Source organism: Geomonas sp. Red32 (genome assembly GCF_023652955.1).
Taxonomy (GTDB): domain Bacteria; phylum Desulfobacterota; class Desulfuromonadia; order Geobacterales; family Geobacteraceae; genus Geomonas.
Genome location: NZ_JAKLOY010000001.1, coordinates 688,138 through 745,808 on the forward strand (window position 1 = coordinate 688,138; position 57,671 = coordinate 745,808).

Genomic DNA, 57,671 nt, shown 5'->3' on the forward strand with positions numbered 1-57,671 from the left:
CTAGCCTAAGTCCGTCCCAACGTTCCCCCCTTTGCGAAGGGGGGACAGGGGGGATTTCGTCTGTCCGAGGCTCCTCCGGAGGAATCATGCCGCACTTCGATATCGTCATCATCGGCAACAGCGCCGCCGGTCTGCAGGCGATCCGCACCATCCGCCGCCACTGCCGCCGGACCACCATCGCCCTGATCGACCGCGAGGACTCCCCCGCCTACTCCCGGGTCCTCACCCCCTACTTCATCGGCGGCAAAACCGGCAGGGACAACCTCTTCATCGTGGACGGCTCCTTCTACCGGGAGATGGGAGTCGCCACCTTCTTCGGTCAAGCCGCGGCGGCACTCGACCCCGAGCGCGGCGAGGTCCGGCTGGACAACGGGGAGACCCTCCATTTCGGATCCCTCCTCCTGGCGCTGGGAAGCGAGGCCCGCCCGTTCAGTCCCGGGCTCAAGCGGGTCAGCACCCTGAGGCACATGGCCGACGCCGACAAACTGGAAGGGCTCCTCAAACCGGCCGCCTGCGTTACCGCCTTGGGGGCGGGGCTCGTGAGCGTCCCGGTACTCTCCCACCTATCCCCCGATGTCGAGCGGCACCTGATCGTCAGTTCCGGCCGGATCTTCAGCCGACTCCTCGACGCCGAATCGGCAGCCATCCTGGAGGAGCATTTCACCGCCGCAGGGGTCCACCTTCACAAGCGAAACGACATCGTGGAGGTGAGCGAAGGCGACCGGCTTCACCTCACCCTCGCCTCCGGGGAAAAGCTCGCCACCGACGCCCTCGTGGTGGGGAAGGGAGTGATCCCCAACACCACCCTGGCCCGCCAGGCGGGGCTTATCGTAAAGGACGGCATCGTGGTGGACGAGCATTGCCGCACGTCGTATCCGGCCATTTATGCCGCCGGAGATGCGGCCGAAGGAAAGGATTTCGTCACCGGGGAGACCACGGTCCAGGGAAACTGGATCACCGCGGTCGAGCAGGGGGAAGTGGCGGCCCTGAACATGCTGGGGCTCGACCGGCTTTACGAGGGGAGCATGAAGAACAACATCACCGAGGTCTTCGGCATCGACGTAGCCGTGGTCGGCTACTGCTCCGACGACGCGCCGCGGACCGTGACGCACGGCTCGGGCGCCTCCCGCCGCTTCCGCAAGCTGTTCCTCAACGAGAAGGATCGCATCATCGGCGCGGTGGTGATCGGCGAGACCAACGATTCGGGACTCTACTACCAGATGGTACGCGCGAGGTCCCCCTTCCCCGGCAAGCAGCTGCTGCACGGGGATAACCGCTACGGCGCGTTCATGCTGCAGATCGCCTAGCGGCAAGCCATGGTGCTCGTCCAGCTCTATGGAACCCTGCGGCTCATGCTGGCGGGAAAGGCCTCCGTGGAACTTCCCTGGTGCGAGGGCGATACCGTCGGATCGCTGCTCGAGCGCTTCCAGGCGGGGGAGCGGATCCCGGTCACCCACAAGCTTATCGACGGCAGCAAGGCCCTCCACACCGGCACCATCATCCTGCTGAACCGCAGGAACGTGCTGCACCTGCAAAAGCTCGACACCCCGGTGAACGACGGCGACGTCCTGGCGCTTTTCCCGCCGGGAGCGGGAGGTTGAATGGCGGCCGACCGTTATGACCGGCAGAGATTGTTCTGGGGAGACGAGAAGCAGCAGCGGATCGCCGCCGCCACCATCCTCGTCGCGGGGGTGGGGGGATTGGGGGCCACAGTCTGCCAGATCATGGCACGGGCCGGCATCGGCCGGATGCACCTGGTCGACCGGGGGAGGGTCGAGCTGAGCGACCTGCACCGCCAAAGCCTCTACGCCGAGTGCGACATCGGGAAAAGCAAGGTGGAGGTGGCTAGGGAGCGGCTCCGGGCCATCAATTCGGAAGCCGGGGTAGTCGTCCAGGAAACCGCGATCGGGAAGGGATTCACCGTGCCGGGGGATGTCCAGGTCGTCGTCGACTGCCTGGACAACTATGAGAGCCGCTTCGACCTATACGCTGCCGTACCGGATGGCGGACTCTTCGTGCATGGAGGGGTGCAGGGGGATCGGGGGCAGGTCCTCACCCTCGTCAAAGGAGCCTCCCAGCCGCTACAGGAGATCTACGCCGGCAGCAGCCAGCCCGAGGGAGCGATAGAAGTGAGTCCGTACAGCGTCTTCGTGGTGGCGGGGCTTATCTGCAACGAGTTGTGCGATCTGCTGGCCGGCTCCCCGAGGCTCGTGAACCGGTTCCTGGTCGTAGACCTGACCATTCATACCCTTTCTTACCTCGACGTGTAACCGCCGCCGGCCAGCCGTATCGCCTTCCTTTAACGCTGCGCTTCGTCCACCAGGTAGTTCAACAGTTCCACAGCCGCCTTCACCTCGGCTTTGGACATGTTGGAGTCCGGCTTCCTGAGCATCTTCACGCCGTACGCCTTGGTCGCCTTGTGGTCGAAAGGCTGTCCGGAAATCGGGGCGACCCCGGTCTGGACTGCAACGACGGTCCGCTCCAGGGTATGGCATTTGACGCATCGGGCCCGGACAATGTCGTAGTGCCCCTTCATGCTGACCGGAATGGAAGAGGGATCGAAGCGCAGAGAGTCCCCTTTTCCCACCGTTCTCACCGCCGCATGAGCCGAAGTTGCTGTAAGAGCCACCAACGCCAACAGAACCAAGAATTTTCGCATGTGAATAAATCCTCCATAGCAATGTTAAGACTAGCCAATTAGAGAGGAGTGGAGTGAATCTCATTCGCAGCCTGGCCAGTGAACCACGGATGAAGAAAATACTTTTAGGGCCACATAATAATTACTTTTAAATTACAATCAAGCAAAATATGACTTCCTGCATGAATGTATACAGTTTATCCCTGCACCGATGGCGCCTCACCCCGCGCCGGCGGCGATTCGCCCCATCCCCCCCCGCACCCTGACTAGGTCATCCGCAACCCGCCCTACGGCTCAAAAGCCTGCCTCCGCCCATCCATAACATACTAAAATGCCTTCCGGCCACTACGCACACTACCCCTTGACGCACTGCTTAAGGCAGTGCTGATCTTCATTAGCTTAATTTATTGCACCCCAAGACACGGTTGCCGCCTACTGCTTCGATTTCGTCACGAGCGATGGAGATTTCGCCCTCGGCCAAAGTGAGCAATTTCGGTCAGGTATTGCCATAGCGGCTGTGCTAGGATGCCCGGCAAGTTGAGGGGGACAGGTGGGCAGGGATACGGCAAAGGCATATGCGCAGCGCTTCGAAAGGGTCTTCGACTATATAGAGCGGCACCTGGACCAGCCGCTGAGCGTCGAGCAGCTGAGCCAGGTGGCGCACTTCTCGAAGTTCCATTTCCACCGGCAGTTTTCACTGTACACGGGGATCGGGGTCCTCGCCTACGTGAGACTGCTCCGCCTGCGGCAGGCCTCGTACCGGCTCGTCTTCCGCCGCCAGGAACGGATCACCGACATCGCCCTGGACGCCGGCTTCGACAGTCCGGAAGCGTTCGCCCGCGCCTTCCGGCAGGCCTTCGGCCAGCCCCCCTCCCAATTCAGAAAAGCACCCCAATGGCAGCCGTGGAGCGAGCGGTTCCGGCTGCCCCCCCGTGAAAGGAGAGAGAAAATGGACGTAAAGATTACCGATTTCGCCGAGACCCGCGTCGCCATCCTGCAGCATCGCGGCGCCCCTGGCAGGATCAACGACTCCGCGCTCAAGTTCATCGAGTGGCGCAAGGAAAGCGGGCTGTCGCCCAAGGACAGCAGCAGGACCTTCGGGGTCGCCTACGACGATCCCGAGGCCACGCCCCCGGAAGAGTTCCGCTTCGACATCTGCGGCGAGGTGAGCGAACCGGTGCCGGAAAACCGGCAAGGGATCGTGAATGGCGTCATCCCCGGGGGGCGCTGCGCGGTCGTTCGCCACCTCGGTTCCCACGACCGGATCGGCGAAAGCATCTATCCCCTTTACCGCGAGTGGCTCCCGGAAAGCGGCGAGGAGCTGCGGGACTTCCCGCTCTTCTTCCGCTACCTGAACCTCGTCCCCGACGTCGCCGAGCACGAACTGGTGACCGAAATCTATCTGCCGCTGAAGTAAAAAGCCCCCCACCGTTAAAGCTCGGGAGGCATGCATTGACATGAGTGGGGTGTCTGTTAGCATAAAGACACTCTGCTTTGTCATCTCGCATCCGAAAGTATCCTGTCAGGGAGGCTTTTGTATGAGGAGCAACCTTCCTTCAATACCAGCTCGCCGCTCACCCTGTATCCCACATCCTCGTCCCCTCTTGATCCAGAAAGATCGATCCGCCGGCACGATCGGAACCATCCCTCAGACAACGGCCGCCTCTCTGCAACTACCGCCTGTTCCTAACACCGCGTCGATATCGCCAGCCATACTCACCAGGTTCCAGGCGAGGCGTCTTGCCGCGATCCGGTAGCTTTTCCGGCGCGGGACCACAGAGGAGGAGTCATGCACGAGGGGAGTCCGTGCGCGAACAACCGCCCGGCAACGCGATCTTGCCTGATGGCGGCGGCCTTTGCCGCCGTTTTGGGAACTGCCGCCCCTCTTTGGTCGGCAGATTTCGCCAACCCGGCCGCGCGCCAGGAGGGAAACCAGGTCCTTTTGGAGTACGACCTGGTCGGCAGCAGCAGGGAAAACCAGCGGGTGACTGTTTATATCGAATTCGGCGGCAGGCGCTACGCCGCCACCGATCTCCACATAACGGGTAATTTCGGCGAAAACCTCAAGTTCGGCGGCCGGAACCGGGTCTCGTGGGATCTGCTTCGGGATCTCCCCTCCGGGCTGAAGGGGGAGGTCACCTGGGAGCTCGGGCTGTCGGCAGGGCCGAGTTTCATCCCCCCCCCAAGCCTCTAATCGTGCCGCGGGCGTCCGGCCCATTTCCGGGGCCGGCTACCATCTTCAGAAGGGAGGATGCCATATGAGAACGGCGGAAATCGCCATCGTTGTCCTGGCTTTGTTCATGGCGCTTCCGCCCCCCGTCTCCGGACTCAGGGTATCGACCCAGGTCGACATCGCGCCGGCCGTACCGGGACCGCGGAAGACCCTCCCCTTGCCCGATCTTAAAATCGGCCCCCCTGAGATCGCGTCCCCGGACGGTGTCCCGTCGGTGGGCAAAGGGCTCCCGTCCAGGGTCGTCTTCTCCCTTGAAAACGCCGGCCAGGGAGACGCCAATGGAATAAGGGTCACGATCCGCCCCGTGGACAAGCATGTGGAGGCCCGCTGGCTCGAGGCCGGCTCCTCGGCGAACATCCCCCCCGGTAAAAAGGGGAAGTTCGCCATTACCGTAACGGTCGGCGAAGATTTTGACGGCGAGCGGGGACTGCCTCTCAAGATCGAGCTTTCCACCCGCAACCCGGTAACCACGTCCGAAAGGGTGGTCACCCTCGCCTACGACGGAAGGGAACCGCCCCCCAGGCTCGAAGTGGTCGCGGCCCAGGCCGAGTCCGCAAACGGCGAACCCTTTCTGTCCAAGGGGCGCTCCAGGGTCGTTTTGACCATCAAGAATAACGGGGAGGGGGATGCCAGGGGGGTCGGCGTCCTGGTGGAACCGGGCGACCGGAACGTCGCCGTTGAGAGCTCCGGACGCTGGTGGAAGCCGTGGTCCGGCGAGAGCAGGGCACTGGTCCGCTCCCCCGGCGATGCCAGCAAGGTTTCCCTGCCCCGTGGCGAGAGCATGACGGTGGCCTTCGAGGTCGAGATAGCTGCGGCCTTCCGCGGCGGCAACGAGCTCCCGCTTTCCCTCACGCTCATGGCCGGGGCGCCGCGCACCTCGAGCAATGCCCGGGTCCTCCTTCCCTACCGCGAGCCGGTGGCCGCCGCGCCCCCTCCCAGCGGGAAGGAGGGAACGTCCAAAGTCTCCGCCATTTTTGGCAGCACGATGGATTTTCTGTCATCCACCACGAGGAAGCTTTTCGGCTCCAGCGGCGCCAAGGTCTCGGTTCCGGCCCAATCCCGGGCCTTTACCGGTAACGACCATGCGGTGGTCGTCGGAATCGAACACTACCGGGGGGGGCTGCCAAACTCGGACTACTCGAACAACGATGCGCAACTGGTGAAGGGCTACCTGCTGGCTTTGGGCTTCGAAGAGAGGAACATCGACACCCTGACCGATGAACGGGCGACCCTGGCGGACATACGGGCTTCCGTGGAGCGCAAGCTCAAAAACCGCATCACGCGGGAGAGCCGGGTGTTCTTCTACTATTCGGGGCACGGCGCGCCGGACCCGGTGAGCGGAGAGGGATACATCGTGCCGTTCGACGGCGACCCGAGCTACCTCGCCGACACCGGCTATCCCCTTTCGAGGCTGTACGACAGCCTCGGCAGGCTGAACGCCGCGGAGGTGACCGTCGTGCTGGACAGCTGCTTCTCCGGGACCGGGGGGAGAGGGCTCCTGGCCAAGGGGGTCCGGCCGCTGGTGGTGAAATCCTCGGCCGCGGCGATCCCTTCCAACGTCGCGGTCCTTACCTCCACCTCCGGCGTGCAGATCTCCACCACCCACCAAGACGGCAAGCACGGCCTTTTCACCTGGTATTTCCTGAAGGCCATAAGCGAAGGGAAGAAGAATCTCGCCGAGATTTACCAGTTCGTGCGCCCCCAGGTTGCGGATGACGCGAAGAGGCAAAACGTCGAGCAGACCCCGTCCGTCAGCATCGAAGGGGCGAAACTCGAAACGATATTCGTGTTACAAAAATGAGCCCCGAAGCCCCCCTCAAGATCGGCGGCAGGAAAGCCGCAGGACCATCGCTGCTGCCGATGATCCGCCTTTTGATCGTTTGCCTTTCGGCCGCGGCGGGAGCCGGAAGCGCCCTGGCAGCCGGAGCATCGGCTCCCGTCTGGGTGGTGGCCGTGGGAGAGGCGCAGGGAAGCGACTACGACCCTCCAAAGGAAGTGATGGAGCGTGCCCGTAACGAGGCCAAACGCAGGGCCGTCGACGAAGCGGTCGGCACCTTTTTGAGGTCCCACACCCTGGTCAGCAACGGGCAGCTCGAGGAAGAGTTCACCTATGCGCAGGTCCGGGGGAGGATCGAAGAGGTCAAGATTCTCGGCGAAGAGCGGGACCGGGAGGACCCGAACCTCTTCCGAGTGAAACTGAAGGCCCTCGTCAGTCCGGTACTGCCCCAGGAGCGGGGACTGGAAATAAAGCTGGCACTGTCGCGCCATGAACTGAAGGAGGGGGACCGGATCCAGATCCATTACCAGGTCAATGCCGACAGCTACGTGTACATCTTCTCGATAGCCGCGGACAACTCGGTGACCCTTCTTTTTCCAAACCGCCTGCTACACGATAACCATGCCCGGGCAGGCACGGGGTACGTTTTCCCTCCCGACAACGCATCCATCCACCTGGAAGCAAATTCCCTCCCGGGGATGAGGAATAAGCCGTCCCGCGAGAAGGTCAAGCTCATCGCCACTCGCGGGCGGGAGATCCTCCTCGAGAAGGGGTTCCAGGAGGGAATCTTTCAGGTCTACGACGCCCGCTCGACCGGACTGGTGGGCGATTTGGCGAGGAAACTGAACCAGCTGGAGGCCACCGACTGGGGAGAAGCGGTAACGTCCTACACGATAACACCGTAGCTTTCCGGCCGAGGGCAGCGGGGCTCCCCCCCCTTCCGAAGGGGCATCCGGTGCCCGTTTCATCTTTTTTTCGATTTGTCGCATATATAGCTTGCCTTATTACGGCACTGCTGTTAGTGTGGCCAGAGTCCAGGCGATCTGGACAATAACGCAAGCAGAACAAAAGGAAAGCAACGTAAATGGTAAACGGTACTGTAAAGTGGTTTAACGACAGCAAGGGGTTTGGTTTCATTCAGCAGGACAACGGCGACGACGTGTTCTGCCACTTCTCCGCCATCAGCGGCGACGGCTTCAAATCCCTTGCTGAAGGCGATAGCGTATCCTTCGAGGTCGTAAAAGGCCCGAAAGGCCTCCAGGCCGCCAACGTGACCCGGATCTAGCCTCAAGCGACATCCCGATACACGAAATAGAAAAGCCCCGGCAACCCCGGGGCTTTTTTTGTTCTGCACACCCGCCTCATTCCCCGCCCGTTACCGCCCCTTCATGGAAAATAACTATTTGGCATGTTTTTACCAACATGTGCAATAATGAGAAACTTCGTGCTCCCGCCGAACAGCGCATGAAGTATCCTCTACTCCAGTGAAAGGGCCGTATGTTCTCCAGCATCAAAGCAAAGCTTACCCTCCTTACCGCCCTGGGCTTCCTGGCGGTAACCGCCAGCGTCTCCCTCTCCTACTTCATCGCCGTCCGCGAGATCAAGAACATCATGCAGGCCGACGTCTCCGCGGTTGCCGACGCCCTGGAGAAGAGCGTCAACTACATCGCCACGGTAAAACCCGCGGCCTTGCAGGATACGAGTTTCAAGAAGGCGATCTACGACGTGAAGATCGGCAAGAGCGGGTACGTCTACCTGCTCGATCCTGCCGGCACCCTGATCGTGCATTACAAGGAGGAAGGGAGAAACCTCGCCGGCCAGCCGCACATCGACTACATTCGCAGCCATCCCGGCAATGGCTTCTACGAGTACACCGCGCAAAGCACCGGCCAGGAGAAGATGGTCGCCTACCGCTACATACCCTCCTGGAACGTATGGGTGGTGCCCGGAGTCAACAAGGCCGATTACTTCAACGAGCTGAAGTCGAGTTTCCTCAAATGGAACATCGCCTGCGGCACCGTCCTCATCCTGCTTCTTTCCGCCGGGAGCATCCTCATCGGCAGGAGGATAGCGCGGCCGGTCCGGCAGGCAGCGGAGCTGGCCAACCGCCTGGCCACCGGCGACCTCTCCATCGCGGCCGCCACCGGCATCGAGAGTTCCGGTGGCGAGGTCGGGGCCCTCCTCACCGCCCAGCACGCCATGGTTTGCGGCCTGAACGAGATGGTCGATCACGTCAAGCAAAGCTGCCGGTCGCTCTCCGGAATTTCGGAAACCGTCTCCGCCTCGGCCGACGTGGTCACCGAAGGGGCGCAGACCCAGGCCCGCGCCGTCGCCCAGGCCTCCCAGGCCGCCGACGCCATCCACGCCTCCGCAGAGATGGTGAGCGAGGGGATCGAGGTGCTTTCCGTTTCCACCGCCGAAACGGCCTCCTCCACCCTGGAGATGCGGGCCAGCGTCGAAGAGGTGGCGCTTACCATGGAACAGTTGGCCTCCGCGGTCGAAGACGTGAGCTCCTCGGTGACCGAGATGAGCGCCGCGGCCAAACAGATCGGCCTCAGCGTGCAGGGGCTGATGGAAGTCTCCTCCAACGCCGGAGCTTCCATCCAGCAGATGGAATACTCGATCCGCCAAGTGGGGGAGAACGCGGAAACCACGGCGCGCATCTCCAACGGCGTCCTCGCCGAAGCCGAGGCGGGACGAGGCTGTGTCCAGGCCACCATCGCCGGTATCGAGGAGATACGGGACGCCTACCGCAGCACCGCCGAAGTCATCTCCGCCCTCTCCGGCAGCGCCGCCGGGATCGGGGCCATCCTCCACGTCATCGACGGCATCACCTCCCAGACCAACCTCTTGGCCTTGAATGCCGCCATCATCGCCGCCCAGGCCGGAGAGCACGGGAAGGGTTTCGGGGTGGTGGCCGGAGAGATCAAGCAGCTGGCGGAGCAAACCAAATCCTCCACCGTCGAAATCGGGCGGGTCATCAACGACGTCCTGGAGAAAACCGCGTCGGCAGTCGGCACCCTCCAGGCGTCGCAGGCCAGCATCGACTCGGGTGCCGCGCTTTCCCGCCAATCAGGAGAAGCCCTCGAGCGGATCGTGGGGGGGATGAAGATCTCGGCCGGCCACGTGGCGGAGATCGCCCGGGCCACCGTCGAGCAGGGGGTAGGCGGCCAGATGATCATGAAGGGGATGGAGCAGATGTCCGACATGGTGAGGCAGATCAGGCAGGCGACCAGGGAGCAGGAGAAAGGGAGCGAACTGATCGTCGCCACCGTGGAGCATATGAAGAGTCTCAACAGCCAGGTGTTCAACTCCGCCCGGGAACACAACGGGGCCAGCGCCGACATCGCCCAGGCGACCGAACGGATCACCTCCATGGTGCAGCGGATCAAGGACGCCTGCAGCGAGCAGCGCGACTGCGGCATCCGCATCGCCGCCGAGATGGAAACCATCACCCGTTCGGCGGGCGGCAATCTCGAAGCGAGCGGTGGCCTCGCCCGTGCCGTTCAGGGGCTGACCGCCCAGGTGGACTCCCTCCACCGCGAGATGGACGCCTTCCGTACCGCCGACCGCTCCATCTCCTGACCGGCCCCGAAAGGCCTCCCGGCCGCCAACGTGCCCCGGATCTAGCCTCGAGCGACATCCCCGATACACGAAGCAGAAAAGCCCCGGCACCCCCCGGGGCTTTTTTTATATTTTCCCCTCCACGATCGGAAGCGGGTCTCATAGCGCGCCATATTATCCCAGCCTTTTGCCCCGCGGTTGTGAATTGCCCACGACATGGTAAAAAGGCACAACAGATAAAATCTTCGGTAACCCTAAGGCAGGACTGGGATGAAAAGGGACTTCACCATTATCGTTGCGGTAGCTGCCGCGTGGATCGCTTACGCCATGGCGCCTCCGGTCGTGACTGCGGAAACGACCGAGTTCGGCATGACGATCCAGCAAAACGGAGCCCGGGAACAGGCCCCACGGCCGCCATTGTTCAACTCGACGCTGGAAACGTCGTACACCACGCCGGGCAAGGCAAAGTTTCAAGGAGTCAGTTACGGAGAGAGTGGCGCGTACAACCTGAGGGCGGGTTTGGGGAGTGCGCTTCCGTTGGGGAGGGAGTGGAGCGTACCGCTGGAATTGCGATTTCAGACTCTTTACCTGGGCACGCTCCCGGGGGTGCCGATTCCCGGCCAGATCGCCACCCTCCACTTCGGAACCGGCCTGAGGTATCGCCCCAACGATAGGTGGAGCTTCGTTACCCTCGTTACCCCCGCCCTCTACAAATTCAGCGACGTCGGCGGAAATGACATTGGGATCTCCGGTGCCGCGACGGCAATATGGAACTACAGCCGATCGGTAAAATATGCCTTCGGGATCATCGTTGCCCCCGACAGCGACATCAGGGTGCTGCCGGTAGCGGGCGTCGATTGGGCGATCAACGACCTCTTCGACCTCCGTCTCATGTTTCCCAAGCCGCGCCTGATCTACACCCCCGGCGGCCACTGGAGAGTGCACGCCGGTGCCGACTTCAACATGGCCACCTTCCGCACCGGCAATACCCTCGGCACCTCCATCGGCCTCCCCCAATACAACGATGCCCTTGCCACCTATCGCGACATCCGGACCGGAGCCGGCATCGGCTATCGCTTCCGCAAAGCGCTGACCGTGGAAGCCGAAGGCGGCTACTCCGTGAACCGCCAGCTGGACTACCGCCGCCTCGGCCAACGAGTCGAATTCGATCCCGCCCCCTACGCGAGCTTCAGCCTCCGCCTGCTCTTTTGACATTCCCCACACCGGTGCCCCATGCAGTGCCCTCCGGCCGTCGAAGCCCGCCACCTTCCCGGTAACTGAGAAACACGAACCTTTGGCTATTGACAGTCACATCCTTCAACCTAAAATGATTAAAAATTATTTATCTTAGTCCCCACCTGCCACCAGGTAACGGGGGCTTAGCGTCGCGTCGTGGTACCGGAGCCTTGCTTCGCGCCCATCCCAAGGGGCTCCACCGTCACGGCGCTCCATTTCCGGGAGGGAGCATGAGCTGGCAACACCATGTCCAATCCGCTGAAAGTGTCCTCGACGCCACCCGCATTCCGGGCTCGGAGGAGATCATCTCTCTTATCAAGCAGGTCAACCCTACCTCGCTTCAGCTCGGCGAGGCCGACCGGGAGCAGGGCTACCAGATCAAGAACCGGCTACAGAACTTGCTGCTGGAAAACTACGGCGAGGTCTTCCACCTGGTTCCCCATCCTTGCAACCCGGGAATCGTTCTTATCAAACACAAGGTCCTCCCCTCCGTCGATGCCTGCCACACCGATTACTCCGCCCTCTCGCTCAAGGCGCTCGACACCCTCGGAGAAATAGCCCCGCCCGCCGTTAAGCCCGCGGCCAAAAGCGCGCACAATGCGGGGCCCGCGAGCTTCCCGAAATCGCGCTCGCCCCGGGAACTTGTGAGAAACGCTGAACTGCTGATCGAGCGGTACGAGTATCCCCAGGCGGAGGATCTGCTGGCGGGCCTCCGTATCTCCGGCAACGACGATCTGCCGCGGCTGGTGAAGGCGGCTCAGATGCTGATGGGGGACATGGGGGCCTATCAGAGAGCCATCGAGCTCCTGCTGGCACAGCCCCGGCCAGTACTGAACAACAAGGCGACCCGCGAACTGCTCGCCCTCGCCTACTACGGTAACGGCATGATCGCCGAGGCGCGGGCCCTGCTGGATGCCGCCCATCCGGGGGATCTGGGCAAAAGCGCCCTCCATGCCTACGCCGACATCTCCTTCCGAGACGGCAAGCTCTCCCATGCCTACGATCTTCTTAACCTCGCCGAGGAAAAGAGTGGGTTCGTTGCGGCCCTTGCCGGTCTAAGAAAGGAGATAGAGGGCGCTATTTTCGCCGAAGTGGAGCCGTTGTTACGGGAGGCGGAGGAGAGCTTAGCCCGCCACGATCTCGCCGGGGCGGAGTCGCTTGCTAAAAGGGCGCTCTCCCTGTATCCCCACTGCCGGGAAGCGCGGCAGTTGGCGGTGAAGACCGAGGCCCGAAAGTCCGCGACCGAGGCGCAAAGGCTCTGGAATCGGCTGGGAGAGTGCGCAACCTCTGCGGAAAGGCTTGAACTGCTCGCTAGGCTTCTCGTGCTGGACAAAGAGAACGGCGAGAAGATCCGGGAACTCATTACCTCGGAAAAGGAGGGACAGAAACGGGAGGCGCTGAATGATCGCCAAAATGCCCTCGCGGCCTGCTGCGCTGGCCAACAGTGGAGCGATTGCTTCGATATCCTGCTGTGGCTCCAGCGCCAGGGGGACGAGGAGAGCTACCGGCGGGCCTGCCGCATCGATGCCCGCTTCTCCGTTTTGTACCGCAACGCGAAACTGCAAAGACTCCCGGATCCGGAGGCGAAGGAGCTGTGGCTTGATTTCGTGAGGCTGAAGCAGCTGCATGAGGAAGGATCTGCCGAAGGATGCTGGGATCTTGCCCGGGCCTTGAAAACGTACTTCCTCTCGTATCCCGCCTTCAAGGAGGAATACGACCGGGCCCTCGAAGCGGAACGGGATAAGGCGAGAGACGATATCTCCCTTATGATGGCGCACCTCGATGAAATTGGGACAGAAATAGAGGAGATGGAAGAAGCCGAGGAAGCGTGGGAGGATTCGGAGGATTCGGAGGAGACGGTTGAGACGGTTGAGACGGTTGAGACGGTTGAGACGGTTGAGACGGTTGAGACGGTTGAGACGGTGGAGACGGTGGAGACGGTGGAGACGGTGGAGACGGTGGAGACGGTGGAGACGGTGGATTGGGAGGACACCGAGGGTTCGGAGGATGCGGACGGTGAGGAGGAACTGGAGCAGACGACCCGGCAGGCCAGGGCGGCTCTCATTACGGAAGCGAAAAGGGTGGTGAATCTCATTCGAAGGCGTTTGCCGGTACTACCGGCAGGGGAAGCGGCCGGGTACCGGATGGATGCGGAAGCCATACTGGCATTTCTTGAGGGAGACCCCGGCCAAAACGCCAGCATACTCGACTACCGCAGCGCCCTTCTCTTGGGGAACGTCGTGGAGGCGGCAGAGATCAAAGAAGCACACCGGTCTCTGGAAGAATACTTGACGATGGTCGAGAACCAAGTTGCCGACACGTTCGCGATCTCGGCCGAGCCGGTCAACCTGGCTGCTTTGCCCGACCCCCGCGAGGCACTCACGGAGACATCGGCTCCTGACGGGATGGAGGTGCTCTGTTGCACGCCGCGGCATCTGCTTTTCAGGCAGGACGAGGAGACCATCGTCATCGTGAACGTCCTTCGCAACAGAGCGACCAGGTACCGCTCACCCAACTTCAAAAATCTCGGCGTGATGGATTACCTGCACGAGAAGGATCTGTTTCTGTTCATCAACACCGCCACGAATAACAACGTATGGAAGGCCATCCTTTCCGAAACCGAAAGCAGGTTCACCGCTACCTTCGAAATCACCAGCCATTTCAGCTTCCAGCCGGGGGCAAGCTTCGAGGGCCTGTTCATTTCCAGCGGCAAGGACAACGCCTACTACGCCTTTATCCGGGAACCGGAGAGGTCCCGGGGCGTGAAGCAGACGTTGGGCCTTTTTGGCAGCAGCGCCGTCGCCTCCTTCGAACTAAGAGACGAGATGAAGGCGGTGCATAGGCTTTCCTCCCATCCGGACAAGTTCGTCGTTATCGGGAACGAGACCACCACGACCCTGGAGAGCAACCTGACCCCGCCGAAACGGTGCAGCCGGGCTGGGACAAGCCAGGAGCTCTCCTGCATCGGCATCGACTCCGAAACAGGCAACATGTACACGCATGGGGATGGGATAGTACATGCGCTGAACATCAAGCTCTACTCGGTGAAGCAATACTACCGGGCGGTAAGCGCTGCTCATCTCGTAGTCACGAACCTGGCGCGGATTTGCGTCGAGAAAGACACCGGGCTCTTCAGCGTTAACAAAAGGGGCATGTTTTACAACTTCTCAACCAACAAGTTCAGCGAGCAATTTTCAACCGCGCGGATTACGTCGATCGAAACGCCTGCCAGATGGTATTGCTGGGACTACGATCAGGTGGCGGACACCCTTAAGTTGCATGACTTCACCGAAGAGGTGGATTCGCTACTGAAATGGCGGGAATTGCTCCGGCCGGACCAAATTGAAGATGAGGCGGCCATAGTGGAATTCGTCAATGTGGTTCAAAACCCCGACCTCTTCACCATCCTCCCGCCGTCCGCGCCGCCGCCCGAGGCGCCAGCGTAACCGGTCAACAGCCGCTGCATGAAGGTGGCGACGGGGACCCGGCCGGTTGGCAGGAGGAAGTGAAAGCGGTACTAGCGTTTCAACTCGGCGAGGATCTCACCCAGATGGTCAACGTGGAACTGGATGTGGTATTCGCCCAGCCCCTGTATCATGGCCTCAAGGGTGGGGTACTCCCCGAGGGGTGAATCCTTCAACTCGGGAATATGCGCCTTCGAGTCCAATTGCTCGTCGCTCAATCCTTCGGCGAAGCGGGTAACGCGGTCATAGTTCCGCTCGCACTCGGCAACCAGTTCCTTAAATGTCATGCTGGCTCTGTGAGCGGTAAAAAACGGGTTTCCTGCGTCCAGGCTGATCGTGCGGGGCTCGCTCTCCAGGAAAGACTGGAGAATCGGCAGATGCCCCTTTCCTTCCGGCCCGCTCAGGTGGGATAAAATCTCCTTCGGTGACCACCGGTCCTTCGGCGCCCGTGACGCCAAATCTTCGTCCACCTCCGCACAGACCAGTTTCAAAGCCTCGACCTTCTGCCGGATCCCCCGGGCCAGATTGCTTCCGCGATTTGTTACCATGGCGGTTCTCCTTTGTAGTCTTCCCCTTACATTCTACCGCACCTTGTTTGGTTCCCATCGCGCCATTTCCCACCCAACTTTTGTCCTCCGATGGACCGTCAGAGCTCTTTTTGCAGGAGCCTCATCAGCAGTTGCCTCACCTGCTCCGTCTGGTAGGGCTTGGAAACAAAGCCCGCAAGAAGGTCTTGTTTTATCGCCAAAGAAATCTCGTTGTTGTCGTACCCACTGCAGATCACGATCGGAACCGTCTTCGACAGCCTGCGCATCTCCTGGTACGCCTTTATGCCATCCATTTTCGGCATGGTGAGATCCATGAACACCAAGTCGATATCCGCTTTCCGCTCTTCGTAGAGATGCACAGCTCCCCCGCCATCTTCGGCAGTGAGCACCGAAAACCCCATCGCCTTCAAGAGTATCGCACCGATTGCCCGCAGCTCCGGCTCATCGTCCACCAGCAAAACGGTCCCCTGTCCGCCCGGATCGCCCTCCCTTGAGTCCGCCGTCCGCAGCGGCGACGCTTTTGCATCTCCGGCACCGGTGCTGATCGGAAAATAGACCTTAAAGATGGTGCCCACTCCGGGGGTGCTCCCAACCTGCAGCGCTCCCGCGTGCGACTTGACGATGCCGATGATGGCCGACATCCCCAGTCCACGCCCGGTGAACTTGGTGGTAAAGAAGGGCTCGAAGATGCGCTTCCGGGTCTCCTCATCCATGCCGCAGCCCGTATCGGCCACCTTGAGACAGACATAGGAGCCGGCAGGAATCGGGTTGCCGAGGAAGTCCGCCTCTTGTCCGGAATCCAGCTCCCGGGAAGAGAGCCCCACCGTCACCACGCCGGTCTGCTCCCCGATCGCCTCGGCAGCGTTGACGATCAGGTTCATGACGATCTGCTGGATCTTAGCCTTGTCGCCCATGATCTCCGGAAGTACGCCGCTCTCCTCGAAGTCGAAGGTAACGTTCTTCTTCATGGCCGAGCGCAGCATCTCGACCATCTCCTGCACCAGCGCCCTCAACTCCACCCGGGACTGCACCAGGGGGCTCTTCCCGGCATAGGCGAGCATCTGCCGGCAGAGGTCTGCGGCCCGGCTGGCGGCGGTCTCGATCTGTTTCAGGTGGGTGCGCTGGGCGTCTGCCTCGTCATCCTCTGCGAGGTAGCAATGCCCCAGGATGATCATGAGGATGTTGTTGAAGTCGTGTGCGATGCCACCGGCCAGCACGCCGAGGCTCTCAAGTTTCTGGGCCTGCTGTAGCTGCTGTTCGAGAGCCAGGTGCTCTTCCTCGATGCGCTTGCGTTCCGTGATTTCCCGCGCCACGTGAACGCATGCCACGAGCTCGCCCTGCTCGTCGTAGAGCGGGGATGCCGTGAGCTCAAAGAACCCCTTGAGGGTAGGTTCCTCGATCTCCTCCCGCTGCTCCCCACCTTCGCCGATCAGCCTGTCAAAAGGGCAGCAGTGGGACGGCGTGGAGCTGTGGTGGAAAACCTCGTAGCACTTGCGCCCCGGCAGATCGGCGGGGCTGAGCCCCAAGCGCTCGGCCATGGCCCGATTGGCGCGCGAGATAGTGTGGTTGGTGTCGACAATAAGGATGAGATCGGAGACGGCATCGAAGGTCTGCTCCCATTCGCGCTTCCCCCGGCTCACCTTTTCCTGGATCTTCCTCCGCTCCTCGAGGATCTGCCACTCCCTCAGCGCCGCTTGGCTGATTTCCGGCAGCGAGGCGTAGGCTTCGGGCGACTTGGCGAGGTAGTCCTGCGCCCCGGCCTTGATGGCCATCACGGCGGTACGCTCGTTCCCCTGAGCGGCCATGAGGATGACGGGACAAATGCCGAAGGTCTTGGCGACGAGGGTATTGTTGTCACCGTCGGCGAGTAGATAGTCGGCGATGACGAGATCGGGAGAACGTCGTTCGAGGTACTCGTAGGCGTCGGGGAGAGCAGCTACCGAATCCATCCGGTACTGCCCGGGAGCGGTGTCGAAAGCCTGCCGAATCGAGGTAGCGGCCTGCAGGTCGCTCTCGACCAGCAGGATTAGGGGGGCGTTGGGGGTGTCGCACAACATGGGGGCTCCGCAATTCACAGTGCTTGCCCCGGACGCAAAATAAGCCGGGGCCGATATCATGAGGATGATGATATTTCGGCAACCCGGCTGTCTCGGAGAGACCCAATAGGCTTTCCGCCCCACCCTCGCGGATGGTTGAGTATTATCGTGTACCAGACTTATGCAGTTATAAGTGAATCACGTTATCTCACGGGGATATTGGAGGTGTCAAGGTAGAATGCTTGGGTCAGGTTTGGCCCCTTTTTGCCCGCCCCTTACAAGCCCACCATCGTCTCCTGCAAAACGTAAAGTCTTAACAGCCTGTCCCCTGAGTGCCGGCTTGCAACCTTGCAAGCCGGCCCCCAGGCTATGATCCAGTATTGCCCACCCTGCCACCCGGAGATCCGATTCGGTATTCGGGTGACAGCCCCGCCTTTTACATCTTGGTGACGGTGAAATCGACGCGGCGGTTTTTGGCTTGCCCCTTTTTGGTCTTGTTGTCTGCGATGGGCTGGCTGTCTCCGAACCCTTTGGCCGAAAGGCGATCGGCCGCAATCTTCTTCTTGGTGACCAGGTAATTCACTACCGCCTCGGCGCGATCCTGGGAGAGCTTCTTGTTCGCTTCAGGATTACCGACGTTGTCGGTATGGCCGTCGACCTGGACGTGGAAGCCAGGATAATCCGCCATGATAGCGGCGATGGCGGTCATGGTTTTATCGCACGAAGGGTCGATTTCCGCCTTACCCGTCTTGAACTTTATCGGTCCCTTCTCGTTCTGCACCTTCTTAAGCTTTTTGGTTATCGCAGAGAGAACGTTGGATTTGGCCCCCGCCGTCACACTCTTTCCGGCCTCCTTGCCCAGAGCCTTAAGAGAATCGAGCTCAGCACTAGCCATGCTCGTCCACACAAGCGCCGTCGCAGCAACCAATCCGATAATTCCTCTTTTCATGCCTTCCTCCTGAAATTGAATTTTTATGCCTCTCTCGTTCCACCCTGAGACAATCCGCTAAAGCTTACCTCCTCCCTCCGGGCACTGCCACCTATTAATCCAGCCGTTCATCAATGACACCAACAACGGATTGGTGCACTTCGCCGTCGCCCAATTCATTTCCTCATACCAACGACGCCTACGTGCACTATCAGCTGCAGCAATCAGAAGCAGATTTTGATAAGCATCGAAACCTTTAGTCCTTTCGCAGACATTGTAAAACTTTTTATAAGTCAATGCTGGCGAAACCAGTTCCAGTAGGGAAGTCCAAATCAACTTGAATATGACATCAAAGTCCCTCTTGTTAGACGTCAGCTCGTCAGTGTTCTTAAATGTGGTAGCAGATTTATTACAGGTGACTTCACAAAGGTCGTCCTCATAAATATGAAGGCTGTCGCTTACTTGGTAGTATCCACCTACTTCGACTCCAAGCCATCCTGCAATAATTTCTTGTAGGGTCGTAAATTGGACTATGTTATAAGGTGTCCCTCTGTACAGGTCGTTACTGCGCATTGTTTGTGACCATTCGAGTTTACCATCACGGATTTTAAGCATCGAAAAAAGGTTACATGGTATATCAGCAGAAGCTGGTATGCCTTTTTCATCAGGCAAATCAGATTTTACATCCCAAATCTGAATGACAACCTGCCTACTATCGGGGTTGCTTTTCAGAGCATGATAAGCCCTCTCAATCTGATTTATTCCAAACTGCTTGATTATTCTGTAGCCATAGGCCCCGTGGTATGTATCTAGGCCACCGGAAAACTTAGGAAGAGCAGGATTCCAAAAATTGATAAAAGCTGCGTCATTACTACCGGCCAAAATCCAAAAGACTTCCGCGATTGCAAATGCAGGATTAATTGCAGGCACCCTCGATACTACCCATCTCTCCCGAGGGTTTTGCAAGTACAGGTTCGCGTGCAAGATTTCCCGCATAGCGCCCAACCGGCTGGGCTGCCTCCTGAATTCAGAGTCATTTTTCAAGAGGGCAAGTGCCTGACGCCAAACATCGTCTGCAGTTTCTCCAGAAAATATTGTGATCATGGAATAATACCTGACTCAATCTTGTGGTTCAAACCCCACTTCGGGGGGTACCAATAAGCTATAGGCTTTGAAAGTGGCTTGAACTTTTGCTTAATTTTTTGGCGCCCTGTCACACCAATAACTTCTGGATGCCTGATTCGAGCATATTTATCGACTTCGCAAAAAATATTTTGGCAATCGATCAACTGTAGTGGTCGTCCCCAGAGAGACTTGAAAGGCAATCCTAATCTTTCAAACTCTACATGCTGCCTTTCTGTAACCATTCTGATGATGTCTGCCTCATCAAGACCGCCTAAATTGCTGAAGCATTTGCGAATGCCATCCCGAGCCCCAGGTCCAGGCACAACAAAATCGTTTTCCTCAAAGCTTAAAAGATCGCTGTAATTTAGGTCGATTACAAACTGATAGGCAAGAAAATCACCAATGGTCGGATATGAACGTAACAACGCAAAAGCTCCTGACAGGGACTGGCAGTCCGCAACTTTGTTGTAAAGTTCATCCTTCATCATTTGCTCAAGCAACGCCAGGTGCATTCGATGTTTCCTCGAATATGGCGAAGCCGGTCCGCCGGATGGCATAATATAGGCAGCTGAGTAAATTCTTGCACCAGCCTCTATTGCAGTCGTCAAGACTGCGTCATATTGATCAAAGGAATAGTCGGCGTAAGTGACTTGGCCAAAGTTTTTGGTCAACAACTCCCAAGTCTCAATTCTATTGAATAATTTGAAAAGAAGGGTCCTAAAAAAAATTTCTGCTGGTTTCTGGCTTCCTGAGTAAATCACGTGTCTGATGAGATACTGGCTAACACGATCAGATGCCCTGTAACAGTTGGTAAACTTATGAACGCGCAGAATTGGGTCGGAAGTCCATGGAGGTAGTGAGGCTTTCTGCCTTGCAAAAAAAATTGCTTGCCTTTCGTTGGCAAACCGCCAATAGGTGTCATAAACGATTGTTGGGATTGCGGGCAAAGACTTTGTCACTATGTCGATTTTAGAGACTGTCAAAGGTGATAACGGAGCAAGGCATAGGTGAAATTGCTCTTGGGCCGATCTTTTAGTCGTGGCTTTCTTTCGCAAGGCGTTTATAGACCTCTAGTATTCGTTTTAGGGCTGCTTCAGGTGATTTATCATTATTTATGACTTCTATTCGGGTTCTTGTAACTTCGCGACCGACAAGGCAATCGTAAGCCTCAACCAATTTCCCCCAGTGCGCCATAGGGGACGGTTCGAGGGTGCTCCTTCGTTTCAAATAAAATACACACATGGGGTGGTGATCACCCCAATGCATTTCCTCAATTTCTACCATTTTTCGGAGAGACTCGGGATTTGCCCCGAACACACTACCATAAATTGCCGTTGACCACCAGAACCTATCCAGCACAATTGTTTGGCCCGAGCGCAAAGCAGGCAATATATCGGACTCTATTGCATCGATGTGAGAGGCTACGTGCAACAATTGCAAGCTAGTAGGATTAATCGTAGTTATGCCGGCATCCCCCATTTGATGGTGGATATCATAGACATGCTTTCCGAGGGTGCCAGAGCAATCGCCGGGAAAAGAGTAATAACTGCACGCCACACCAATGGATTTAAGATAAGAAGAGAACATTTTCGAAATGCTCGTTTTCCCTACACCATCAGGTCCTTCAAAAACAAAAAGATTCGTGCCCATATTTTCCATACTTACTTTTGAGTATGTGAAGCGGTTGACTGCTCTTTATCTTGGTATGTTTTGCTGTTAAAAAAGTATTCTTTTGCCCAAATACCAACGAATAGCATGAAGGTGGCAACCGCGATACTAGTCCAGATTGTTAATCTGTGACTTAGGCTATCATGGTTTTTATTGATCAGTTGCTTAAGGTCATCAATTTCTTGTTTAAGAGCATTGGGAGAAGCAATCCTTCCACGTAGGTTATTCACGTCATTTGCTGTTATGTGCCGCTGATCCTTATGATCACCATCGTACTCGTCTGAATTGCCGTCATCAGTATCTGCAAACCATATAGGAAAGGCGGCCTGCCCACGTTCTAACACAACCGGATTAGGGCCAGCATTGTATACGGCGAATTTAAGCCGTCCACTGAATCCAGGATCAACATGAAATCCGGAGACGTTAATCAAGCCTCGAAATTTAATGCTGGCTCTTATAGATATAAAAGCTATGGCATTCTTAGGTACAGTTACAGTTTCTTCAGTTAAAATAATAGCAAATTGCCCTGGCTCTATACTAACTTGATCATACAGCCCCTTCATTTCGTTCTTTATATCGTTTACAGTAATGAACGATTCTGGTCCAACACTTAAAAGATATTGGCCGTGCTTGATCTTTGCATTCTCAAATGGAAGCACAAGATAATCAGTAATTTGTCGTTGTCTAATTGTATCGCTGCCCCAAAAAGCCATTTACCCCCCTTACACCCATGTAGTTACCTAAATCACTTTTCCTGTTGCCTGATCGGCCCTTTTATGCGCAGTAGTAAAGTTAAATGGCAGATCTAAAATAAAATTTTTGAGATTTTTATACTTATTTTCCATATCAATTATAAATCTGTTTACATTTTCTGAGCCTAGCAACCTTTCATCATGGTCAATTCTATTTTTATAACATACCACGTCTAGATCAACAACTGGTGCACTTTTGCCAAAGTAATAAAAATGCTCCGAAATTAAAACATTTAATGACGAGGTATCCTTTATAACATTTATCACATTTGGAGAACCATCAACTAAGCTATGATGTGAGTCCTCCTGTATCCAATTTGGAGATCCAGCTTCCTGATGATATATGTTGTCACCAACCATCATTACTTTACTTCCGTTTCTCACGGGCTTTTTAAGCTCGAAACGAGAATCTGTCCAGTAATCGTTAAACGTTATAACTTCACATACCTTCATGAGGTAAATACACCTACCTGTCGCCTTTAATCGCCCCCCACCAACTCCCATTATCCAATCACCGGCCTTTGCACTCCGTCTTATTCTCGGCTTACAAGTTGCCAGCGTGCAATACCCATGAAAGGGATTTGGAGCAAATCCAAAGTCCCTATCAACCACGTAAATATAAAGTTTATTGTCCATATTTAACAGTCGATGTAGGCACCAGCCTTCTTTTCGGTAAGGGAGCCGTCAGGGTTTTGAAATGTTGGAGGCGCTGCACCGTTGATAGCATCTATAATGGCCGTTGAATTCCAGCCAACTATTGATGTTGCTGAATCATCGAGGGCGTCAGGCAACTTAACTTTTTCTTTGAGCCCGTTCTCGTAGACACCAATTATCTTTTTTCCCCTTTTCAGTGCTTCTTCGATCTCCCAGTTGACCCATTTCCTTTTGTGGGTTTCCTTTCCAACAAGCACAATTACCGCACCGGCCCAAGATATTTTCATTCTCAGCAATCGTCTAATCACAGAATCCTTAATCAACCCTTTATTTAACTTCGCTTGATTTGCAGGTTTAGCGCGTATTGAGCTATTTCTGATTAAGCAACCATTTTTACCAAGGAGTTCAGTTAACTTGTCCACGTGGTTATCATCTTTATGATGATGGCTGATAAAGACATTGTTAATTTGGCCCATTAGCCCCTCCATTTGCTAAGTTGGTGAGACCTTGCATAATCAAATGAATGCATTCATCCACAAAAGGTGATTTCATTAACCTAAAGTACTCAGCTTCATCAATGCCTGCATTGTTACATAAAGATGAAACATCGATTCCTCGTAGTATAGATTTTATTTGCTGATAGTCGGCGTGATTATTATTTTCTGCTGCGATTATCTGGAGAAGTTCATATTCTGCATTGTGCTGAACATGCCAGGCTTCAGTCAGCGGCTCAGGATATGCCTCCCGTTGCAACACCTTACATACTTCACCAACCACGCCTCCAAAGGCTCCCAACAGGTATATTGGCTTTTTTTTCTCTAGAGCAATGAGGATCTCTTCCAGAACACCAGCCATCTTGCCGTTATACCCAGAGAGTTTCCCGCCTGCACAGACGCACGCGTGACAAGATTCTATTGACTTGATACGCATCTCAGTCAGGCAACGCGACCAGATGTATTTGTTTTGTGGCGTGTTTGGTTCCAGGGGAATGTTTTTGTCGATATTTCCTTCTACATCGTCAGGGACATCATGTTCCACAGTTTCCATCACCTGTCTATATTTTGAGCGCCATGCAATTACCAGTTCGTCCGTTTTGTAGAGCGGCCAAGCCAAGTGGTTCTCAACATGAATTTCATCTGTATTCAGGCGATTCTTTAGAACAATTGCCTCATCCAGAATGAATTCCGTAAACCCATCATTACGGAGATCGCCGCCGTAGATGATCGTAGCGGATCTGCCTAGGAGATGACGCGCGATATCCTGCGCAAGCCGAATTAGTTGCGTCGGATCAATATGGAGACATTTAAAACCGTCGGCTGCAACTTCCGAAATGTAAATTCCGACCCTCATTCCATATAAAGCGCTTCCTTCTGAGCTGCTCCAAAGAGGTGTGAAAGTTTCTACTTCAAGCTGACGATGCCATTCTGCCTCTTCGAAATATATCGGCGGCTCCGGGTAGCATAGGCTCTTTGTTTCGCCTGCTCGCTTCATGGCCAAGAGTTGACGAATTTCCGGAGGTCGTGAACTCAGTTCACAGTGAGGGTCAATCCAGCCATTGTTTTTATAGAACTGTAATGACGCCATCGCATGGCAATGCCGAATGGTCTCCAGAAGGGCGGCAGTGAGTATCTTCAGGATCGCTGATTCGCTGAGTGGTGACTTCGGTAATACGCGTACACATGGTACGTTTGAGCTGGCGGGGAAGATCCTATCTTCGTAGTCCTCCAGGCAGTTCACAACGATCATGGGTCGCTGCTGCTCTTTAGCGCATAGTATCTCGCGCTGGCACCAATAGCGAGAGGAGTACTCATCGCTACAAATTGCCACCATCGTTGATTCCTTTATATGGGTTATGATTTCCTCGTTAAACTTGAACCCTGGGGAAATTGTCGTGGCATCAAAGAAGTGCGACATGTTTGTATTTTCAATGAACGCTTTGATTGTTTCTGCATGTATTCGGCCGGTGTCACCAGATTTCGAGTGACTTAGAAACACCTTAACGGATGAGGTATTACCGGGATTGTCGCCCCCAATGGTAACAAACCCATGGCGGTATATTTCGTGCGCCATCGCAAGGACCGATTGTTGCGCCATTGATGTCGCGGGCCATTGGTAGACACGGATAAAGTTTAGGTCTTTAAGACTGCCGTCTGTACAATGTCCTAAGCCATCCGGGGATAATGCTATTGGGACTATGCGAGTGCCTGCTGAAAGCGGTATTGAGCCGATGTAATCGTCCCAGTTCTTTCTGCCACTTGTATTGACACTTGTGAACACAAATATCACATTTCGCTCGGCATAATCCCCAGGATGTTCATTCGGCGTTATAGTTGGAATGTCGGAGCTATAAAAAAACAGAGGGATATTAAGATTGCGAGAAAAGGGCTTACTAAGGTCCCTTGACAGCGCGTTTAACGCTAACGCAAGGATCGGTCTGACAAGTTCGTTGTCCGACGGGTGCCAGATGAAATTCACCGATATTGGTGGTTGGTGTAGAAGTGCCATGATGACCTCATGCAATTTGCACCCTCGCAGGACCTCAGATATTTTTCACTTTTCCAGCAGGCTCTGGGGGAGCTTGGGGGTCGCGCCTGTATTATTTACATTTTCACCGAGGGCGGGAACGGCCGAGGGGAAAGGCCTGAGAACCGCCCTGGCGTCACGCTGATGCATCACTCCTACCCACTATCCTCTGCTAGGACGCCGTCGTCTCAGGGTGTACCCACTCGTATCTCACCTTCAACTTGTTCAGCGAGGAACTCCAGGGAAGAAGTCCCTCTTTCTGCATACGGCCCACTACGATTCCCGCGGCGATACCTTGGTGGGCGGCATACGAGGAGACCGCTGCCTCGGTCTTCTCCAGCGTCTTCAGTTGCCGGGCATCTTGGGGGGGAATGAGCCAGTCCCGCGCGAATTGGTTTGCCTCTTCTTCGTGCTCGTTGGAAAGGCTACCTTCCATCTCAATGAATCGCAGCCGTTTTCCATGGCGAATGAGGTGGCCCGCCTCGTGAAAGAATGAGAACCAGAAGTGGTCGTTGGTTTTGTGGCGAAGGCTCAACATCAGCAGGGCCTTTTCCGGGGAAATCCAGAGGACCGCGCCGCTTGCTGGGCAGCCTTTCGGGGCAGGCTCTATAACCACAGCGACACCGCTTCTGGCACACGTCTCAATGAGTTTCGGGACAAAGACTTCCGGCGCGGGCTCACGGGTAAGGGTGCGCAAGGAGGCCAGCGCTTCTTTGAAGGTCCCGCGGTCATACGCCTCGGTCTTCATGGTCGCAGCGCTTCGTTCTCCTTGACGGAGCCAGGCCGCCACCGATCCGGCCAGGTTCTCAAATTTATCGGAGGTGCGGAATGCCGCACAGGGCTCGCCATACTCTTTCTCCCACAAGGCTACTGTGGCAACTCCGAAGAATCTGAGGCACTCGGCCACTTGTTCTCCCTTGTCCTGAAAGGCACGTACCCAGCCGAAACTTATCATCTCCTTCAACGGCAGCTGCTTCAGCCAGCCGGCTTCTGTCCGAAGAGCCTCTCTCTCGGCAATCCGAACGAGCCCCTCCCGGTACTGTGCCTCGCGCGTAAGCCAGAAGTGGGCGGTGCTGCCGATGACCCGCTCAAGCTTCAAGGCGGTGTCGTCAGTAATCGGCGCCTTACCGTTGATTATGAGGTTGATGTGCTTGGTGCTGTATCCTGTCCGCTTGGCTAGTTCGGTCTGTTTCCATCCGTGCTCTTCAAGCAGATCAAGTATTGTGTCCCCCGGAGGCGAAACCCAGTCGGGGTTGAATGTCGATATAGCTCTAGCCATAGTTATTCAGCTGCTCGTATAGGGTTTGCAAATCGGAGGAGTGGGACTCAATTCCCACCCAGGGCCTATATAATACAATTTACCAAAAAGGTATATGCATTTACCGGTCGATGACTAGGCGTGAAGGAACGGCCACGACTGAAAGTGCCTTCCGGGTCGTAGACCTCGGTGGTGGCGAATAGGGCTTACTGCTGATAGATCGTCACATAATAGTTGGCACCGCTCTCACTGATGGTGGCTACGGGGGTGAAACCACGTCCTGCTAGCGTGTAGCTGGGGGTCACTTGAATCGGCCGTGGCGTAGTATCGCCCTGGACTTTAGTGCCGACGAGGATGATGCCCTCGGTGGTATTCCCTCCAACGGCTGTGATGAAATATCCTTCAATGGACAAATCCATGGCAGCTGTAGCCACGGTATCTGATGTCGCGATTACAACTTTCGAGTCATACACCGAGGTGTCCCCCCGCTTACCGTAAGAAATATAGTAAGCCTGCCCACCTCCCAAAGAAACTGCGGTTATGACCCGCCCGGCCAAGCCTTCGTTCGTTGCCACGGCCTGCAGGTCCCCCGGAAGAACCGCGCCACGAGCTGAAGGAGTATATGCGTCAGGCAAGGCCGTTTTAACCGATTCCATAGCATAGCCGTTCTGCCCGGCAACAACACTCAACGAGGTTATCAGGACAGTCGCATCTGCCGAAAGGGTACTTATATCAGACGACAACTCGTCAAGACTTCCCGCCTGATACCGGGTGATTCGCCCGGGAGCCCCCACTGGCAAACCAAACGTGCTGTACATCCAACTTGCGTCATCCTTAGCGTCAATGATAAATGGCGTTCCAAACTCGTTTGAGTACCACGTTGCCAGTCTCGGCAGGATATTGGTAAAAACATCCCCAGTACATGGTACGGGAAAGGCGCCAATGTCCTTAAAGCGCAAATCCCAGGCAGCAGCCCGTCGTGGGCTGGCCATAACGGAAAGCATAGCCGGAGTGCTAATAACCGAACCGTAATTGTTGGATACCGATACGGTCAGATTGGTTTGATCATCCGAAGCCACGGCAGCTGGCAGGGTGATGGACGAGCTAGTGGGGTCGGTAGGAATCCTCATCCCGTTCCAATACCACTGATATGTCAACGGACCGGTTCCCGTAGCGCTGACGCTGAAGGTTGCCGTTTGCCCAGTCCTAACCGATAAGCTGCGGGGTTGTGATGCGATGCTCGGAGAGACGGGTTGAGTGGCAGCGCCACCCCCGTCTGAACCACAGGCGGCCAGCATGGCCGATAGCAGAAGGAGTAACCCAGCAGTTATCGAGATCCTTTTCATTTCATCTCTCCTTTAAAATGATAAAGCTACATGCACATGGATATCGAGGTGAAGGGTCTGGGGCGTTGTGGTACGTTATTTCTTCACGTAGCGCCGCTCGCCCGAGGCCGGGTCATACTGTACTTCCACGATTGCACCGGTTTCCGGGTCCTCGAACTTCTCCCCGGTTGGTTGCCAGTGGCGCTCCTGGCCGTGCAGTTCTCGCTGGTAGCGCCAGCGCTCGAAAAGGACGGCGATCACGATGATGCTTCCCCAGATGAGAAACGGGGGGTAGGCGCATTTCCCCAACAGGAACATCACCAAACCGGCGATGAGAACACCTGACCCGAATAGCAGCAGGGCGGTACGCAGCACGGATCAGCCCTGCTTTTCCAAGACGACGGCGGTGCCGTAGGCGACGATCTCGCTCATGGTCTGGCCGATCTCGGACGAGTCGAAACGTATCATGACGACGGCGTTGGCGCCCATCAGGGTGGCGTTCTTTACCATGCGGTCGATGGCGTGGCGGCGGGTCTCTTCCAGGAGCTGGGTGTACTCGGTGATCTCACCACCGAAGATGGATCGCAGACCGGCCAGGATGTTTCCTGCCAAGCCACGGCTCCGCACGACTACGCCATAGACCTGCCCCTTTACTTCCAATACGCGGTACCCGGTGACGTTCTCGGTCGTTGTTACGATCACTATTTACTCCTTGGGAATAGCTTTAGGACCGCTGTCTACTCACAAAAAACGTGCCGGAATGAGTGCCACATAATAATGGCAGCAATTCATGTAGTTAGATGCTTCAGACCGGCCTGCAATAAGGAATATTTGAAATACTTTACTGTTCGTTTTTTTACAGTGAATTGGCAAGCTACTGAGTTTCCGTTAATTTTTATTTTCTGTAAAAAAATTCACAGTGAGTATTTTTACAGGCCCAGATAGCGTGCAGTGGTGGGGGGGCTCGGTAGAGGTGAAGGATGGCATCGCGGTTGCCTTGCATTAGTTTTTTATAATGTTATGCTTGCCGACAACTGCCGTAGGTGGCGAGAAACGAACGACTGACGGAGGTCGCCCATGATAAGGGGAAAGTACGATTTATCTGGGAAAGATTCCGTCTTCCTCAGCAACATTCTGCGGTACCTCGCAGGTCTGGAAATCCTTGCTCTTTACCGCAACTCGCCCCCGGGCTTTCCTACGCTCGACGAGCTCCGGGCGGCTGTTGCCAAGTTCAAGGTTTGCTACGAGGCTGCCGTCAACTTCGACCGGCTCCTGATCAAGAAGCGCAAGGATGCTCGGAAAGAGGTCACTGAGATGTTCAAGAAGGTCGCCCACTACATCCAGTCGGTGGCCAACGAGGAGAACATCCTGGAGGTCCTGGAAACGGGATTCAGTGTGAGAAGTGTTCCCAAGAGGAAAACGGCTATGGTTCAAGCTGCAGAGTAGGTTCGTTATTGTTGCCTGATCACCCACCAGTGAGCATCGGGCTCACACCCCCTCAAGGCGGCGGAGAAACACAGTAGCATGTGGCCGCCACTATCGCCATTTGCGGCAGCGTATATGGTGGGTTGTTTTGCCCCGAGAGCGGCAGTCGGCTCCCGGGGCACTCTTTACGCATGTCGACATGCCCAAATCACAACTTGCCTCGCATTATCCCCCCCAATATCCCCCCTGATCGCCGAAGCCACCCGTCCCTCTTTACCGGTAGGTCACGTCATCCGTGGAAAGAGCTACGCTCCTCGCGAATGTAGCTGCATTGGTCTCGATGACAGCTGCATTCGCCACGGTGGTACCTGCATTCGCCACGGTGGTACCTGCATTCGCCACGGTGGTAGCTGCGTTCGCACTGGTGGTAGCTGCGTTCGCACTGGTGGTAGCTGCGTTCGCACTGGTGGTAGCTGCATTCGCTACGGTGGTAGCTGCATTCGTCACGGCAGTAGCTGCGTTCGCCACGGCGGTAGCTGCGTTCGCACTGGTGGTAGCAGCATTCGCCCCTAGTGGTAGCAGCATTCGCCCCGGTGGTAGCTGCATTCGCCCCGGTGGTAGCTGCATTCGCCCCGGTGGTAGCAGCATTCGCCCCGGTGGTAGCTGTATTCGCCCCGGTGGTAGCTGCATTCGCACCGGTGGTAGCTGCATTCGCACCGGTGGTAGCTGAGTTTGAATCTGCGATCGTCGCGATTGAACCGTTGGTGGCTGCGGTTACACCGGTGGTAAAAGCATTCGTGCCAGTAGTAGCTGCATTCGGCTCGTTGATAGCTACATTCGAACCAATAAAAGCTAGGTTCCTCCAGATAATATCTGCATCACACGCGCGATGAAGCCTGCCTTCTACCCGATGTTAGTTGCAATCAGGTAAATGATGGCAACATCCCACCTGGTGGTTGCTGTATTCGCCTCATCGATAGCTGCTTTCGACCCGATGGTAGCTTCGGCCGACTCACGATGATAGCTACGTTCACCCCGGTGTTAGATGTGTTCGACCAGAAGTTGGCTGCATTTCGTTCGACGATAGCTGCATTCCGTTCGATGACAGCTCCATTCCGTTCGACGACAGCTGCAATCCCTCCGACGATAGCTGCAATCCCTCCGATGACAGCTCCATTACGTCCGATGATGGCTCCATGCAGCTCGAATATGGTTATGTCATTTTCCATCGTAGCTACATTGGTTTCGTTCGTAGCAGACACGGGCCGAAGGCCCGGGGCGTGGTCGTAGGGTTGAGTATGAGAGGAAGGGGGCGGATAGAAGGGAAGAGGAAGGTTGCAAACAAAAGAGCCCACCGACGGAGGCCGGTGGGCTCTTTTAACTTCTATGGTGCCGTGCTTAGAACTGGACGGCTTTCTGAGCGAGCTCGAGGACGGTGCCGGGGACAACGCCGAGCACCAGGGTGCTGACGAGGGCGATCACCAGGCAGAGGGCCACGGCGGGGGTCACGCCTGCCCACTCGTAGTCTTCCTGCGGCTCTTTGAAGTACATGTACACCATCACGCGGAGGTAGTAGTACACGGAGGCCGCGGAGTTCAGCACGCCGATGATGGCGAGCCCGATGTAACCGCTCTTGATGGCGGCGGAGAAGAGGTAGAACTTCCCGATGAAGCCGGCCGTCGGCGGAATGCCGGCGAGGCTGAAGAGGAAGACGCTCAGGAGCACGGCCAGCAGCGGACGCTTGAAGCCAAGCCCGGCCAGATCCTGTACGTTGCCGTTCTTCTCGCCTTTCTTGCCGATCAGCACCACCACTGCGAAGGCGCCGATGTTCATGAAGGTGTAGGAGAGCATGTAGAAGAGGATACCGGCGGCGCCTTCGGCGTTGCAGGCGGTGAAGCCCACCAGCGCGTACCCGGCGTGGGCGATGGAGGAGTAGGCCAGCATCCTTTTGACGTTGTCCTGGGAGAGGGCGATCACGTTACCGACGGTCATGGTCAGTACGGCCAGCACCCAGAGGAGCTCGGTCCAGTTCCCTTTCAGCATCGGGAAGGCGAAGATCATGGTCCTCAGGAAGGCGGCGAAGGCGGCGGCCTTCGGCCCGGCGGACATGAAGGCGGTCACCGGGGTCGGTGCTCCCTGGTAGACGTCCGGGGTCCACATGTGGAACGGTGCGGCGGCAACCTTGAAGCTGAAGCCGACGGCGATCAGCAGCATGCCGATGACGAAGAACGGGTTGCTGGCCACGGCCTGGTTCTGGATCGCGTAGTTGGCGATGGCAGCCAGTTTGGTGCTCCCGGTGGCGCCGTAGGTCAGGCACATACCGTAGAGCAGGAAGCCGGTCGAGAAGGCGCCCAGGAGGAAGTACTTGAGGCCCGCCTCGTTGGACTTGACGCTGTCGCGGTTGTAGCCGGCCAGCACGTACAGGCAGATGGAGAGAAGCTCGAGCCCCAGGAAGATGACCATCATGTCGGTCCCGGAAGCCATGAACATCATGCCGACGGTGGCGAAGAGCATCAGGGGATAGAACTCGCCGGAGTTGCACCCTTCCTGGCTCATGTACCGGTCGGAGATCAGGATCGCCAGACCCGCCGCGAAGAGCAGAACCACCTTGAAGAAGATCGCGAAGTTGTCTTCCATGACGGCGCCGCCGAAACCTATCTGCGGAGCGCCCCAACCGCTCACGGTGCTGGCAGCGGTGATGGCGAGGCCGATGATGCTCAGGTACGCGAGGTACCCCTTGTTTTCGCTCGGAACGAAGACGTTGACGAGCAGCAGCACCATGGCGACTACCGAGAGGATGACCTCAGGCATGATCGCTGCTAGGTTAATGGCTGGGATTGCAATTGTTTCCATCTATAATCCTCCGTCAGCTGTTTCTAAGCGGTCTGTATCCTATTTGTTTTCGGGGGCAGCGGCCGGAGCTTCGATCGGCGGTGCACCGGGGATGCCGGCATGCGGGTTGGCAGCGGTCGGCACGGCCGGGGCAGCCTGGGCGGCCGGAGCGGCTTCGCCAGCCGGGGCCGGCATGGTGATCGGCGGAGCACCCGGGATGCCGGCGTGCGGGTTGATCATGCCGGCCGGCACGTTCATGGCCACCGCCTGCTTCTTCTTGGCCTGGGCGATCATGTTGTCGATGGAAGGAGCCATGGTGTCGAGGAAGGGACGCGGGTAGACACCCATCACGAAGATCAGGACCACCAGCGGAATCATGATGGCGATTTCGCGGGCGTTGAGGTCTTTCAGGTTCTGGTTCTTCGGATTGCTCAGCTCGCCGAACATGACCCGCTGGAACATCCAGAGCATGTACACGGCGGAGAGGATCACGCCGGAGGTAGCGATGATGGCCCAGGGACGCATGGAGCTTTCGAAGGCACCCAGGAGAACCAGGAACTCGCCGACGAACCCGTTGGTGCCCGGGAGGCCGATGGAGGAGAAGGTCACGATCATGAAGATGGTGGCGAAGATCGGCATCTGCTTGGCGAGGCCGCCGAAGTCGGAGATCATACGAGTGTGACGCCGCTCGTAAATGAACCCGACGATAAGGAACAGTGCGCCGGTGGAAACGCCGTGGTTGAGCATCTGCAGCATGCCGCCTGCGACGCCCTGCTGGTTAAGGGCGAAGATACCCATCATGACGAAGCCCAAGTGGGCCACCGAGGAGTAGGCAACCAGTTTCTTGACGTCCTGCTGAACCATGGCGACCAGCGAGGCGTAGACGATGCCGATCACGGAGAGGGTAGCGATGAGCGGCATGAACTTGGCCTGGGCATCCGGGAAGAGCGGGATGGCGAAGCGGACGTAGCCGTAGGTACCCATCTTCAGGAGGACGGCGGCCAGGATCACGGAACCGGCGGTCGGTGCCTCGGTGTGGGCATCCGGCAACCAGGTGTGCAGCGGGAACATCGGGACCTTGATGGCGAAGGCCAGGGCGAAGGCCAGGAACATCCAGGTCTGGGTGACCGGGTCGAGGTTCAGTTCGTAGAAGCGCAGGATGCTGAAGTCGCCTGCCCCTGCCTTGAAGTAGAGGGCGATCAAAGCGACCAGCATGAGGAGCGAGCCGACCATCGTGTAGATGAAGAACTTGACTGCCGCGTAGATCCTGTTCTTGCCGCCCCAGATACCGATGATGAAGTACATCGGGATCAGCATGACTTCCCAGTAGATGTAGAAGAGGAAGAGGTCGAGGGCCACGAAGGAGCCGATCATGCCGACTTCGAGAAGCAGCAGGCAGATCATGTACTCTTTCACCTTCTCTTCAACCGCGGTCCAGGTGGAAAGGATGGCGATCGGCATGATGAAGGTGGTCAGAATGATGAGCCAGAGGCTGATGCCGTCCATCCCGAGATGGTAGCTCATCTGGAAGGGGCCAGCCGCGATCCAGGGCACGTTCTCGACGAACTGGAAGCCGCCCGTCGGATTGAACCCGGTGATGAGCGGGATCGAAGCGACGAACGTTACCGCCGAGACCGCCAGGGCCAGGCCACGGATTGCGCCGTGGGAGTTCTTGGGCATGAAGAGGAGAAGGATCGCCCCGATCAGCGGTAAGAAGGTTAGTATGCTCAGTAACGGTAGCTGGCTCATTTACTCTGCTCCTTTAACATAAAGGTCGAAAAATTCTTGCTATCCCCCGCCTTCGCCGAGGCTAGGGCGGGTAAACCCGTTTTCGCCAAGACTTTGGCGGAGTTGGGCTTAGCGGAAGAGGTAGCAGGCGACGATCACCACCACGCCGAGAACCATGGAGTAGGCGTAGTTGTGGACGAAGCCGGTCTGCACGTGGCGCAGGATGCCGCTGAAGCCGCGGAACACGGCGGCCACGCCGTTGACGATACCGTCGACCACCACCACGTCGAACCCTTTCCAGAGGAACTGGCCGAGCGCTTTGCAGGGGTTGACGAAGAGGAAGTCGTAGATCTCGTCCACGTACCACTTGTTGTAGACCGCGCGGTGCAGAGCCGGGAAGGTGCTGGTGAAAGCGGCCGGGATGGTCGGCTTCACCACGTAGAGGGCGGCGGCCACCGCGATGCCGCAGCAGGCGATCAGCACCGAGACACCCATGAGGCCCCACTCGGCAGCCTCGGAGTGAAGGCCGTGGAGACCGGCGGTGTGCATGTACTCGGTGGAGTAGGCCAGGACCGGCTCCATGTAGTGCTCGTACATGTTGGGGAGCCCGCCCAGCGCCTCACCGAGGACTTTGGGGACCCCGATCCAGCCGCCCAGGGCGGAGAGGGCCGCAAGGACCATCAGCGGCAGGGTGATGACGATCGGCGACTCGTGCAGGTGATGCCAGGCTTTCTCGGAGAGACGGGTCTCGCCGAAGAAGGTCATGAAGACCAGACGGAACATGTAGAAGGCGGTCAGGCCGGCTGCGGTTGCGCCGACTGCCCAGAGGACAAAGTTAACCGGCCCGTGGAAGGGGTTGGCGTAGGCCTGCCAGAGGATCTCGTCCTTGGAGAAGAAGCCGGCGAAGCCCGGGATACCCGCGATGGCGATGGTGGCGATCAGGAAGGTCAGGAAGGTGATCGGCATCTTCTTACGCAGGCCGCCCATGTTCCTCATGTCCTGCGGGTCGGCGCTGCTGTGCTCGGCGTGGAGCGCGTGGTGCATCGCATGGATGACGGAGCCGGAACCGAGGAACAGGCAGGCCTTGAAGAAGGCGTGGGTCATCAGGTGGAAGACGCCGGCGCCGAAGGCACCGCAACCGAGTGCCAGGAACATGTAGCCCAGCTGGGAGACGGTGGAGTAGGCGAGGACGCGCTTGATGTCGTTCTGTGCGGTGCCGATGGTCGCCGCGAAGAGTGCGGTGGCGGCGCCGACGCAAGCCACGACCAGGAGAGCGGTCGGCGACTTGATGTAGACGTAGTTCATGCGGGTGATCATGTAGACGCCGGCGGTGACCATGGTGGCCGCGTGGATGAGGGCGGAAACCGGGGTCGGACCTTCCATCGCGTCCGGGAGCCAGGTGTACAGCGGGATCTGGGCGGACTTGCCGGTGGCGCCCAGGAAGAAGCAGAGGCAGACCACGGTGGTCACGCCGCCGACCGGGATCAGGTCGGCGTGCTTGGCGAGCTCGGTGAAGTCGACGGTCCAGACGTTGTGGTTGACACCCATGTAGTAGAAGAGGGTGAAGAGACCGAGCAGGAAGCCGAAGTCGCCGACCCTGTTCATCACGAAGGCCTTCTTACCGGCGTCGCCGGCCGACTTCTTGTGGAAGTAGTAGCCGATGAGGAGGTAGGAGCAGAGACCGACACCTTCCCAGCCGATGAACATGACGAGCATGTTGGCGCCGGAGACCAGGAGCAGCATGGAGAAGGTGAAGAGGTTCAGGTAGGTGAAGTACCGGTAGAACCCTTCCTCGCCGTGCATGTAGCCGATGGAGTAGAGGTGGATCAGGGAGCCTACCCCGGTGACCACCATCAGCATGAGAGCGGAGAGCGGGTCGATGAGGAAGGCCATGTCGGCCTTGAAGGGGCCGCACTGGATCCAGGTGAAGACGGTCTTCACGAAGTGCCTCTCCTCGCCGGGGAGGCTCAGGAGCTGGAACAGAATCCCGCAGGCGACCACGAAGGAGCCGACGACAGCCAGGGTCGCGATCCCACCGATGACGGCTTCATTCTTAATCTTCTTGCCGAATAGGCCGTTGATGACCACCCCGATGAGTGGGAAAAGTGGAATCAACCATACGTATTCAAACATTCCGGACTCCTTTACTTCAAAGTTTTCTTGAAAACTGATCGATAGTTAGGTCGCTATGATGGTGCTAATTGCGGCTGCTTTAAATCCCCCCCGGCCCCCTTTAACAAGGGTGGAGAGATAGGCGGCCTTCTACAGCTTCATCACGTTGATGTCTTCGACGTCGATGGACTCGCGGTTCTTGTAGAAGGCGATCATCAGCGCGAGACCCACGGCGGCCTCGGCGGCGGCCACGGTCATGACGAAGAAGACGAAGATCTGGCCGTCCAGGTTCCCGAGGTAGCGGGAGAACGCGATGAAGCTGAGGTTGACCGCGTTCAGCATCAGCTCGACGCACATGAAGATAACGATGGCGTTCCTCTTGGTCAGTACACCGATGCAGCCGATGGAGAAGAGGATGGCCGAAACTATAAGGTAGTTGTTCAGAGCAAGCATTTCATCACCCCTGTATCGCTCTTTGGAAGCGTTAGATTTTCTTCTTGGCCAGGATCACCGCGCCGACGATGGCAGCCAGCAGCAGGATCGAGGTGATCTCGAACGGAAGCAGGAAGTCGGTGAAGAGCGCCTTACCGATCAGCTCCACATGCCCGGCCTTCACGATGGCGGCGTGGTCAAGGGGGCCCGGCGCACCGGTCATGCCGCCCCTCATCAGGAACAGGCAGGTCTGGAAGAGGACGAAGATCCCCAGCGCCGAACCGGCGAACACCGCATGGGAGCTCCTTTTGGCGGTCTCGGTCCTGATGTTGAGGAGCATGATCACGAAGATGATCAGAACCATGATGGCGCCCGCGTACACGATCACCTGGGTGACCGCCAGGAAGGGGGCGTCCAGCATCACGTAGAAGGTCGCCAGGCAGAAGAAGGTCATCACCAGCGACAAGGCGCTGTTGATCGGGTTTTTGCAGGTGATCACCAGCAGGCTGGATATCACGGCCACCGCGGCCACCACGATAAAGAAGATCGATTCCATTGCTGCTCCTTTATTTCTTTTCTAAGAGTCGCTCTTTGTTGTAGGTGAAGTCGGCACGCTTGTAGCTGGCGAGTTCGAAGGTCTGGGTCATGCGGATGGCATCGACCGGGCAGGCCTCCACGCAGTAGCCGCAGAAGATGCAGCGGAGCATGTCGATCTCGTAGACGGCGGCGTACTTGTCGTGGTTCGCGTCTTCACCAGCCTCGACCGTGATGCACTTGGCCGGGCAGACGGTGGGGCAGAGGTAACAGGCCACGCACTTCGCCCGGTCGTGGGAGACGTTCAGGGCGTGCAGACCGCGGAAGCCGGGAGCGACGTCGGGACGCTCGGTCGGGTACTGAAGGGTAACCGGCTTGGAAAACATGTGTTTGAGGGTGATCTTCAGACCGTTAATCAGCGGCATTATCATTTTTCGGCACCTCGCCTAATAGATTACTTTGTGGATTCAGACTACTTGCTGATGAACATCACCCAGAGAGCGGTAGCGACGATGTTCAGAAGCGAAAGCGGCAGGAATACTTTCCAGCCAAGACGCATCAGCTGGTCGTAACGATAACGCGGGTAGGTGGCCCGAATCCACATGCAGCAGAAGATCAGGAAGTACACCTTGGCGACGAACCAGCACCAGCCGGGGAGGATGGACGGGCCGTGCCAGCCACCCAGGAACAGGGTGACGGTGACGGCGCAGACGGTGACCATGTTGGCGTACTCAGCCATGAAGAACATCGCGTACTTCATGGAGGAGTACTCGGTGCAGAAACCGGAAACCAGCTCGGTCTCGGCCTCGGGAAGGTCGAACGGGGTCCTGTTGATCTCGGCCAGCGAGCAGATGAAGAAGATCACGAAGGCCAAGGGCTGCTTGAAGGCGTACCAGGCGCCGTCGGCCTGGGCGGCCACGATCCTGTGCAGCGAGAGGCTCTCGGAGAGCATGAAGACGGCGATAATGGAGAGACCGGCGGCCAGCTCGTAGGAGACCATCTGGGCCGCGGAGCGAAGCCCGCCCAAGAGCGAGTACTTGGAGTTGGAGGACCAACCGGCGAGCACGATGCCGTAGACGCCCAGGGAGGCCATGGCCAGGATGTAGAGGACGCCGACGTTCATGTCGAAGACTTCGGCTCCGGCCTGGTCGTAGTAGGCTGCGATCTGCAGCGGGACCTTGTAGCCGGCGATGGTGACGGTGTCGCCGAAGGGGATGACCGCGAAGGAGATGAAGGCCGGAACCAGGGCCACCAGCGGAGCGAGCAGGAAGGCGAACTTGGAAGCCTGGCTGGGAACGATCTCTTCCTTGAAGAACAGCTTCACGCCGTCGGCGATCGGCTGCAACAGTCCGTGCCAGCCGGTCCTCATGGGTCCCAGACGCACCTGCATGTGACCGATGATCTTTCTCTCCGCGTAGGTTGCGTATGCTACGGTCAGGAGCACAAAGACAAAGGCTACGAGCACCTTGGCAACCATGGCTATGTAGTACGCGACCGGCAGTCCTAAGATTAGCGTATCCATCTGATAGTCTTCCCCTCTTGGTAAGTATTTGAGCCGAAATCCGTTTAGTTTGCTTTTATTCCCCCCCCCTTGTTAAAGGGGGGCCGGGGGGGATTTGCCTTTTCTTTCAGCTTCAGCCTCAGGTTCCGGCCTCGACTGCAAATCCCCCTAAATCCCCCTTTGACAAGGGGGACTTATGGATCTATTTCCCGACCGTGACGAAGGTTACCGCGGCGCCGTCGGTGATGCTGTTGATCGAGGCCTCACCGAAGTGGTAGGGGGCGAAGACCACACCCTTGGGCACCCTTTTGCCGACCTTCGCCTTGAGGCTCACGCTGCCGGTGGCGGAGGTGAGCTTCACGGTGTCCCCCTCGGCCACTTTCAGGGCCGCGGCGTCGTCGGTGGAGAGCTCGGCGTAACCGTCCGGGCAGACGTACATCGGGCCTTCGCCGAAGCGGCTCATGGTGCCGTTGTGGTAGAGTGCCGAGCCGGTGACCAGGGCGAACTTACCTGCCTGGGCGGCCGGGGTCTTGGCGGCGACGGCGGTCAGCTTGGCGGAGACGGTGACCGGAACCACCACTCCTTGATCGGTGAGCTTGGCCTGGGTGAGACCGGCGTAACCGGCCACCGAGGAAGCGATCTCGGCGAAGACGTCGCCCTGTTTGGCGTAGCGGGCGCCGCCCAGTGCGGAGTTCAGGGTGGAGAGTACCTCGAAGTCGCTCTTGGCAAGACCGAGCGGCTTGATCGCCTGGCGGACGTTCTGGACGCGGCGGCCGAGGCTCGTGAAGGTGCCGGACTTCTCGGCGAAGGAGACTACCGGCAGCACCACGTCGGCCTTGGCGGCGGTCTCGGTCAGGAAGAGGTCGGCCACCACCAGGAAGTCGACGGCGTCGAGCGCCTTCTCGACCTTGGCGCGGTTCGGGTAGCTGACCACCGGGTTCTCGCCGGCGATGTAGAGAGTCTTGATGGAGCCGCTGGCGGCGCCGTCGATGATCTGCTGGGCGGTGAGGCCGCCTTTCTGCGGGTAGATCCCGAGGTCGGCAGCGCCCTGGCTGTTGTTCTTCTCGCCCATGATCAGGAGGCCTGCGCCTTCCTTGCCAATCTTGCCGGTCAGGATGGCCAGGTTGGCGGCCGCCTGGGCAAGGTTCGCATCGTGGCCCGGGTAACCCTGGCCGATCGGGAGGATGATCAGCGCCTTCTCGGCGGTGGCGAACTCCTTGGCGATTGCTGCGATCTCCTCGGCGGAGAGCCCGGTGGCCTGGGCGTCGGCGGCGGAGAGGGAACCTTTGAGCTCGGCGAGGCCGGGGGCGTCGACGGCGAGCCCCTGCTCGATCACCGAGGCGCAGAGGGCGTTGAAGAGGGCCACTTCGGCACCGGGTGCGTGGACGGCGGTCTTGGCGCCGGGAAGCTTACCGAGCTTGCCCTTCTTGTCGGAGACGATCTGGAGCTTGACCCCTTTGCGCTTGACGCCGAGGTTGATCTCGAAGCCGATGACCGGGTGGGTCTCGTAGGCGTCGGATTTCACCACCAGGAGCTGCTCGGCCTTCTGGATGTCGGCGATCTCGGAGGGGGAAGCGGTGATGCCGAAGCTTGCCTTGGCCCCTTTGGTCAGCGCCTCGTGGGCGTAGCCGGCGGAGTGGTCGACGTTATCGGTACCGACGGTCTCCTTGAAGAGCTTGCCGAAGACGAAGAGCTCTTCGTTGGTGAGGCGCGCGGTGGTCAGGGCGGCGGCCGAGGCCGGGGCGGACTTGGCGGCGGCGAGCTTGTCGGTGACGAGCTTCAGCGCCTCTTCCCAGGTGGCTTCCACCAACTGGCCGTTCTTCCTGACGAGCGGGGTGGTGAGGCGGCGGTCGGAGTTGACGAACTGGTAACCGAAGCGGCCGCGGGTGCAGAGCTGGCCGTTGTGGAAGCCCTGGTTCTCGTCGTAGACCGTGGTGAGGACCTTGTTGTCCTTGACCCCCAGGGTCAGCTGGCAGCCGGTGCCGCAGTAGGAGCAGACCGACTTGACCTTGTTGAGGGCCCACCAGCGCGCCTTGAACTTGAACGGACGGGAGTTGAGCGCGCCGACCGGGCAGACCGAGACGCAGGAGCCGCAGAACTCGCAGTTGAGCGGTCCGTCGAACTCGGTACCCATCTTGGCCTCGATACCGCGGTTGATGAAGGTATAGGCGCCGTAGGAGACGATCTCGTCGCAGATCCTCGCGCACTTGCCGCAGTGGATGCAGCGGTTCATGTCGCGCTCGATCAGCGGGTTGTCGTAATCGATGGCATGGTTGAACTTCTCGTCCACGAAGCGGTTGGTGTTGACCTTGTACTCGTAGGTGAGGTTCTGGAGGTCGCAGTCGCCGGCGGCGTCGCAAACCGGGCAGTCGATCGGGTGCTTGAGGAGCAACAGCTCGAGCACGAGCTTCCTCGCCTTCACGATCTCGTCGGTCACGGTCCGCACGATCATCCCTTCGGTGACCGGGGTGGTGCAGGCGGGGATCAGCCTCCCCTTCATCTGCTCAACCTCGACCAGGCACATACGGCAGCCGCCGAACGGGTGCAGCTTCTTGTCATGGCAAAGGATCGGTATCTTTACGCCGGCCGCCTTGGCCGCATCATAAATGGTAGCGTCTTTTCCTACCGAAACCTGTTTCTCGTCTATCGTAAGATTTACCATCTCGACCTCTTCTCCGCGGGAGTCAGAATCCGAAAATCCATTCTATGGTCTATGTACCCTGTTCCGGTTCAGGCCTTGGCCTGAACCGGGAACCTCGGACTTAGAACTCGTGTTATTCGATTGCCATGAAGCGGCAGGCGTCGTAGCAGGACTTGCACTTGGTGCAGTTTTCCTTGACCAGCTCCGCCACCTGGCCCTTCTCCCAGCGGATCGCGTTGGAGGGGCAGGCCCTGAGGCAGGCGCCGCACTTCACGCACTTCTCGGGGACCACCTGCCAAAGGAGCAGCTCTTTGCAGGAGTTGGACGGGCAGCGCTTGTCGTTGATGTGCGCCTCGTACTCGTTGCGGAAGTATTTGACGGTGGAAAGGATCGGGTTCGGAGCGGTCTGGCCGAGGCCGCACAGAGACGCCTTCTTGATGGTGGCGCCCATCTCGAGCAGGGTATCGATGTCCTCGGGCTCGCCGCGCCCCTCGGTGATCTTCTCCAGGATGTCGAGCATGGCCTTGAGGCCGATACGGCAGGGAACGCACTTGCCGCAGGACTCCATCTTGGTGAAGGTGAGGAAGAAGCGGGCCACATCGACCATGCAGGTGGTCTCGTCCATGACGACCAGACCGCCGGAGCCCATCATGGCCCCCGCCTTGATCAGCGAGTCGTAATCGACCGGGGTGTCGAGCACTTCGGCCGGGATGCAGCCGCCGGAAGGACCGCCCGCCTGGACCGCCTTGAACTTGCGGTTGTTGGCGATGCCGCCGCAGACCTTGTAGATAACGTCGCGGACGGTCATACCGGCCGGAACCTCGACCAGACCGGTATGCTTGACCTTGCCGGTGACGGCGAAGATCTTGGTACCCTTGGTGGTCTCGGTGCCCAGGGAGGCGTACCACTCGGAGCCTTTGTTGATGATGTGGCGGACGTTGGCGAAGGTCTCGACGTTGTTGATGTTGGTCGGCTTGCCCCAGAGGCCCTTGACCGCCGGGAACGGCGGACGGGGACGGGGCATACCGCGCTCGCCTTCGATGGAGGCCATGAGGGCGGTCTCCTCGCCGCAGACGAACGCACCGGCGCCCTTCTTGATCCTGAGGTCGAAGTCGAAGCCCCACCCCTGGATGTTCTTGCCGAGGTACCCTTTCTCGTAGCAGGTGTCGAGCGCCTTCTGGAGACGTTCGATGGCCAGCGGGTACTCGGCGCGGACGTAAACGTAACCGGCGTAGCAGCCGATGGCGTAGGCCGCGATCATCATACCCTCGATGACGCAGTACGGGTCACCTTCGAGAATGGAGCGGTCCATGAAGGCGCCCGGGTCGCCCTCGTCGGCGTTGCAGATGAGGTATTTCTTGTTGCCCGGCGAAGCCGCGCAGAAGGACCATTTCATGCCGGTCGGGAAGCCCCCGCCCCCACGGCCACGCAGCCCGGACTTCTTGACCTCGTCCACGACCTCGGCAGGCTTCATGGTGGTGACGCACTTCTCGATGGCTTTGAAGCCGTCCTCTTCGAGGTAGGCGTCGAGGCGCTCCGGATCGATCTGGCCGCAGCCGGTCATGACCACGCGCATCTGCTGGTCGACGAAGGTGTTGTAGTAGTCTTTCGCCTTCTTCTTGGCGATGACTTCCTGCTTCACGATGTGCTCGTCGATGATGGCGGCCACGTCCTCGGGCTGGACGAAATCGTAGGTAACCCGGCCGAGCTCAGGGGTGATGACGTCAACGAGAACGTCGTTGGCGCACAGACCGCGGCAGCCGGTCTTTACCACGTCGCAGCGCTTGCCGATGGTGGCCACCAGGCCCCTCTCGGCGATCAGCCTGGCGAACTCGTGCTCGACCTGCTTGGCGCCGGCCGAGATGCCGCCGGTCCCCTGACAGATAAGTATCTTTACTGCTTCAGCGTTTTCGCTCATGACAAATGGTCCCCTGGAAGATTACTTTTGCTCGGGTTTCATCGGTGCCTGGTTGTACCGCTCCACGATCTCGTCGACCTTCTGGACCGTCATCTTGCCGAAGGTGTCGTCGTTGACCATCGCCAGGGGGGCCATACCGCAGGCGCCCAGGCAGGCAACCTTTTCGAAGGTGTAACGGAGGTCCGTGGTGGTCTCGGCGTGGCCGATGCCCAGGCGCCCGAAGAAGGTGTCGACGATACGCTCGGCGCCCTGAACGTGGCAGGCGGTACCGACGCAGACCCTGATGATGTAACGGCCGCGCGGCTTCAGGTGGAACTGGGCGTAGAAGGTGAGCACGCCGTAGATCTGGCTCGGGTAGACGTTGAGGCGCTCGGCCACAAGGTCGATGGTCGGGCGCGGCACGTAGCCGTACCATTCCTGGATACCCTGCAGAACCGGCATCAGGTTGCCCGGCAGCGTCAGGTACTTGTCGATGATGTTATTGGCTTCGGTAAGATCGATTACTTCTTCCGGAGTTTCTTCGGCCTTGACAGCTTCGGCAGGAGCGTTAGACATGTACCCCTTCTCCTTATCGTTTCGTTTGAGTTAGCGGTCGATTTCGCCCAGAACGATGTCCAGGGTACCGATGACGGCGACCAGGTCGGCCAGCATGGAGCCCTTGGCCATCTTCTCGATGGCGGACAGGTTCACGAATGAAGGCGGACGGATCCTCATCCGGTAGGGACGGTTGCTGCCGTCGGAGACCACGTAGTAGCCGAGCTCGCCCTTGGGAGCCTCGATCCCCTGGTATACCTCGCCCTCGGGAACCGGGAAGCCCTCGGAAGCGATCTTGAAGTGGTGGATCAGCCCCTCGATGGAGTTGTAGACGCTCTCCTTCGGCGGGTAGCAGACCTGCGGAGCGTCGGCCAGGACCGGTCCGGGCTTGAGCTTCTTCAGGGCCTGGTCGATGATCTTGACCGCTTCGCGCATCTCGACCAGACGGCACTTGTAACGGTCGAAGGTGTCGCAGTTCTCGCCGACCGGCACCTTGAAGTCGTACTCTTCGTAACCGGAGTAGGGGATGTCGCGGCGGAGGTCGAAGTCGACGCCGGAGCCGCGGAGAGCCGGACCGGAGATGCCGTAGTTGATGGCGTCCTCGGCGCTGATCACGCCGTTACCCACCGTCCTCTGCAGCCAGATGGTGTTCTTGGTGAGGAGCCCCTCGTAGGTGTCGAAGCAGCCGGGGAAGGTGTCGACCACATCCTTCACGTCCCTCTCGAAGCCGTCGTACAGCTCGCGGGAGAGGCCGCCTACGCGGTAGTAGTTGGAGGTCATCCTGGCGCCGGAGACCTTCTCGTAGATATCCATGACCTTCTCGCGCTCGCGGAAGGCGTAGAGGAACACGGTCATGGCACCGATATCGAGGGCGTGGCAGGCGATCCAGACCAGGTGGCTCTTCAAGCGGGTGAGCTCGCTCATGATGATGCGCACGGTCTTGGCGCGCTCCGGGATCTCGATCCCGAGGAGCTTCTCGACGGCCAGCACGTAGCCCAGGTTGTTGCTCATCGGGGCCAGGTAGTCCAGACGGTCGGTCAGCGGGATGGTCTGGTGGTAGGTCCGGTGCTCGGAGAGCTTCTCGACACCCCGGTGCAGGTAGCCGATGTGCGGGGTGATCTTCTGGATCACCTCGCCGTCCAGCTCGACAACGAGCCGCAAAACGCCGTGGGTACTGGGGTGCTGGGGCCCCATATTCAATGTCATTATCTCGGTGCTCATTGATCCCTCTATCTGATTCTCTTGGAATGGAATGGTCCTGGTTTAGACTACGACAGACGCCCCTTGTACGGCTCGCGGTCCGGTCCCTGTACCGGGTAGTCCTTCCTGAGCGGGTGGCCGACCCAGTCGTCGGTCATCAGGATGCGAACCAGGTTCGGGTGGTTCACAAACTTGATGCCCATCAGGTCGTAGACCTCGCGCTCGAGCCAGTCAGCGGAGTTCCAGAGGGCGGTCGCGGAGTCGATGAAGCAATCCTCCTCGGTCACCGGGGCCTTGACCCTGATCTTGTCCTTGTTGGGGATGGAGGTCAGCTGGTAGACCACCATGAAACGGGGTTCCTGCCCCAGGTAGTCGACCGCGGTGACGTCAACCAGGAAGTCGTACTTGAGATCCTCCTTGAGGCATTTGAGCACCTCGAGGACCTTCTCCTTCTTGACGGTGACGGTCACCTCGCCGCGGAACTCCTTGGTCTCGAGGAGGGCATCCGCGAAACGCTCCTTCAGCTTCACTACAGCGCGATTATTTTCTGCCATGTCAGCCTTACCTTTCCCTTTGGTCGTTGTGGATTACGCGGCGGGCTCGAGACGGTCGCCCAGGCCAATGGAGGAACCGAAGGTGTTCTTCTCGTTGGCGATCTTGTCCTGCAGCTTCATGAGGCCGAAGAGAAGAGCCTCCGGACGCGGCGGGCAGCCCGGGATGTAGACGTCGACCGGAAGCGCCTCGTCGATACCCTGCACGACGGAGTAGGTGTCGAAGATACCGCCGGAGCAGGCGCAGGCGCCCATGGCCACGACCCACTTCGGTTCCGGCATCTGCTCGTACACGGTCTGGATGACCGGGAGCATCTTCTTGGTAACCGTGCCGGCGATGATGATGCAGTCCGACTGGCGCGGGGAGGCGCGGAAGATGATGCCGAAGCGGTCGAGGTCGTGCTTCGCCGCACCGGTCGCCATCATCTCGATTGCGCAGCAGGCAAGTCCGAAGGTCATCGGCCAGATGGAGGACTTCCGGGCCCAGTTAACCAGGCTGTCCAGGGAAGTCGTGATGATGTTGTCGCCCAGCGGCTGATTTACTCCCATTCCAGTGCTCCTTTTTTCCAAACGTAGACGTATCCCACGAAGAGGATCACGATGAAGACGCCCATTTCGACGAGGCCGAACATGCCGAGCCTCTTGAAGAGTACGGCCCACGGATAGAGGAAGACTGCCTCGATATCGAACAGGATGAAGAGCATCGCGATCAGGTAGAACTTGATCGAGAAGCGCTCCCGAGCGGTACCGACCGGCTCGCAGCCGCACTCGTAAGGTGCGAGTTTCACCTTCGACGGTTTCTTCTGGCCGATCAGCGAAGAAAAGACCACCGAGCCCAGACCGAAGCAGACCGCTATGATCACCAGCACCAAGATTGGCAGATAAGCACCAAGCATCCCTATCCTCCCGTACTTCCAAAGGTATGTTTTTTGTTGCACGCACGCGGAAATGCCGTATACTGCACGCTTCTTTCCCTTCCCGGTTCCTCCGGCAGAATAGTCGATGAGAGATCAGGAGGTACAAAGGTATACTGTATACAACACCGGCCCAGAAATTATTTCATTCACGCTACTTTGTCAAGCAGAAAATAATTCTAATCTTTCAGTTTTAGTCATATTTTCGACACACCAGCAAAGCGGATCGATCTTGTCCTAAGTGCGCGAAGACCTACGGGTTTTATTCCTTGACAGATCCGCCGCCGCTGTGCTACCAAACACGGCATAATGCAATAATTAACAGTCAGTTAGGAGAGTCCGCTTATGGAGACCAACCGTTCCGCAGCACTGTTCCAAGAGGCAATCAAGTCGATTCCGGGTGGGGTAAACAGCCCGGTCCGTGCTTTCCGCTCGGTCGGCTCCGACCCCTTATTTATAAAGAAGGCCGCCGGTTCCCGTATCTTCGATGAGGACGGCAACGCCTTTATCGACTACGTCGGCTCCTGGGGGCCGATGATCCTCGGTCACTGCCCGGCCCCGGTGGTGGCGGCGGTCAAAGCCGCGGTGGACAACGGCGCCTCGTTCGGCGCTCCCACCGAGCTGGAGGTCACCCTGGCCGAGATGGTGATCGACGCGGTCCCCTCCATCGAGATGGTCCGCATGGTCTCCTCCGGGACCGAGGCGACCATGAGCGCCATACGGCTCGCCCGCGGCTACACCGGCCGCGACAATATACTTAAATTCTCCGGCTGCTACCACGGCCACTCCGATTCGCTCCTGGTCAAGGCCGGCTCCGGTGCCGCCACCTTCGGGGTCCCCGACTCCCCGGGCGTTCCGGCCGATCTCGCCCGCCACACCCTGACCGCCACCTACAACGACCTCGAGTCGGTCAAGGCGCTGGTGGCCGCCAACCCGAACTCCATCGCCTGCATCATCGTCGAGCCGGTAGCCGGCAACATGGGGACCGTGCCGCCGAACCCCGGTTTCCTGGAAGGGCTCCGCGAGATCTGCACCCAGGAAGGGATCATGCTGATCTTCGACGAGGTGATGTCCGGCTTCAGGGTCGCCTACGGCGGGGCGCAGGAACTCTTCGGCGTCACTCCGGACATGACCACGCTCGGCAAGATCATCGGCGGCGGTCTCCCGGTCGGCGCTTTCGGCGGCAAGAAAGAGATCATGAGCCAGCTCTCCCCGGCGGGCGGCATCTACCAGGCAGGGACCCTCTCGGGCAACCCGCTGGCCATGACGGCCGGCATCGAGACCCTCAAGCTCCTGAAGCAGCCGGGCTTCTATGCCCAGCTCGAGGAGAAGGCCAAGTTCGTGGCTGAGGGCATAGCCAAGGCGGCCAAGGACGCCGGGGTGCCTGTCTACTCCACCCGCGTGGGCTCGATGTTCTGCGCCTTCTTCTCCGGCAAACCGGTAGTGGACTGGGATTCGGCTTCGGCCTGCGATACCAAGGTGTTCGCCAAGTACTTCCGCTCGATGCTGGAAAACGGCGTCTACCTCGCCTGCTCGCAGTTCGAGACCGCTTTCGTCTCCATCGCCCACAGCCAGAAGGACCTGGAAGACACCATCGCGGCAGCGGCCAAGTCGTTTAAGGCGCTGTAAGGGACGGTTAGCGGTTTCTGGTTGGGATTGAACATTAAAAAGGCCCCTTTCGCCTGCGGCGGGAGGGGCCTTTTTGCGTCGGACGGCTGTCGGACTGAAGGGACAACAGGGACTACAGGGACCAAAGAGGCGACAGGGACCACAGTAGCCTGGGGGAGCCTGGGGGAGCCTGGGGGCCAGGGGGCGGCTAGCGGAAGGCGGTGCAGTAGCCCCACCAGGTGCCGCCGCCTACCACCACGAAGAGTATTACGTGCTTGGCTATCAGCATCTTTCTCCTGGTCGCCTCGGCTTCGGGGCCGTAGAAGTTGTTCACGTAGGTGAAGCTCCGCATCCCTCCGGTGGCGAAGATGCAGACGGCGGCTCCTACCGCATTCCAGAAGAAGAAACGCTCGATGTCGGCCAAGAATCCCGCACCGGCTTTTGCCTGGATGCGATAGCCGTGTAAAAGATAAATGGCGATCAGCGCTGAGAGCCAGTAGCCGGTGGCAAAGTCATGGATGAAGCCGTTTAATACGATCAGCACTTTCTTGATGGTTTCCACCGGGGTGAATCCTCCCTGCACAGTATGGGCTCCCCGCGCCGCGGTTCGGCAGCAGTCGGGAGCATTAGCGTATCTATTAAATATGCTCGCGCCGATTCTGCGGTGGACGCGGAGACGCCTCTTCTTCGTGGTAGTCGTCGTCGGCGTTTACGTCCCAGAGGTCGTGGCGCTCTCCCAGGATGTTGCGGGCGGCCAGTAGGCCGGTCAGCATGGAGTGATCCATGTTGTTGTAACGATGCATGCCGTTTCTGCCAATCACCTGCAGGTTCCTCACCCCGGCCAGATACTCCCGGATCACGGCCACCCGATCGAGATACCCGTCGTCGTACATCGGATAGGCTTTCGGTACCCGCACCACTACCCCTTCCCGCACCACCCCGGCGGGCACCAGGCCGGTCGCCTCCAGCTCGCGGGTGGCCAGCGCCACCAGCTCTTCGTCGGAAGCACTCCAGAGGGGATCCCCCTCGAAACAGAAGTATTCCATCCCGAGACAGCTCGTCCCCCGCTCGGGAATCAGCTCGGGGCTCCAGTTGCCGAAGTTCTGGATCCTCCCCACCTTGAGCGATTCCTCGTGAATGTAGATCCAGGTGTCGGGAAAGAGGTTCTCGCGCTCCACGATGAGCGCTACGGTCAGAAAATCGCGGTAACGCAGGGAGGAGGCGGCAGCGGCGACTTCGCCGCCGGGAGGGGGATCCAGCTCCTTCACCAGCCGGCTGAGGGGCATGGTGGAGACCAGGTGCCCCACCGGGAGAAACTCCTTCCCATCAGGGCCCTCCAGGTCGGCGCCGGCCACCCTCCCCTCTTCCACGACGATCCTTCCGACCCGCGTGTTGAAACGGACCTCGCCGCCGTGGCGGACGATCTCGCGGCAGAGGGCCTCCCACATCATTCCCGGCCCCAGTCTCGGATAGTGGAAGGCGCCGATCAGGGTGCGGACCGGTTCGCCGTCCTCGATGGTTCCCGGGCGGCGGAGCATGTTGGCCACCGCCGTCCTGAGCGACAGCCCCTGGATCCGCTGGGCGGCCCACTGGGCGCCGATCTCGCGGCAGGAGACGCCCCAGACTTTCTCGGTGTAACTGCGGAAAAAGAGCTCGAAGAGCCGGTCGCCGAAGCGGTTGGTGACCCAGTCGGCCAGGGTCTCCTCGGGACGGATTGGGGCGACCTTGCGCCTGAGGTAGCTCGCCAGGATGGCCAGGCTCTCCCCGATCCCGAGCCCCGACAGCACGTTTCCGGGCTTGAGCGGGTAGTCGAAGAAGGTATTGCGGCAGAAGATGCGCGAGGAGCGGGGACGGAGGAGGAAATCCTCCCCCAAAAGCTCGTGCCAGAGCTCCTCGACCAGGGGGTGCTTGGTGAAGAAACGGTGCCCGCCGATATCGAAGCGGTATCCCCGGTGGGTGACGGTGCGCGCGATCCCCCCCGGGAAGGATTCCTGTTCGGCTACCACCACCTTGACCCCGTGACGGGCCAGCTCGTAGGCGGCGGTGAGCCCCGCGGGCCCTCCCCCCGCCACCAGGACGACCCCCTCGCTGTATGGCCTCTCCCCGGTGGTCACGGGCGGTCCCTCCAGCCGGGGCGGCGGACCCGCAGCGACTCCCTCAGGAAGTCCAGGGGGTGCTCGGCGGTGAGCGTCAGGTTATAGCTGCAGGTGTAGCAGCAGGGGGAGAATTCGGCACAGTGCCGGATGCTATCCTGGCAGCCGGCCACCTTCGCCCACCCCTCGCGGACCCCTTCCCGGCGCAGGTCGGCCACCGGCGGGAGATCGACGCAGGGAGCGAGGCGGCCGTCGGTATGGAGATCGGCGAAGAGACGGCCGGCGCCGCATGCTCCCATCTGCCCTCCCGTGAGATAGTGGGCGGCCTTTTCGTAAAAACCGCTGTACTCCCAAAGGGGAGCCCCTTCCCGGCGCAGGCGGGCGAGCGTGCGGAAGAGTTCGGCCATCTCCCGGCGCTCCCCGTCGCTGGCGGCATACTGCCGATGGTCGCCGCGATGGGAAAAGCCTCCTCCCTGGGCGACCGGGAAGACCGAGAGGTAGAATCCCCGTGCGCGGGCGAAGTCGAGCAGCGTCAGGGTCTCGCGGAAGTTCAGGCGGGAGAGGGTCATGTTGAGCTTGACCGGCTGGGGGGGGGGCGAGGTGGACAGGAGGTCGAGGGCCGCCAGCACCTCGGGGAGGAGGTCGCGTCCCCTGAGCTGCCGGTAAAGCTGCCGGTCGAGGGTATCGAGGCTCACCGCCAGCTGCAAGAGGCCGCGGAGGCCGCCGAAACCGGCCAGGTGGGAGGCGTTGAAGACGGTCCCGTTGGTCGTGGTGGTATAGAGAAAGCCGAGGCGGTCGAGGAGGTGGAAGATCTCGAAGAGGTCGGGACGCAGAAACGGCTCCCCGCCGGAGACCTCGACCACCAGGAACCCGAAGGACTTGAGATCCCCCAGGATCCGCTCGATCTCGGAGAGCGGGAGCTCCTCGGCCGGGGTACACCAGACCGAGCACATCGGGCAGGCCTCGTTGCAGCGGTTGGAGACGTTGAAGCTCAGGAAGGTCGGCTTTTGCCGCCGCATCCGCCAGGCCACCCGGAGCGCGGCGAGCGGGAGAGGGAGCCTCATGGACGCCCCCCCTTCCCTGCCGCACCGCCAAAACGGCCAGGGGAACAGGATGGAGATGCCGCCGCGGCGCCGGTCTTTGCGGGGAAGGAGACGGTCACGTCGGGGGCACCGGGCTACGGGATGGGGGCGACGACGGCGTGATGGTCGACGTTCGCTTGGGCCCTGCGGGCCGCGTGGCGCCCGTTGACCGCCCGCATGAGCTGCACCACCTCCTCGGGCATCCGCGCTCCCCCTTCCTTCATGGCGCTCTTCATCTGCCCCGCCAGGTAGGAGTGGTTGATGAGGAGATCGAGCACCGAGAGCATGAACTCCTGCTTCCAGGGGGAGAGCTCGTGGAGGTGCTGGAACTTGTGCATGAAGAACTTCTGCGACGCCTTGCCGAGCTCCTTCTCGAGCTCCTCGAGGGTCATGTTCTTCGGCTTCACCACCGGCTCCACCAGGTTGTACTTACGGTAATCCTTGGTGGCGACGTACGGCTCCAGCTCGCTGTAGAGCTCGGCGTACGGCCAGGGGGCGATGGCGAGGAAGAAACCCATGTCCGGGTTGTACTGCTTGGCGAGCTCCACGGTGGCGGCGATGGACTCCGGGGTGTCGTCCGGCATCCCGAGCACGAAGGAGGTCTCGGAGACGATGTCGGCGGCGTTGATGATGTCGATCGCCTTCTTGGACTGGGCGACCTTGGTGTTCTTGTTGAAGAGGTCCAAGGTGGCCTGGTCCCCGGCCTCCACGCCGACGTAGATGTGCTCCACACCGGCCTCGCGGTAGCGGTGCATGATGTCCTCGTCCCGCAGGATGTCGTCCACCCGGGTCTCCATCAGGAGTTTCACGCCGACCTTGCGCTCGATCATCAGGTCGAGGATCCTCACCCAGCGGTCGCGGTCCAGGGTCGGGATCTCGTCGGAGAGCATGGCGACCTCGACGCCGAAGCGGTCGCGGAGCAGCTCCAGCTCGGCCACGAAGTTTTCCGGGCTCCTCGCCCGCCAGGACTGGGCCCAGAAGAGCTGCTGGGAGCAGAAGGAGCACTTCTCCATGCAGCCGCGGGAGGAGGAGACGATGGCCAGCCGGGCGTTGTTCTTCGCGCGGTAGGAGTAGATCGGCCACTCGACCAGGTCCCACGCGGTGGGAAGCGCATCGAGGTCCTGGATGTAGGGGGCCTTGGGGGTGACCACCACCTTGCCGTCGCGCCAAAAGGCGAGCCCGTTCACGGCCGCGGGGTCGCCGCCGGAGTTAAGGCAGCCGATGAGCGCCGGGAGGGTCGCCTCCCCTTCCCCCCGCACGATGAAGTCGACCGTATCGTGTTCCTCTTCGAGGATCTCCTGGTAGCAGAAGGTGGCGTGGACGTTGCCGTGGACGGTGACGACATCGGGGTTGATCTCCTTGGCCAGCGCGGTCAGCTGCAGGGCATGGGCGATGGAGGCGGTGAAGGAGGTGGTGGCGACCAGGTCCGGTTTGAACGCGCGGATGCGGGCCTCGATGTCGGGCCACTTGTGCCAAAGCGACATGGCGTCGTAGTAATCGACCTCGTAACCGGCCGCGCGGAGCGCTCCGGCGATGTAGACGAACCCTACGTTGAGCCAGGTGCCGGCCGATTCGACGACACCCGAGTGGTAGGGAGGAGTGATGAGTGCAACTCGCTTGATATTCATGACAGCTCCAGGTCTAGATCGTCAAACATGCAGCAGGAAATACGGATGGAAAACTCCCTGCCAATTTACCCTTTCGGGTACGGTATTGTCAGTAAAAAAAGTTATAAATTCCAGGCATTTGGTAATATTATTTCAACAAAACCAAGAGTGTCAGCTAATGTAATCCGGACGGTCAGGCCGCATCCCGCCGAGGGGAAGACGGCGAGAGCCGGCCGAGCAGGAAAATCCCCGCCACGAGCAGCACGCCCCCCGCCAAAGAGAGGAGTTTCCCTACCCGGAGCTCGTCCGGGCGGTACTCCATGACCAGGGTGTGCTTTCCGGCGGGCCACACCACCGCCCTCACCAGCGCATCGGCGGCGAGGATGGGAACCTCCCTGCCGTCGATGGCCGCGCGCCAGCCGGGCCAGAAAGCGTCGTTGATCACCATGGTGGCGCCGGCGGCCGCCTCTCCGGCGACCTCGATCCTTTCCGCGCGCCGCGACAGCGAGAGGACGGCGCCGGGAGCAACCGGGAGGATCGCGCCGGTCTCCACGATGGCTTCCCGTCCGCCGCGCCGGGTCTCGTCCACCAGCGCCGCGCGCGCCTGTTCGTCATCCGCCACCGGGATCACGGCCTTGGCGAAGCCAGCCCAAGGGCGGTGCAGGATCGACCAGATCTCCATGCCGTTACGCGGGTCGGTCTGCTGCAGGGTGCCGGTCGCGGTCATCGGCCGCAGCAGGTTTTGGTCCGCGCCCCCCCGCGGCAGTACCAGGTGGGTAACGGCAAAACGCGGTGCCGCCAGGGCGAGCTCCGGCCCCAGGGCATCGTTGAGACGGAACCAGCGGATCGGGAAGAGCCCGGTGTCGACCGAGAGGTTGTCGATACGGTACCTGGCGTTGGCGTTGGCGGCCATGCTGGTGAGGACCCCGTAGTCGAGCTCGTCGATGGCGTCCCAACCCTGCCGCGGAGCGTGTTGCGGCACACCGCCCGCGTTGAAGACCCGCAGCCCCGGGGATGGTGCCTCGATGGCGGGAGGGGCAGCATTCACCCTCGCCTCGGGCCGTCCCGGCCGTAGCGCGTATCCCGATGCCGCACAGCAGGCGACCCAGACGGTGGCAGCGAGGCCGATGCGGCAGGCGGCGCTTCTTCCTCGCATGGCGGCCAAAGAGCAGGCGGCAACGGCCACCCCGGCCAGCAGGGCGTGGGGAGCGCCGTGGGCCAGGTGCGAGGCCACCGCCGGGTCAAGCCTCCCCGGGAGTGCCTTGGCCGCCAGCCAGGCAGCCAAGGCTACCGAAGCGGTCACGGCTCCGGCAAGGGCATAACGTCTCGCCACCTTGCGGTCCCCGGCCACCCGGTCCGCCCCCAGGGCGGCAAGGAGGGCCAGGAAGGCGAGCACCACCGGGAGGTACTTCTCCCCGTAGCGGAACCCCTTGAAGACCGGCACCAGGTCCTGGATCGCGCGGGCACCGAGGTAGCGCCCCATGGCAAGCCAGAGGGCCACCGCCGCCAGGAGCGCCGCCACCCGTCCGCTCCTCGAACTGCGTATCCCGGACACGGCCAGGAGAAGGGTCCCCGCCCCCACGAAGACGCTCTCCGCGAAAGGGACGTTGAACCAGGTGGGATTACCGAGGCTCATGTAAACCGGCGCCGTTTGCGGGCCGTCCTGGGGCCACCAGAAAAAGCCGGGAGAGACCAGCTCCACGAGCCGCCACGGGGCGAGATCCCACTGGCGTACGTCGTAGTCCGGGAGCGGGAGCGCCCGGTTGGTCAACTGCAGAAAGCTCCAGGAGGGGGCGAGTTGCACCCCCGCCAGCAGTGCTCCCACCACGGCTCCCCCGCAGGCCACCGCCAGACCGCGGCGGCCGCCACCCTCGGCCGCCAGCGCGAGACCGGCGGCGGTGGCAACCGCGAGCATCTGGATGTCCCCCGAAAAGGCCGCCGAGGCTACCGCGAAGGCGGCCAGGGCGAAGCTCCCGGCCCCCGGCCTGGTCCCGCAGAGGCGGAAGGCGGCCAGCACCCAGGGGACGGTCGCGGCACCCGCCAGGAAGACGAGGTTGCCGGTCATGGAGAGGGGGTACCCGGCCAGTCCGTAGGCGAACCCTGCCAAAACGGAGGAGCTCCGGGAAGCGCCGAAGACCGCGGCGAGCAACCCCGCCCCCAAACCGGCGCAGAGCGCGTAACCGCCCATGAGCGGATCGAGTCCGTCGCCGGGGAAGAGGAAGGCAGCGGCAACGGAGACCGGGTGCAGCACGCCGTGGATGGTTTCCCCCAAGAAGGGCATCCCGGTGGCACAGTACGGGTTCCAAAGCGGCAGCGATCCGGAGCGGAGGGCCTCACCGGCCAGCCTGCGTAACGGCGCGTAGACACCGGCGCTGTCGCGCTGGACGAGGGTCATCCCCCTGGCCCAGACCCAGACGAGCGGGGTGAGGGTGCCCAGGGCGGCTACCAGGGCCGCCGGTCCCCAACTCCGCAGCCATCCGCCCCCTCTCATCGCGTTCTCCCCGCCCCTTCCCGCCACCGGTCAGCGGCCACGCGGCTGGTCGAAGGTCGCCGCCGCCTCGGTCACCAGCCAGCGCCCATCCTTCACCTCGAGGGTGTAGGCGACGTGGTAGACGAAATCCTTGACCTCGCCGGTCTTCACCCCGGTCTTGATGTCCAGGTAGGCAAAGTCCCAGGTCTCGTCGGTTTTCACCAGGCAGCGGGTGGGCGCGGTGAAATCGATGCTCCGGTAGTCGATCTTTTTGAGACGGGAGTCCATGCGCGCCTTCCCCTCCCCAAGGGCCGCCATGTGCGAGTAGGCCTTCTCGGCCAACTGGACCGACGCGGCCTCCTGCACCGGGTTCATGTTGAGGTTCCGGTACCCGTCGCTCAAGAGCTGGTTGTAGCGCTCCACCACCTTTCGGATCAGCGCCGGGTCCTGGGGAGGAGCCGGGGCCGCGGCTGCAGCCGGGGCGGAGGGAGCGGGGGCGGGACGGGACTCTTTCTCGCGGCAGCCGGTGAAGAGGAACAGGGAGAGCGCGGCCCCTGCGGCGGCCATAGCCCATACGGCGCTCATCCCCCGGCGTCCCCTGCCCCGGACGGTTCCCTGTCTGCTACTTGAAGTATTCGGCATGGATCGAAGACTCGAATAATGGGGTGAAGAACAGCGAAACCAGGGTCAGCACGAAGCAGACCACGAAGAGCCAGGCGGCGCGCTCCCCCTGCCAGGCGAAGAATCGCCGCAGGTGAAGGTAGATGCCGAACATCGCCCAGGTGACCAGCGACCAGGTCTGCACGGGATCCCAGTTCCAGAAGATCCCCCAGGACTGGTGGGCCCAGATGGATCCGGCCAGCATCCCGATGGCCCAGAAGGTGAAGCCGAACCCGGCGAAGCGGTAGGCGTAGATGTCGATGCCGGGGAGGTCGGGGAGCTTGCGGGCCAGCCCGGCCAGGCGCCCCCGCCGGATCATCAGGAAGAAGATGGAGAAGGCGAAGGCGATGATGATGGCCGAGAAGGCGATCTTGTAGAAAATGATGTGGAGCACCAGCCAGACGCTGCGGAAGGTGGGGGGGAGGCTTTTCATCTCCGGGTTGAAGAAGAGGCCGAGCGCCACCAGGATGAACGACGCGGGGATCACCACCACCCCGGCGGTCTTCAGCCGCGGATAGGGGATGATGAAGAGCAGGAAGGCCACCAGCAGCACCCAAGCATTGGAGGAGAGGACCTCGAAGCGGTCGATGTAGGGACCGTGCCCCACCATGCGCCACCAGATTCCCAGCCCTATCCCGTGAAGCACGAGCCCCGGGAAGAGCGCCCAAAGCCCACGTTTTGCCATGGCCGGCCGGTCGAAGTACTGGCCGTAGATGAACAGGATGGAAGCTACTACATAGACGATGACGGCACCCCAATGGAATCCCGTAACCAGTGCAAATGAACCTTTCATAATTCTCCTGAAGAAGAGACAGTATCTGAGCGCGGCATTCAGGCAGGCGCATGCCGGTGGGAAGGCATCGCGTGGCCAGCCACTGTCACGGGGACAGGGTCAGCCGGTACCGTAGCATATGCACTCAGTTGAATACATTATACTTCACAATGCATCGAAGCGCTGAAACTCCGTCCTTCCAGCCGATCTTCTTACCCTCGCTGTAGGTCCTTCCCGAGTATGAGATACCCACCTCGTAGATTCTGAGCCTGAGCCTCGCCACCTTGGCGGTGAACTCGGGCTCGAAGCCGAAGCGGTTTTCCTTGAGAGTAATCCGGCCGAGAATCTCGCTGCGGAAAGCCTTGTAACAGGTCTCCATGTCGGTCAGGTTCAGGTTGGTGAAGAGGTTGGAGATAAGCGTCAGCAGCGTGTTCCCCACCATGTGCCAGAAATAGAGCACCCGGCGGTAATCGCCGGTCACGAAGCGGGAGCCGAAGACCACGTCGGCCTTCCCCTCCAGGATCGGCTGCAGCAGCTTGCGATACTGGCGCGGGTCGTACTCGAGGTCGCCATCCTGCACGAGGACCACGTCTCCCGTGACCATGGCGAACCCGGTCCTAAGCGCCGCCCCCTTGCCGAGGTTACGGGGGTGATAGGCGACCCGGAGATCGTCCCCAGCGGCCGCTTCCAGAAGCTCTCTGGTGCCGTCGGTGGAGCAGTCGTCCACCACCACGATCTCCTTGGGGATCTCCACCGCCCGGACCAGCTCGATGAGCTTCAGGATGGTCTCCCGCTCGTTGTAGACCGGTATCACCACCGACAAGAGCCTCACCCGCCCTCCTCGCCGGCCGGCAGGGAGGGAGCCAGGGCGGCCACCAGCTCGTCGAACTCGTCGCGGTAGAGTTCGGCGAAGCGGCGCACCACCTGCTGCATCACGACCCGTCCCCCCTCCTCCCGTACCAGGACCTCGCGGGGGACCAGACAGTAGGCGCAGAGGACCCCGGCCAGGATGACGGCGAAGCCTGCGAAGATCCCGGTCAGGCCGCGGCTGCCGTCGAGCAGGATGTCGGTCCACCAGGCGTCCCGCGCCCAGCGCACCATGAGCGGGCCGACGCTCCCCATCTCCCCGCGGCGCAGGGTGGTCTCGCCGAGAAGGTCGCTCCCCCGGTAGACCCGGAGGGTGAGGAGGGGATCGGCCAGGTTGACGCTCTTTTGGGAGGCGTCGGCCAGGTACTTGGCCTTCAGGACGAGCCCCTCCTTGAGGGTGGCCTCGCCGTAGGCCGCCCGGTTACGCGCCGGGGGATAGGGGAGAAAGAGCCGTTCCAGGG

General features: G+C 59.6%; 53 protein-coding genes and 1 riboswitch (2 of these 54 only partly in view). Of the genes, 15 read left to right on the forward strand and 38 right to left on the reverse strand.

Features of this window, described 5'->3' with window-relative positions; all coding sequences use genetic code 11:
- From L4X63_RS03020 to L4X63_RS03035, 4 genes are all read left to right on the forward strand, one after another.
- On the forward strand, positions 1-9 hold the end of the coding sequence (locus L4X63_RS03020; RefSeq protein ID WP_250677108.1) for an aldehyde ferredoxin oxidoreductase family protein. 1,797 nt of this gene lie to the left of the window's left edge; only the last 9 of its 1,806 coding nucleotides appear in the window; its start codon lies off the left edge, out of view; the stop codon is at positions 7-9.
- 77 nt (positions 10-86) lie between these two features.
- Complete coding sequence (locus L4X63_RS03025) at positions 87-1,307, forward strand: NAD(P)/FAD-dependent oxidoreductase (protein ID WP_250677109.1); 1,221 nt, start codon at positions 87-89, stop codon at positions 1,305-1,307.
- Between the two features lie 9 nt (positions 1,308-1,316).
- Positions 1,317-1,601 carry a MoaD/ThiS family protein gene (locus tag L4X63_RS03030; protein WP_250677110.1) on the forward strand — a complete coding sequence of 95 codons (285 nt, stop codon included), beginning with the start codon at positions 1,317-1,319 and terminating at the stop codon, positions 1,599-1,601.
- Positions 1,602-2,270 carry a HesA/MoeB/ThiF family protein gene (locus tag L4X63_RS03035; protein ID WP_250677111.1) on the forward strand — a complete coding sequence of 223 codons (669 nt, stop codon included), beginning with the start codon at positions 1,602-1,604 and terminating at the stop codon, positions 2,268-2,270.
- 29 nt (positions 2,271-2,299) lie between these two features.
- Here the strand turns inward: L4X63_RS03035 and L4X63_RS03040 are convergent, their stop codons facing one another.
- The gene (locus tag L4X63_RS03040) at positions 2,300-2,629 is read right to left on the reverse strand and encodes a cytochrome C (protein WP_250677112.1); all 330 of its coding nucleotides are present in this window, start codon (positions 2,627-2,629) and stop codon (positions 2,300-2,302) included.
- 559 nt (positions 2,630-3,188) lie between these two features.
- Here L4X63_RS03040 and L4X63_RS03045 point away from each other — a divergent pair.
- The 8 genes from L4X63_RS03045 to L4X63_RS03080 all read left to right on the forward strand — a co-directional run bounded on the left by L4X63_RS03045 (position 3,189) and on the right by L4X63_RS03080 (position 14,894).
- Positions 3,189-4,055 carry an AraC family transcriptional regulator gene (locus L4X63_RS03045; protein WP_250677113.1) on the forward strand — a complete coding sequence of 289 codons (867 nt, stop codon included), beginning with the start codon at positions 3,189-3,191 and terminating at the stop codon, positions 4,053-4,055.
- Between the two features lie 372 nt (positions 4,056-4,427).
- Positions 4,428-4,832, forward strand: coding sequence for a hypothetical protein (locus L4X63_RS03050; RefSeq protein WP_250677114.1), 405 nt, complete (start codon positions 4,428-4,430; stop codon positions 4,830-4,832).
- 64 nt (positions 4,833-4,896) lie between these two features.
- Complete coding sequence (locus L4X63_RS03055) at positions 4,897-6,672, forward strand: caspase family protein (protein ID WP_250677115.1); 1,776 nt, start codon at positions 4,897-4,899, stop codon at positions 6,670-6,672.
- On the forward strand, positions 6,669-7,553 hold the full coding sequence (locus L4X63_RS03060; RefSeq protein WP_250677116.1) for a DUF4384 domain-containing protein: 885 nt from the start codon (positions 6,669-6,671) through the stop codon (positions 7,551-7,553). The genes L4X63_RS03055 and L4X63_RS03060 overlap by 4 nt, the downstream gene beginning before the upstream one ends.
- A gap of 179 nt (positions 7,554-7,732) precedes the next feature.
- Positions 7,733-7,933: a cold-shock protein gene (locus L4X63_RS03065; protein ID WP_250677117.1), complete on the forward strand. Its 201-nt coding sequence runs from the start codon at positions 7,733-7,735 to the stop codon at positions 7,931-7,933.
- Between the two features lie 212 nt (positions 7,934-8,145).
- Positions 8,146-10,233, forward strand: coding sequence for a methyl-accepting chemotaxis protein (locus tag L4X63_RS03070; RefSeq protein ID WP_250677118.1), 2,088 nt, complete (start codon positions 8,146-8,148; stop codon positions 10,231-10,233).
- Between the two features lie 249 nt (positions 10,234-10,482).
- Positions 10,483-11,424: a DUF6268 family outer membrane beta-barrel protein gene (locus tag L4X63_RS03075; protein WP_250677119.1), complete on the forward strand. Its 942-nt coding sequence runs from the start codon at positions 10,483-10,485 to the stop codon at positions 11,422-11,424.
- Positions 11,425-11,678: 254 nt separating this feature from the next.
- Positions 11,679-14,894, forward strand: a complete 3,216-nt coding sequence (locus L4X63_RS03080) for a tetratricopeptide repeat protein (protein ID WP_250677120.1) — start codon at positions 11,679-11,681, stop codon at positions 14,892-14,894.
- A gap of 71 nt (positions 14,895-14,965) precedes the next feature.
- On the opposite strand, the gene L4X63_RS03085 is transcribed toward L4X63_RS03080, so the two are convergent.
- The 14 genes from L4X63_RS03085 to L4X63_RS03150 form a co-directional block, all read right to left on the reverse strand.
- The gene (locus L4X63_RS03085; protein WP_250677121.1) at positions 14,966-15,460 is read right to left on the reverse strand and encodes a DinB family protein; all 495 of its coding nucleotides are present in this window, start codon (positions 15,458-15,460) and stop codon (positions 14,966-14,968) included.
- Between the two features lie 98 nt (positions 15,461-15,558).
- Positions 15,559-17,517 carry a hybrid sensor histidine kinase/response regulator gene (locus L4X63_RS03090; protein WP_250677122.1) on the reverse strand — a complete coding sequence of 653 codons (1,959 nt, stop codon included), beginning with the start codon at positions 17,515-17,517 and terminating at the stop codon, positions 15,559-15,561.
- A gap of 74 nt (positions 17,518-17,591) precedes the next feature.
- A riboswitch (cyclic di-GMP riboswitch) is annotated at positions 17,592-17,668 on the reverse strand.
- Positions 17,669-17,932: 264 nt separating this feature from the next.
- Positions 17,933-18,445 carry an OmpA family protein gene (locus L4X63_RS03095; RefSeq protein WP_250677123.1) on the reverse strand — a complete coding sequence of 171 codons (513 nt, stop codon included), beginning with the start codon at positions 18,443-18,445 and terminating at the stop codon, positions 17,933-17,935.
- A 57-nt stretch (positions 18,446-18,502) separates the two neighbouring features.
- A complete protein-coding gene (locus L4X63_RS03100) occupies positions 18,503-19,528 on the reverse strand; it encodes a thymidylate synthase (protein ID WP_250677124.1) in 1,026 nt (341 codons plus the stop codon).
- Positions 19,525-20,508, reverse strand: a complete 984-nt coding sequence (locus L4X63_RS03105; RefSeq protein ID WP_250677125.1) for a nucleotide kinase domain-containing protein — start codon at positions 20,506-20,508, stop codon at positions 19,525-19,527. Before L4X63_RS03105 ends, L4X63_RS03100 begins: the two co-directional genes overlap by 4 nt.
- Before the next feature lie 73 nt (positions 20,509-20,581).
- The gene (locus tag L4X63_RS03110; RefSeq protein WP_250677126.1) at positions 20,582-21,208 is read right to left on the reverse strand and encodes a dTMP kinase; all 627 of its coding nucleotides are present in this window, start codon (positions 21,206-21,208) and stop codon (positions 20,582-20,584) included.
- A gap of 2 nt (positions 21,209-21,210) precedes the next feature.
- Positions 21,211-21,930, reverse strand: a complete 720-nt coding sequence (locus L4X63_RS03115; RefSeq protein WP_250677127.1) for a dCTP deaminase domain-containing protein — start codon at positions 21,928-21,930, stop codon at positions 21,211-21,213.
- A 27-nt stretch (positions 21,931-21,957) separates the two neighbouring features.
- Positions 21,958-22,605, reverse strand: a complete 648-nt coding sequence (locus L4X63_RS03120; protein ID WP_250677128.1) for an Nmad2 family putative nucleotide modification protein — start codon at positions 22,603-22,605, stop codon at positions 21,958-21,960.
- 2 nt (positions 22,606-22,607) lie between these two features.
- Positions 22,608-23,111: a TIR domain-containing protein gene (locus tag L4X63_RS03125; protein ID WP_350339159.1), complete on the reverse strand. Its 504-nt coding sequence runs from the start codon at positions 23,109-23,111 to the stop codon at positions 22,608-22,610.
- Positions 23,086-25,128 carry a TIR domain-containing protein gene (locus L4X63_RS03130; RefSeq protein WP_250677130.1) on the reverse strand — a complete coding sequence of 681 codons (2,043 nt, stop codon included), beginning with the start codon at positions 25,126-25,128 and terminating at the stop codon, positions 23,086-23,088. The genes L4X63_RS03125 and L4X63_RS03130 overlap by 26 nt, the downstream gene beginning before the upstream one ends.
- Positions 25,129-25,318: 190 nt before the next feature.
- Complete coding sequence (locus L4X63_RS03135) at positions 25,319-26,425, reverse strand: helix-turn-helix domain-containing protein (protein ID WP_250677131.1); 1,107 nt, start codon at positions 26,423-26,425, stop codon at positions 25,319-25,321.
- A gap of 185 nt (positions 26,426-26,610) precedes the next feature.
- Positions 26,611-27,750: an immunoglobulin domain-containing protein gene (locus L4X63_RS03140; protein WP_350339160.1), complete on the reverse strand. Its 1,140-nt coding sequence runs from the start codon at positions 27,748-27,750 to the stop codon at positions 26,611-26,613.
- 75 nt (positions 27,751-27,825) lie between these two features.
- Complete coding sequence (locus tag L4X63_RS03145; RefSeq protein ID WP_250677132.1) at positions 27,826-28,104, reverse strand: hypothetical protein; 279 nt, start codon at positions 28,102-28,104, stop codon at positions 27,826-27,828.
- Positions 28,105-28,107: 3 nt separating this feature from the next.
- Positions 28,108-28,431 (reverse strand): YbjQ family protein, encoded by a 324-nt coding sequence (locus tag L4X63_RS03150; protein ID WP_250677133.1) that lies wholly within the window; start codon positions 28,429-28,431, stop codon positions 28,108-28,110.
- Positions 28,432-28,806: 375 nt separating this feature from the next.
- On the opposite strand from L4X63_RS03150, the gene L4X63_RS03155 reads away from it, so the two are divergent.
- On the forward strand, positions 28,807-29,175 hold the full coding sequence (locus L4X63_RS03155; protein WP_250677134.1) for a hypothetical protein: 369 nt from the start codon (positions 28,807-28,809) through the stop codon (positions 29,173-29,175).
- A gap of 593 nt (positions 29,176-29,768) precedes the next feature.
- Positions 29,769-30,047, forward strand: coding sequence for a hypothetical protein (locus L4X63_RS03160; RefSeq protein ID WP_250677135.1), 279 nt, complete (start codon positions 29,769-29,771; stop codon positions 30,045-30,047).
- A 505-nt stretch (positions 30,048-30,552) separates the two neighbouring features.
- Here L4X63_RS03160 and L4X63_RS03165 read toward each other — a convergent pair.
- From L4X63_RS03165 to L4X63_RS03230, 14 genes are all read right to left on the reverse strand, one after another.
- Positions 30,553-32,007, reverse strand: a complete 1,455-nt coding sequence (locus L4X63_RS03165; protein ID WP_250677136.1) for an NADH-quinone oxidoreductase subunit N — start codon at positions 32,005-32,007, stop codon at positions 30,553-30,555.
- 39 nt (positions 32,008-32,046) lie between these two features.
- On the reverse strand, positions 32,047-33,735 hold the full coding sequence (locus L4X63_RS03170) for an NADH-quinone oxidoreductase subunit M (protein ID WP_250677137.1): 1,689 nt from the start codon (positions 33,733-33,735) through the stop codon (positions 32,047-32,049).
- Between the two features lie 108 nt (positions 33,736-33,843).
- Entirely contained in the window at positions 33,844-35,847 is a 2,004-nt protein-coding gene (nuoL, locus tag L4X63_RS03175) for an NADH-quinone oxidoreductase subunit L (protein ID WP_250677138.1), read from the reverse strand.
- A gap of 129 nt (positions 35,848-35,976) precedes the next feature.
- Positions 35,977-36,279, reverse strand: a complete 303-nt coding sequence (gene nuoK, locus L4X63_RS03180) for an NADH-quinone oxidoreductase subunit NuoK (RefSeq protein ID WP_250677139.1) — start codon at positions 36,277-36,279, stop codon at positions 35,977-35,979.
- A gap of 31 nt (positions 36,280-36,310) precedes the next feature.
- Entirely contained in the window at positions 36,311-36,814 is a 504-nt protein-coding gene (locus L4X63_RS03185; RefSeq protein WP_250677140.1) for an NADH-quinone oxidoreductase subunit J, read from the reverse strand.
- A 10-nt stretch (positions 36,815-36,824) separates the two neighbouring features.
- A complete protein-coding gene (nuoI, locus tag L4X63_RS03190; protein ID WP_250677141.1) occupies positions 36,825-37,223 on the reverse strand; it encodes an NADH-quinone oxidoreductase subunit NuoI in 399 nt (132 codons plus the stop codon).
- A 41-nt stretch (positions 37,224-37,264) separates the two neighbouring features.
- Positions 37,265-38,314 carry an NADH-quinone oxidoreductase subunit NuoH gene (gene nuoH / locus L4X63_RS03195; RefSeq protein ID WP_250677142.1) on the reverse strand — a complete coding sequence of 350 codons (1,050 nt, stop codon included), beginning with the start codon at positions 38,312-38,314 and terminating at the stop codon, positions 37,265-37,267.
- 181 nt (positions 38,315-38,495) lie between these two features.
- Positions 38,496-40,955, reverse strand: a complete 2,460-nt coding sequence (locus tag L4X63_RS03200) for a molybdopterin-dependent oxidoreductase (protein WP_250677143.1) — start codon at positions 40,953-40,955, stop codon at positions 38,496-38,498.
- Positions 40,956-41,067: 112 nt separating this feature from the next.
- Positions 41,068-42,852, reverse strand: coding sequence for an NADH-quinone oxidoreductase subunit NuoF (gene nuoF / locus L4X63_RS03205; RefSeq protein WP_250677144.1), 1,785 nt, complete (start codon positions 42,850-42,852; stop codon positions 41,068-41,070).
- A 21-nt stretch (positions 42,853-42,873) separates the two neighbouring features.
- Entirely contained in the window at positions 42,874-43,407 is a 534-nt protein-coding gene (locus L4X63_RS03210) for an NADH-quinone oxidoreductase subunit NuoE family protein (protein WP_250677145.1), read from the reverse strand.
- Positions 43,408-43,437: 30 nt separating this feature from the next.
- Complete coding sequence (gene nuoD, locus L4X63_RS03215) at positions 43,438-44,607, reverse strand: NADH dehydrogenase (quinone) subunit D (protein ID WP_250677146.1); 1,170 nt, start codon at positions 44,605-44,607, stop codon at positions 43,438-43,440.
- 47 nt (positions 44,608-44,654) lie between these two features.
- On the reverse strand, positions 44,655-45,140 hold the full coding sequence (locus L4X63_RS03220; protein WP_250677147.1) for an NADH-quinone oxidoreductase subunit C: 486 nt from the start codon (positions 45,138-45,140) through the stop codon (positions 44,655-44,657).
- Between the two features lie 33 nt (positions 45,141-45,173).
- Positions 45,174-45,686: an NADH-quinone oxidoreductase subunit B gene (locus L4X63_RS03225; RefSeq protein ID WP_250677148.1), complete on the reverse strand. Its 513-nt coding sequence runs from the start codon at positions 45,684-45,686 to the stop codon at positions 45,174-45,176.
- Positions 45,677-46,033, reverse strand: a complete 357-nt coding sequence (locus L4X63_RS03230) for an NADH-quinone oxidoreductase subunit A (protein WP_250677149.1) — start codon at positions 46,031-46,033, stop codon at positions 45,677-45,679. Before L4X63_RS03230 ends, L4X63_RS03225 begins: the two co-directional genes overlap by 10 nt.
- Before the next feature lie 363 nt (positions 46,034-46,396).
- Here L4X63_RS03230 and hemL point away from each other — a divergent pair, with 363 nt between their 5' ends.
- Positions 46,397-47,680 (forward strand): glutamate-1-semialdehyde 2,1-aminomutase, encoded by a 1,284-nt coding sequence (gene hemL, locus L4X63_RS03235; RefSeq protein ID WP_250677150.1) that lies wholly within the window; start codon positions 46,397-46,399, stop codon positions 47,678-47,680.
- 187 nt (positions 47,681-47,867) lie between these two features.
- Here hemL and L4X63_RS03240 read toward each other — a convergent pair whose 3' ends face one another.
- The 9 genes from L4X63_RS03240 to L4X63_RS03280 all read right to left on the reverse strand — a co-directional run.
- On the reverse strand, positions 47,868-48,242 hold the full coding sequence (locus L4X63_RS03240) for a hypothetical protein (RefSeq protein ID WP_502799891.1): 375 nt from the start codon (positions 48,240-48,242) through the stop codon (positions 47,868-47,870).
- A 55-nt stretch (positions 48,243-48,297) separates the two neighbouring features.
- Positions 48,298-49,773, reverse strand: a complete 1,476-nt coding sequence (locus tag L4X63_RS03245) for an NAD(P)/FAD-dependent oxidoreductase (RefSeq protein ID WP_250677151.1) — start codon at positions 49,771-49,773, stop codon at positions 48,298-48,300.
- Entirely contained in the window at positions 49,770-50,816 is a 1,047-nt protein-coding gene (locus tag L4X63_RS03250; protein WP_250677152.1) for a radical SAM protein, read from the reverse strand. The genes L4X63_RS03245 and L4X63_RS03250 overlap by 4 nt, the downstream gene beginning before the upstream one ends.
- 113 nt (positions 50,817-50,929) lie before the next feature.
- Positions 50,930-52,462 carry a B12-binding domain-containing radical SAM protein gene (locus tag L4X63_RS03255; protein WP_250677153.1) on the reverse strand — a complete coding sequence of 511 codons (1,533 nt, stop codon included), beginning with the start codon at positions 52,460-52,462 and terminating at the stop codon, positions 50,930-50,932.
- Positions 52,463-52,634: 172 nt separating this feature from the next.
- The gene (locus tag L4X63_RS03260; RefSeq protein WP_250677154.1) at positions 52,635-54,932 is read right to left on the reverse strand and encodes a YfhO family protein; all 2,298 of its coding nucleotides are present in this window, start codon (positions 54,930-54,932) and stop codon (positions 52,635-52,637) included.
- Positions 54,933-54,962: 30 nt separating this feature from the next.
- On the reverse strand, positions 54,963-55,496 hold the full coding sequence (locus tag L4X63_RS03265) for a hypothetical protein (RefSeq protein WP_250677155.1): 534 nt from the start codon (positions 55,494-55,496) through the stop codon (positions 54,963-54,965).
- Positions 55,497-55,533: 37 nt separating this feature from the next.
- A complete protein-coding gene (locus tag L4X63_RS03270; RefSeq protein ID WP_250677156.1) occupies positions 55,534-56,364 on the reverse strand; it encodes a cytochrome c biogenesis protein in 831 nt (276 codons plus the stop codon).
- A 124-nt stretch (positions 56,365-56,488) separates the two neighbouring features.
- Positions 56,489-57,175: a glycosyltransferase family 2 protein gene (locus L4X63_RS03275; RefSeq protein WP_250677157.1), complete on the reverse strand. Its 687-nt coding sequence runs from the start codon at positions 57,173-57,175 to the stop codon at positions 56,489-56,491.
- Positions 57,172-57,671, reverse strand: the end of a protein-coding gene (locus L4X63_RS03280; protein WP_250677158.1) for a cytochrome c biogenesis ResB family protein. The gene runs 835 nt beyond the window's last position; only the last 500 of its 1,335 coding nucleotides appear in the window; the start codon falls outside the window, past its right edge; it ends in the stop codon at positions 57,172-57,174. The genes L4X63_RS03275 and L4X63_RS03280 overlap by 4 nt, the downstream gene beginning before the upstream one ends.

Coding starts and splice junctions, on each gene's coding strand:
- L4X63_RS03025 (WP_250677109.1), top strand. CDS start 87: ATGCCGCACTTCGATATCGTCATCATCGGCAACAGCGCCGCCGGTCTG.
- L4X63_RS03030 (WP_250677110.1), top strand. CDS start 1,317: ATGGTGCTCGTCCAGCTCTATGGAACCCTGCGGCTCATGCTGGCGGGA.
- L4X63_RS03035 (WP_250677111.1), top strand. CDS start 1,602: ATGGCGGCCGACCGTTATGACCGGCAGAGATTGTTCTGGGGAGACGAG.
- L4X63_RS03050 (WP_250677114.1), top strand. CDS start 4,428: ATGCACGAGGGGAGTCCGTGCGCGAACAACCGCCCGGCAACGCGATCT.
- L4X63_RS03055 (WP_250677115.1), top strand. CDS start 4,897: ATGAGAACGGCGGAAATCGCCATCGTTGTCCTGGCTTTGTTCATGGCG.
- L4X63_RS03060 (WP_250677116.1), top strand. CDS start 6,669: ATGAGCCCCGAAGCCCCCCTCAAGATCGGCGGCAGGAAAGCCGCAGGA.
- L4X63_RS03065 (WP_250677117.1), top strand. CDS start 7,733: ATGGTAAACGGTACTGTAAAGTGGTTTAACGACAGCAAGGGGTTTGGT.
- L4X63_RS03070 (WP_250677118.1), top strand. CDS start 8,146: ATGTTCTCCAGCATCAAAGCAAAGCTTACCCTCCTTACCGCCCTGGGC.
- L4X63_RS03075 (WP_250677119.1), top strand. CDS start 10,483: ATGAAAAGGGACTTCACCATTATCGTTGCGGTAGCTGCCGCGTGGATC.
- L4X63_RS03080 (WP_250677120.1), top strand. CDS start 11,679: ATGAGCTGGCAACACCATGTCCAATCCGCTGAAAGTGTCCTCGACGCC.
- L4X63_RS03085 (WP_250677121.1), bottom strand. CDS start 15,460: ATGGTAACAAATCGCGGAAGCAATCTGGCCCGGGGGATCCGGCAGAAG.
- L4X63_RS03090 (WP_250677122.1), bottom strand. CDS start 17,517: ATGTTGTGCGACACCCCCAACGCCCCCCTAATCCTGCTGGTCGAGAGC.
- L4X63_RS03095 (WP_250677123.1), bottom strand. CDS start 18,445: ATGAAAAGAGGAATTATCGGATTGGTTGCTGCGACGGCGCTTGTGTGG.
- L4X63_RS03100 (WP_250677124.1), bottom strand. CDS start 19,528: ATGATCACAATATTTTCTGGAGAAACTGCAGACGATGTTTGGCGTCAG.
- L4X63_RS03110 (WP_250677126.1), bottom strand. CDS start 21,208: ATGGAAAATATGGGCACGAATCTTTTTGTTTTTGAAGGACCTGATGGT.
- L4X63_RS03115 (WP_250677127.1), bottom strand. CDS start 21,930: ATGGCTTTTTGGGGCAGCGATACAATTAGACAACGACAAATTACTGAT.
- L4X63_RS03120 (WP_250677128.1), bottom strand. CDS start 22,605: ATGGACAATAAACTTTATATTTACGTGGTTGATAGGGACTTTGGATTT.
- L4X63_RS03125 (WP_350339159.1), bottom strand. CDS start 23,111: ATGGAGGGGCTAATGGGCCAAATTAACAATGTCTTTATCAGCCATCAT.
- L4X63_RS03130 (WP_250677130.1), bottom strand. CDS start 25,128: ATGGCACTTCTACACCAACCACCAATATCGGTGAATTTCATCTGGCAC.
- L4X63_RS03135 (WP_250677131.1), bottom strand. CDS start 26,425: ATGGCTAGAGCTATATCGACATTCAACCCCGACTGGGTTTCGCCTCCG.
- L4X63_RS03140 (WP_350339160.1), bottom strand. CDS start 27,750: ATGAAAAGGATCTCGATAACTGCTGGGTTACTCCTTCTGCTATCGGCC.
- L4X63_RS03155 (WP_250677134.1), top strand. CDS start 28,807: ATGATAAGGGGAAAGTACGATTTATCTGGGAAAGATTCCGTCTTCCTC.
- L4X63_RS03165 (WP_250677136.1), bottom strand. CDS start 32,007: ATGGAAACAATTGCAATCCCAGCCATTAACCTAGCAGCGATCATGCCT.
- L4X63_RS03170 (WP_250677137.1), bottom strand. CDS start 33,735: ATGAGCCAGCTACCGTTACTGAGCATACTAACCTTCTTACCGCTGATC.
- nuoL (WP_250677138.1), bottom strand. CDS start 35,847: ATGTTTGAATACGTATGGTTGATTCCACTTTTCCCACTCATCGGGGTG.
- nuoK (WP_250677139.1), bottom strand. CDS start 36,279: ATGCTTGCTCTGAACAACTACCTTATAGTTTCGGCCATCCTCTTCTCC.
- L4X63_RS03185 (WP_250677140.1), bottom strand. CDS start 36,814: ATGGAATCGATCTTCTTTATCGTGGTGGCCGCGGTGGCCGTGATATCC.
- nuoI (WP_250677141.1), bottom strand. CDS start 37,223: ATGATAATGCCGCTGATTAACGGTCTGAAGATCACCCTCAAACACATG.
- nuoH (WP_250677142.1), bottom strand. CDS start 38,314: ATGGATACGCTAATCTTAGGACTGCCGGTCGCGTACTACATAGCCATG.
- L4X63_RS03200 (WP_250677143.1), bottom strand. CDS start 40,955: ATGGTAAATCTTACGATAGACGAGAAACAGGTTTCGGTAGGAAAAGAC.
- nuoF (WP_250677144.1), bottom strand. CDS start 42,852: ATGAGCGAAAACGCTGAAGCAGTAAAGATACTTATCTGTCAGGGGACC.
- L4X63_RS03210 (WP_250677145.1), bottom strand. CDS start 43,407: ATGTCTAACGCTCCTGCCGAAGCTGTCAAGGCCGAAGAAACTCCGGAA.
- nuoD (WP_250677146.1), bottom strand. CDS start 44,607: ATGAGCACCGAGATAATGACATTGAATATGGGGCCCCAGCACCCCAGT.
- L4X63_RS03220 (WP_250677147.1), bottom strand. CDS start 45,140: ATGGCAGAAAATAATCGCGCTGTAGTGAAGCTGAAGGAGCGTTTCGCG.
- L4X63_RS03225 (WP_250677148.1), bottom strand. CDS start 45,686: ATGGGAGTAAATCAGCCGCTGGGCGACAACATCATCACGACTTCCCTG.
- L4X63_RS03230 (WP_250677149.1), bottom strand. CDS start 46,033: ATGCTTGGTGCTTATCTGCCAATCTTGGTGCTGGTGATCATAGCGGTC.
- hemL (WP_250677150.1), top strand. CDS start 46,397: ATGGAGACCAACCGTTCCGCAGCACTGTTCCAAGAGGCAATCAAGTCG.
- L4X63_RS03250 (WP_250677152.1), bottom strand. CDS start 50,816: ATGAGGCTCCCTCTCCCGCTCGCCGCGCTCCGGGTGGCCTGGCGGATG.
- L4X63_RS03255 (WP_250677153.1), bottom strand. CDS start 52,462: ATGAATATCAAGCGAGTTGCACTCATCACTCCTCCCTACCACTCGGGT.
- L4X63_RS03260 (WP_250677154.1), bottom strand. CDS start 54,932: ATGAGAGGGGGCGGATGGCTGCGGAGTTGGGGACCGGCGGCCCTGGTA.
- L4X63_RS03265 (WP_250677155.1), bottom strand. CDS start 55,496: ATGAGCGCCGTATGGGCTATGGCCGCCGCAGGGGCCGCGCTCTCCCTG.
- L4X63_RS03270 (WP_250677156.1), bottom strand. CDS start 56,364: ATGAAAGGTTCATTTGCACTGGTTACGGGATTCCATTGGGGTGCCGTC.